Raw genomic sequence first — 57,671 nt, 5'->3', positions numbered from 1 at the left:
GTGGGCATCGTCGACCATCAGCCAGGCGTTGTGGCGCTGGGCAAGGCCGGCCAATTCAGGCAGGGGCGCCATATCGCCGTCCATGCTGAACACGCCATCCACCACAATCAGCTTCAGCCCTTCCTCCGGGGCGCGCTGCAGCCGTCGCTGCAAATCGGCGACATCATTATGGGCAAAACGTTGGAAGCGACTGCCGGAAAGCAGACCGGCATCGAGTAGCGAGGCATGGTTAAGGCGGTCTTCAAACACCTGATCGCTGCGGCCAACGAGGGCTGCCACCGTGCCGAGGTTAGCCATATAACCGGTAGAAAACAGGAGTGCGCGATCCCGCCCCGTTAACTCCGCCAAGCGTTCTTCCAGGCGGTGGTGAAGCGAAGAGTGACCGCAAACCAAATGGGACGCGCCGCCGCCCACACCAAACTCGGCGCTGGCACGGTGCATGGCTTCAATCAATTTGGGGTGATTCGCCAGGCCCAGATAATCGTTACTGCAAAATTGCAGCAGCTGACGGCCGTCAACCTGCAGCTCGGCGCCCTGGGCCGACTCCACGACCCGCCGCTGGCGGTAACGATTTTGCTCCCGGCGCTCTGCCAGACGGCGCTGGAGGGCGCGTTCGAACATGGCGATTATGCAGTGGCGTCGTAAAAGAATGCGTCGTTGCGGACCTTGTCCACTTGAGCCATCAGCGCTTCGCCCTGGGCCTCGTCATCCTGCTCAACACAGCGCTGCTCAGGCTTGATTCCCAGGCGGCCAAACAGCTGCATGTCTTTGTTAGCTTCCGGGTTGGGTGTTGTGAGCAATTTTTCGCCGTAGAAAATCGAGTTGGCACCGGCAAAATAGGCCAGGGCATGCATTTCTTCGTTCATCGATTCACGCCCGGCGGACAGCCGCACATGGGACTGGGGCATCAAAATCCGGGCCACGGCGATGGTGCGAATAAAGTCGAAGTTATCCAGATCGTCAACCTGATCCAGCGGTGTGCCCTCTACCTTCACCAGCATGTTGATGGGCACGCTCTCGGGGTGGGCGGGCAGATTGGCCAGCTGCAGCAACAGCCCGACCCGATCCTTGACGGTTTCGCCCATGCCAACAATCCCGCCACTGCACACCTTGATACCGGCATCACGAACGTGGCTCAGGGTGGTGAGACGGTCCTGATACGTACGGGTGGTAATGATCTCGCCGTAGAACTCGGGCGAGGTATCCAGGTTGTGGTTGTAGTAGTCCAACCCCGCATCAGCCAGCGCTTTGGCTTGCTCATCACTGAGCATCCCCAGGGTCATACAGGTCTCCAGACCCATTTCCTTGACCCCTTTAACCATGGCGGTGACGTAGGGCATGTCTTTTTTCTTGGGCGAGCGCCACGCCGCGCCCATACAGAAACGAGTGGAACCCTGGGCTTTGGCAGCTTTCGCCTCGGCCAGCACCTTTTCCACTTCCATTAATTTTTCTTTTTCCAGCCCGGTGTCGTAGCGGTTGCTCTGGGGGCAGTATTTGCAATCTTCCGGGCAGGCGCCGGTTTTGATGGACAGCAGGGTGCTCACCTGAACTTCATTGGGGTCAAAGTTGGCCCGGTGCACCGTCTGCGCCTGGAACAGCAAATCGTTGAAGGGCTGTTCAAACAGGGCCTGCACTTCCTTGGCGGTCCAATCGTGACGGGGGGTGGTGATATTTTCCGGGCTCATAACTTTCCCTTGGGGCGCAAACAACGCTATGTTCAGAGGAAGCGCTATCATATCGCGCCCCCTATCACTGTCAACCTGCAAGGACGCTTATGGTTAACAGATCCCGCTGGCGGCGGGCCTTCGATGCCCTCTTTCCCTACGCTTGCCTGCTCTGCCAGCTGCCCAGCGAAAACAACAAGGCCATCTGCGATGCCTGCGAAGTTGAGCTGCCCTGGCTGGGCGCCCATTGCCAGCAATGCGCCCTGCCCCTCCCCCCTGGCAGCACCGCCATCCACTGTGGCAAATGTCTGCAGCGGCCCCCGGCCTTTGCTCGCTGTCTTTGCCCGCTGCGCTACGACTTTCCCGTGGGCGGCCTGATTAACCAGTTCAAGCACCACGGCCAGCTCGCGGCCGGGGCTTTGCTCGGCGAATTATGGCTTGAGGCCTGCCGCGACCGGCTCGAGGCGGCAGAGCCAGAGCTGCTGGTGCCGGTTCCGCTGCACTGGCGCCGCCGCTGGCAACGGGGCTACAACCAGGCTGAGCTATTGGCCGAGCAGTGGTCCGCGGCCCTGAAAATTCCGATGCTGCGCGCCGCCAAGCGCCGCCAGTGGACGTCCGCCCAGCAGGGGCTGTCGGCCAACCAGCGGCGGCAAAACCTGCGCAAGGCCTTTGCCGTGTTGCAACCCGAATCCATCGCCGGCAAACACCTGGCCCTGGTTGATGACGTACTCACCACAGGCGCGACAGCCCACAGCCTGGCCGCTATACTGACGCGCTGTGGCGCACGTCGCGTCGATATTTGGTGTCTTGCCAGAACGCCATAAACCGTCGCATTGCCGCCGCCCTACCGCCGCTTAACCTGACAGGAACACCATGATCACAGCGCCGCCGCGCCCATTCAGATCCTCTCGGCCGAGACCTTGTGCCCAGGGAGCGTCGCCATTTTGACCGCCCAGGACTGGCAGGCAGTCGCCCTCACCCTGCAACTCGCCGGACTGACCACACTGATCTTGCTGCTTCTCGGCACGCCGCTGGCCTGGTGGCTGGCCCATACCCGCTGGCGGGGCAAGGCGCTACTGCAGGCCATTGTCGCCCTGCCATTAGTACTGCCGCCAACGGTGCTGGGCTTTTATTTATTGATCGCCTTTGCGCCCTCCTCACCGCTGGCTGAATTCTGGCTTAGCCTGACCGGCAGTCGCCTGTCCTTCAGTTTCAGTGGTCTGGTCATTGCTTCGGTGTTGTACTCGCTGCCCTTTGTGGTGCAGCCCTTGCAAAGCGCCTTCCAGCAATTGCCGGGCGCGCTGCTGGAAAGCGCCGCGACATTGGGAGCGGGACCGCTGAACCGTTTTTTCTCCCTGGTGCTGCCGATGACCCGCAGCAGCTTCCTGGTGGCCGCCACCCTCGGCTTTGCCCACACCGTGGGCGAATTTGGTGTGGTGCTCATGATCGGCGGCAATATCCCGGGTGAAACCCAGGTGTTGTCAATCGCCCTTTACGACCGGGTGGAATCACTGCAATACGACTCTGCCCATGTGTTGGCGGGGGGCTTGATTGTGTTCTCCCTGCTGGTGCTGACCCTGGTGTATCGCCAGAACCGCCGCGCCGTGCTCGGGGGCCCCGTGTGAGCCTGTTGTTGTCGCTGGCCTTAGCGCGCAGCCAATTTGCCCTTCGCCTGGATACCGCCCTGCCCAGCTCAGGCATTACCGCTATCTGTGGCCCAAGCGGTAGTGGCAAAACCACCCTGCTGCGCTGCATCGCTGGGCTAGAGCGACCCAGCGGCGGGCTGATTCAATTTAACGGCCAGGACTGGCAAAACGCGAAATCCTTCCTGCCACCGGAGCGGCGTGGCGTGGCGCTGGTGTTTCAGGATGCCCGCCTGTTTCCCCATTTAAATGTGCTGGGCAATCTTCGCTACGCCCGCCGCCGCGCCTTCAACAAGGCCGGCCCGAGCGAAGAGGAGGTCTGCGACTGGCTGCAGATCCGCGACCTGGTGAAACACCCTGTCAGCCACCTCTCCGGCGGTCAACAGAAACGCGTCGCCATTGCCCGGGCACTGCTCCGCCACCCCCAATTACTGCTGATGGACGAACCCCTCGCTGGTCTCCACGACAGCGCCCGCGATGAGCTGCTGAGCCTGCTCGAAGACCTGCCCCGACATCTGGATATTCCCATTATTTACGTCAGCCACAGTTTTCACGAAGTCAGCCGACTGGCCAGCGAAGTGCTATTGCTGGAGCAGGGGCAAGTCCTGGCCCAGGGCAATATTCTCGAGCTGTGTTCGCGTCTGGACCTGCCCCTTGCCCAGCAGCAAGACGCCGGGGTAGTGCTGCAAGCCAGTGTGGAATCCCACGACCCTCACTTTAATCTGAGCCGCCTGCGGCTCGACCTTCATCGCCACCTGGAGTTAGCTGAAATCCATGCCGAGCTGGGCAGCAATGTGCGTATTTTTGTGCCGGCCAGAGACGTGAGTATCAGCCTCAACGCCGCCGGCAACAGTTCCATTCTCAATCGCCTGCCCTGCGTGATCGATACCATTGCCGCCAGCGGGCCAGCCCAAATGCTGTTGCGATTGCGTCTGGGTGAGGGTAGCCAGCCACCCTATCTGCTTGCCAAAATTACCCGTAAGTCCTGCGTGCAACTGCGCCTGACTGAGGGCATGGGTGTGTATGCCCAGATCAAAAGTGTGGCGCTGCTAAATCAACCCGGGAGGCCGTCGTGAACGATCAAGTACGGGAGGACTTTGCCAACCTCAATCCCGATCGCGTGGTCGATGCTGTCGAGAGTCAGGGGCTGCTTAGCGACCTGAGGGTATTTGCCCTCAACAGTTATGAGAACCGGGTGTACCAGTTTGGCCTGGAAGAAGCCGACCCCGTGGTGGTGAAATTTTATCGCCCGGGCCGCTGGAGCGATGAACAGATTCTGGAAGAACACCGCTTTACCCAGCAGTTATTCGATCACGAGATTTCAGTGATTCCACCCTGGCAAAACCCCGACGGCGACACGCTGTTCCATTTTGAGGGCTTTCGCTTTGCCATTTACCCCCGGCGCGGCGGCCACGCCCCGGCCCTGGACGACATGGAAAACCTGTTTCAGCTGGGCCGCCTGTTCGGCCGGCTGCACCTTTTAGGTAGCAGTGAAACCTTCGCCCACCGCCCGACCCTAAGCAGCCAAAGTTTTGGTCATCAGAGCCGCGCCTTTCTACTGGAACACAATTTTTTGCCAGACTCCCTGCGCGATGCCTATGCCAGCCTGAGCGAGGACTTGCTCAAGGTGATCGACCAGCGTTTTGCAGACGCGCCGCCGACCCTGCTGCGCTGTCACGGCGATGGCCACGTTGGCAACATTCTCTGGCGGGGTGAGGAAACCTGGCTGGTGGATTTTGACGACAGTCGAATGGCCCCGGCCATCCAGGATTTGTGGATGTTTCTCTCGGGTGACTCCGACAGTCAGCAGCGCGCTTTAATGGAGCTGGTAGAAGGCTACGAAGAGTTCTACGAGTTCCACCCCCGGGAGCTGACATTGATCGAACCCCTGCGCAGCCTGCGCATTATGCACCACGCCGCCTGGCTGGCCCGGCGCTGGGATGACCCGGCGTTTCCCAAGGCCTTCCCCTGGTTTAACACCGAGCGCTACTGGGGTGAGCATATTCTGCAGCTGCGCGAGCAGCAGGCGGCGCTGCAGGAGACCCCGCTACGCTTGGCCTCCTTTTAATCTCCAACAATCCTTTATTCCCAAAAAACCTAGCCAATACTCGCGCCTCGCGTTACCCACACCAACGGACTCATCCGAAACGGTTAATACCCCGTAACTCTAACTTGCGTCTTAGCGGTGTTTCCGGCCACAATGTAAACACCGAGCACATTCTGCCGGGCGCCAGACAAAATCAATAACAACATTGCGAGATCACCATGTTTACCATCGACGTCAACGGGGTCGACCACACTGTCAATGTGGCCGAAGACAAGCCCCTGTTATGGGTCCTGCGGGAAGACCTCAAACTTACCGGCACAAAATTTGGCTGTGGCCAGGCCCTGTGCGGCGCCTGCACTGTTCACCTGGACGGCCAGCCGACACGATCCTGCGTCCTGCCGATTGCAGCGGTAGGTCAACGGCGAATCGAGACCATTGAAGCCATGGCCGCCGACGCGATAGGCCAGCAGGTGCAGCGAGCCTGGCAGGAGATGAACATCCCCCAATGCGGGTACTGCCAATCCGGCCAAATTATGGCCGCCACCGCCCTGCTAACCGAAATTCCTTCGCCGAACGATCGGGACATTGATGAAGCGATGTCAGGCAATCTCTGTCGTTGCGGTACCTATGCCCGGATTCGCCGCGCGATTCACCAAATTGCCGATGACCAACGCTAGTGGTCCATGCGGCAAATAAGATCACATTCAGAGCGTCTGTGTGGGTGCGAACCAAGCCGGGTTTCGCCGCTAATGGCCCGGTCCTTAGCAAGGAACACCACGCGGGGTCACGCCCGCACAGACGCTGCCGAAGGGCCGCAGTCCAGAACCCCTTGTGCTGTGACTGAGCGTAACCTTATTTGCCGCATCGACCATTAGGCTCCGAGCGGCGGGAGGGAAACATGAAAAAAATACTTGAGCGCGGCATTGCCACTTCGAATGCCAATGGACTGAATCGGCGTCAGTTCCTACGCCTGACCGCCCTTGCCGGCGGCGGATTATTGGTAGCCTGTGGCGGCGGCAGTGGGAGCTCAGACACCGATACCAACCGTGATAATGATACCCCAGCCACTTCGCCCCCAACGGCGACAGACACCTATCAGATAGGCGAATTTCTGCGAATCGATACCGACAATTCGGTAACCGTCCTGGTCGGTGCCGCTGAAATTGGCCAGGGCGCCCTCACCGCGCTGCCAATGCTGGTGGCCGAGGAACTCGACGCTGACTGGAGCCGGGTGAGCTCTGCGCTATCGCCGGTTGCCGCCAACTTTAATAATCCCTACTTTGCCGGGCTACTGCAGTTCACCGTGGCCAGCTCCGTCGTCAGGGGCTACTTTGATGGCCAGCGGGCAGTAGGCGCTACCGTCAGACAAATGCTGGTGAATGCCGCCGCCCGGCGCTGGCAAGTCAGCGCAAGCACGCTGCGTACCGAATCTGGCTATGTGATCGACGATGCGAATGGCCGCCATGCGAGCTACGGTGAGTTGGCGGCGGCCGCAGCGGCGGAGCCTGTACCGACAACGCCAACCCTCAAGGACCCCAGCCAGTACCGCATTATCGGCAGCTCGCGCCAGCGCCTTGATGTGGTACCGAAAACCAACGGCAGCTTTCTTTACGGAATGGATATCGACATCCCCGATATGCTCACTGCGGTGATGCTACGCCCACCCCGGTTTGGCGGTCAGCCGCTGAGCGTCGACCGTCAAGGGGCCCTGGCTGTCCCCGGGGTGGTCGATGTTATCAGTGTTCCCGGCGGTGTGGCTGTGTTGGCGGAAGACTATTGGGCCGCCACCAAAGGTCGCCAGGCGCTACAGGTGAGCTGGAACGAAGTATTGGCGGGGCGTACCGACTCGAAAGCCCAGCGCAATGTGGATGGCTTGAAGCTCAATCTGCCCGGTGTCCCGATTCGCAATGACGGCTCGGTGCTGTTGGCCAATGCGCTGGCGCGGGAGGTCATCAGCCAGGACTATTACTTCCCCTACCAGGCCCACGCCGCCATGGAACCGCTTAACGTGGTGATCGATTACCGCGGCGACAGCTGCGACATCTGGACCGGCACCCAATCTCCGACCCTGGACAAAACCTTTGCCGCCGCCATTCTTGGCCTGCTCCCCGATCAAATTCAATTCCATGTGATGCCCGCTGGCGGTGGCTTTGGCCGCCGGGGCAACCCCCTGGCCGATTTTGTCAGAGACGCCGCCGTGCTGGCCAAGGTCGTCCAGCAACCGCTGAAATTAATCTGGAGTCGGGAGGATGATATGAAAGGCGGCTTCTACCGCCCCGCTGCGATGGTGAGGGTGTCTGCGGGGGTGGATGCGACTGGCGACGTCATCTCCTGGAGCCACCGGGCCGTCACCCAGGATGTCACCGCTTCGCTGTACGTGGAGGAGGTACTCGACCTTCTTCAGGACGTTGAGCTGCCGCCACTGCAGGACCTGACCGACCTGGAAACCGGCATGCCCTATGACATTGACAACGTACTGATGGATTTCCACCTCACCGTCAAACCCAACATGCCAGCACTGTGGATGCGCTCGGTGAACAAATACACCGACGTGTTTGCCCAGGAGACCCTGATCGATGTCGTCGCCCGGCGCAGCGGCGCCGACCCTTATCAATTTCGTCGCAACATGCTGAACGACAGCCCCCGGCACCGGGCGGTACTCGACGCCGCCGCCCAGGCTGCGCAATGGGGCAATCCGCCGCCTGGGCGTTTTCAGGGAATCGCAGTTATGGGCCACTGGGGCAGTTTCGTCGCCCAGGTGGTAGAGGCCTCAGTGGATGATCAGCGGAATCTGCTTATACACAAGGTGGTCAGTGCGGTGGACTGCGGTACCGCGATCAATCCAGATCTGGTGATTGCCCAGGTGGAGTCCGCCGTGGTCTTCGCCCTGTCGAGCGTGCTGTTTGGTGAAATTGAGCTGGTAGACGGCATCGTGCAGCAAAACAATTTTGATGACTACCCCGTGCTGCGCATGTACCAGACACCCTCTTTTGAAACCGTGCTGGTGAACCGCGGCGGCCGCCCTGGCGGGGTGGGTGAATTGGGGGTGCCCTGCGTCGGCCCAGCCCTGTGTAATGCCATCTTCGCCGCCACCGGGGAAGCCATTACCGAACTGCCCCTAAAGAACCTCGATTTCAACATTGCCTGAGGAGGCCTGCGATGAAATTACCGCTTTTGAGCGGCCTGATTCTGGGCCTGTTCGGCTCCAGCCAGATGGTCTTCGGTCAATCGACCTTGTTCGCCCCGCTTTACGAGGTACTGACTCACCCGCGCTGTTTGAACTGCCATACCAACACCGAATTTCCGCGACAGGGTGACGATCGCCGCCGCCACGCCCAATTGGTGGTAAGAGGACCGGACAATCACGGCGCGCCGACCCTGCAATGCAGCGCCTGCCATCAGGATCGCAACGTAGCCGACGATGCCGTTCCGGGGGCGCCCCACTGGGCGCTTGCACCCTTGAGCATGGGCTGGGAAGGGCTGACTGCCTTTGAGCTGTGCCTCGCGCTGAAAGATCCCACTAAGAACGGTAATCGCAGCTTGGAGGATCTACAACACCATATGGCCGAGGATGAACTGGTGCTGTGGGGTTGGCAGCCGGGCAAGGGTCGCAGCTTGCCACCGCTGTCCCAGCCGGAATTTGTCGAGGCCCTGGAGGCCTGGGTTAAGGCGGGAGGTCCCTGTTAGCGAGCCCCTCTGAGGGGGAACGCTTCGCTAACACCACCCATTGTACTCAACCACTTATCGAGGAGCCGACCGCCGTGCAGACCTACCCCAAAGTCTCCCTAAAATAGCTCAACAGGCCCTCGGCGGTTTTCACCGACTTCACTTCTGGCGTTAGTACCTCGGCGACACTGCGCATGTCCTCTGCCAAAATGGCGGTGCAGAAAAACCCGTAGGCATGATAGCGGGCATCCAGATGTGGTCGATATTCCTGCAACAGCCCCACCATGTAATCAAAGGCCTTGACGATCCGACCGCTGACCAGCAATTGCGAGGGGCTTGTTCGGGTGTCGGTAATCCAGTGAATAATCAACCGCCGGAACACCTTGTCATCCGACAGAAGCTGCACGAAATTGCGGGCAAAGGAGAGCAAACGCTCCTCCACCGGTGCCGCCGCCAAACCCAGGGTCTTCACCTCAAGGCCGTCCAGGGCCTGGTCAAAATGGGCAGTAAGACTCTGCACATAGACATCGTCTTTGCCACCAAAGTGGTCGTACAGGGCGCCTTTGGTCAACTTACAGGCCTTTGCCAAGCCATCCATGCTGGTGCCAGCAAAACCGTATTTTGAAAATTGCTGCGCTGCTACCCGGAGAATCAACTCCCGCGTTTTCTGCCGCTTGCTGATTTTCTGTTCCGCCATTCCCCTACCTCTGTTTTCGCCTTACGGCGCTATGCCGATCGCCCTTATACCCAAGCCCTGCCGGAAAAGAAACTCACACCAAAATAACGCTGCCAATAATATACCTTTCGGTATATTATTGGCCAAAAAATACTAATCGGTATATTTATGACATTCACCCGCAGCCCTCTTCCGCAACTCACCCTCACCATAGCACTCTGCTGGTCCCCCTTCGCCGCCGCTGGAATTGGCGTCAATCCGGTGGGCTTTGGTACCGAGGCCATTGGCAAAGCCGGAACGGATACCGCCTATTCCAGCGGCCCGATGGGCCTCAACGGCAATACCGCCGGGATCGCCCGACAGCGCTCAGCGAATTTATCCCTGAATCTGGAGCCCCACATTATTCGCGGTATCAGCCATTGGGACTCCCTGGGCAATCAGCAACACTCCAATAACGACTTTGTGGTGCTGGTGAGCGGTGCCTGGACCAGCCCCCTAGAGGCTAACCCAGATGTTGTGGTGGGCTTTGGCGTGTTTGCCCAGGGCGGTGTCGGCTACATCTACGAGGACTTAACCACCCAGTACAACAACGAGGATGAACTCTCGGCCATGTTCGGCGTGTTTCGGGCAGCACCCGCTATCGCCTGGCGGGTCAATGACCGCCTGCGTCTGGGGCTGTCGGCCTCACTTAACTACTCCGAGGCCGAGCAAAAACTGTTTCACGAAACTTCCAGCGCAGAGGGGCCGTTCTTTGGCCTGCGCATCGACAATCTCAGCGGCATTTCCTTCTCCTGGCGGGCCGGGGTGCAATACGATGCCAGCGAAACCGTGACCCTGGGCCTCAGTTATGGCGAAAAGACCAAGCTGGTGCTGGAGGGCGGTAGCGCCCAGGTGAATTACCAGGCGATCGGGATGGGCAAAGTGCAGTACAACGACGCCGAGATCGATGGGCTGTCGCTGCCCCGGGAAATCAATCTGGGCGCCTCCTGGCAGGTAACACCACAACTTAACCTCGGCGCCGAGATCAGCTGGCTGGAATGGAGCGAGGCACTGGGCGGGATCGACACGACGCTATCGCGAGCAGAAGATGCCAATGCGCCTGACATCAAGATCAAGGGTGATTTTGGCGGCATGGATAATTTCGCCCACTCGGTGTCAGTGGAATATCAGTTTAACGACAGCCTGAAGGCGATGGGCGGCATTTTGCGCGTTAGTAATTTGACAGAGAAATCAGCGATCACGCCACTCAACAATTTGCAAGCCAAGTGGCATTTCAGCGCCGCCCTGCAAAAGCAATTTGACGACCATTGGAGCGCAGCGATTACCTACCTCTACACCGCCAACAATAACCGCCACTACACCAATACCCAGCTGCCGCTCGGACAAGACGCCGAGGAAAAATTCAAGTCCTACGCCTTATCATTCCAGGTGAACTATCGCTGGTAACACCGCCGGGCTAGCCTTTTAAACTACCTCAGAGGCAAGCCCACCTTCACTGGCAAGCCGCATTAACCCTTCCTGCACGGCCGTCGCCACCAGCCGACCGGCCAGATCGTAGAAATGCCCGGTTACCAGCGTACGATGATGGCAGGCCACCGGGCTGACCACCTCATAGCGCAGCCATTCAGACAGATCGACCTGCCGGTGAATCCACAGGGAGTGATTCAGGCTGGCAAATTGAAAGGCCTCCTTGCCAACCCGACTGCGATAGGGGAGCAATGCCGTACGCAGAAAATTGTGGTCACTCGCGTAAACCAACAAGGCCCGCTGCAATGCCGGGTCTTCAGGCAGCGGGTACTTTGCACGCACCCAGGTGCGCTGGCGCGCCGGCCGGTCACGGTGTTCCAGATAGGCCGGCGGCGCCTCAAAGCGATATTCCAACACGCTGTAAGTGGCCAGAAAATCAAACAACTGGCGCGGCCCTGGGCCGATAAACTCGGCGTCAAAATCCTCTAGCCGGGGCAGGGATTCGGGATCCCCAGTCACGGGTGAACACTCACCGTGATCCAGCCCTGCTTCATCCTCTTGAAAAGTCGCATCCAGGGTGAACAGACAGCGACCACCCTGGGACGCACTCACACGGCGATGGCTAAAGCTGCGACCTTCTTTCACTCGCTCAACACGGAAATACACCGGGCTTTCGGTATCGCCCTGACGCAGAAATTGACCACTGAGTTGATGCCCGAGCCGGGGCAGGCTCACCGTTTGTGATGCAGCGGAAAAGGCCTGGGCCATGATCTGACCGCCGAAGAGATGCCCGGTGGCGGCGCAGTGCTGGCTGAACCCAGAAAACTGGTCGTCGCCCAGATCGGTTAATGAGAGATGGGCAAGAAAGTCGTCGATGACTGACACGGGCACCCCCGGCTGGAAAAGCCCGCTAGTGTAACGAGCTTGCCAAGCCGGGACCACAATACGGCCGTCTACTTCTCTACTTTGGAGAATTCCTCATCCATGCGCATGAACATGAAAATCCCCATCTGATTTTCCTCTTTCGAGAAATTGTCGGTGATGCGACGAATGACATCGCAGGCACTGGCGATCATTTCCTCGCAGTGCCGGGCGCCTGCCTCGGTCATCTCGATCAACTTCTCCCGGCCGGAATTTGGGTCCTCGCGCAGCTCGAGGTAATTTAGCGGCTCTTTCGACAGGGCACGCAAGGCCTTGGAAACACTGCTACTGGTAATGTCGTACCAGTTAGTCATCAGCCGCACCACGTCTTTACGCGGGATGGCGCTGCGGCCACTGCGACGCATCTCGGAGCGAAGAATCCACATGATGACGGTTTGATGCCGATCAAGCCGACCACAGGCTCGCAAACCCGCCTCAATCCGCATGCCTATGGAATAGTGGATCGGATAAAAGTAATCCAGAAAGCCCTCTGGGGCAGAGTCGGCACTGACCTTAACGTCCTGAAATTTTTTCAACTTTGCCTCAAGCCGCTGAAATTACGGAATATTTGCGTGAAAACGCCCCCTATTCTTTACAAATCTGCGGCACAACACAACCAGCACAAGATAAAATGAAATAGTTTCCTGTTGACACTATTTCACTTTGAACACTATTATGGCCTTCAATAAATCTAATAACTCACAAACTCATATGACTGACGACTTGTTAAACCCCTCTTTGGCCGCGCTTCGCCGAGGCCACAAAAGCGACCCGGCGCCCGTGTTGGCAACGCGCCTCGATCGGCTCCGCCGCCTGCGCGCCCTGCTATTGGAACGGGAAGCCGACTTGCTCGACGCTCTCAGCCACGACTTTGGCTATCGCAGCAAGCAGCAAAGCGCCTTTGCCGATATCACCACCACGGTCAAATCGGTAAACCATGCAATCAAAAACCTTAGCTTCTGGATGCAATCCCAGCGTCGCCAGACGGATCTCAGCCTGCGCTTTAGTGGAGCACGCTGTGAGAGCGCTTACACCCCAAAGGGTGTGGTTGGAATACTCAGCCCCTGGAATTTTCCAATTAACCTCGCCCTGTCGCCGCTGGCATCGGCACTGGCGGCAGGAAATACCGCCTTTATCAAACCGTCCGAAATCACAGCAGCCACCGCCGAGCGTCTCGCACATCTCATACCGGAGTATTTCGGGCCGGAAGAGGTACAGGTTGCCCTGGGTGATGTAGATACCAGCCGACGCTTTGCGGCACTTCCCTTTGATCACTTGATATACACCGGTGGCGAGCAGGTGGCCAAAAGTATTATGCGCTCTGCAGCAGACAACCTGGTCCCGCTAACGCTGGAGCTGGGCGGAAAGTGCCCAGTGATTGTCGGCCCGGGCGCTGATCTTGACCTCGTCGCCAGAAAAGTTGCCTTTGGCAAATACTTTAACGCTGGCCAGATCTGTATCGCCCCTGACTATGTATTGATGACAGCCGACCAACTGGATCAATTTCTGCCCAAACTGGCTCGCGCGGTGACAAGGGCCGATGCCTCAACCACCGATAATGACGCCGTTTCGGTTATCAACGCTCGTCACAAGCAACGCCTCGAACAACTTATTAGTGACGCAAAGAACAAAGGCGCCCAACTCCACCATTTTGCCAGCGAAAAGCCCGGCGGATACTCACTGCACGTCGCCATCAACCCGGGCGAGGACGCGGATATTTGCCGGGAGGAAATATTTGGACCGTCACTGATGATCAAGACCGCCGACTCGCTCGCATCCCAGATCGCCATGGTAGGTGAAGGCCCTCACCCGCTGGCGATCTACGTGTTTGGAGATCGGCGCACATTCGATGAGGTGGCGAAAAACAGCCAATCCGGTGCATTGATCCACAACGACATCATTTTCCAGTATGCCAATGATGACCTGCCCTTTGGTGGAATAGGCGCCAGTGGCATGGGCAAATACCGGGGCATTGATGGCTTCCGGGAGTTTTCCAACCACCGCGCCATTTACCGTGGCGGAGGTATTGATGTCAGCAAAATGGTGACACCGCCTTACCCCCGTATCTTCGGTGCAATTAACAAAATAATGAGGAAACTATGAACCAAGCAAGCCGCCATCCGGCCAGCGATATCGATACCGTCGTTGCCAACATGTTGAGCCCCGAGTGCATCAGCAACCCCTACCCCGTGTACAAGGTACTGCGCAGCCACCCTCCGGCCTTTGGCCTGAAGGATTACCCCCCCGGAACCGTACCGGGGGTCGACACGCCCTTTCCCGCATGGGTTTTCACCCGGTATGAGGATGTTGCCTTTGTACTGAAAAACCCCCAGTTATTTTCGTCAGAGGATCCCATGCAGGCAGAATCCAGTGCGCCGAGCCTGATGCTGGTGAATCACGACCAGCCCAGGCACACCGAGCTGCGCAATCTGGCGAAGATGGCGTTCACCCCCAAACGCATCCACGACGACATCGTCGATCGCCTGCGCAGTGACGTTACCGACATTTTTCGCTCATGCATGAATCGACCAATCGACTACATGGATGAAGTCGCCGGTGTGATCCCGGCAATGGTAATGACCTATCTGATGGGATTGCCCAAGGATCACTACCGCAAACTGGTGCGCTGGGCCAACGCCTTTATGGTGTCCTCCGACTTCACCCCGGAGCAGCGTCTGACTTGCAATGAAGAGCTGTTCCAGTATTTCACCGCCGCCGTTCAGGACCGCTATCGCCGAGTCAACGCCGGCGAGCATTGTGGCGATGATCTGATGACAGCATTCATTCGCGCCGAATATGAAGGTAAAGGTCTCAGCAAAGAGGAAGTGATTCTGTTCTGCATCACCCTGGTAGTGGCTGGCGCGGAAACCACAACCTATTTTCTGGGCAATCTCATCGGCGTGCTGCTCGAGGACAAAAGCTGGTTTGCGCGCCTGAAAGAAGATCGCCAGTTAATTCGCCCCTTCATGGAGGAGTGCCTGCGCCGGGACGGCCCGCCGCAGCGCCTGTTCCGCGTTGTCCTCGACGATTGCCAAGTGGGAGAGCAAGCACTGCGCAAAGGAGATTGGGTGGCCTTTTTCATGGCCGCGGCAAATCATGATGAACAGGTCTTCCCCGAACCGGAGAAATTCATTATCAAGCGGCCAAACATCAGCCGCCATCTAACCTTCGGCCACGGCATCCATCACTGTCTTGGCGCCCCACTGGCCCGCATCGAAGGGGAAATAATGCTGAACACCCTGCTCGATTGCACCGATAGTCTGGAAGGTGACCTGGCCAACACCTCACGCCAATCGGGCGGGCTACTGGCATATGGGTTCAGCCGCCTTCCCGTCACCTTGTGCGGAGCAGGCTGATGCGTGAGTGGACTAACTTTTACACCCGACAAGAGAACGGGGTTATGCACTTGATTTTGGCTACCCAAAGCAAGGGCAACTCCTACAACGCCGTATTCTGGGAGGAGCTGAAGACCTTTCTCCATGAGATCAAAAGCGCAAGCGACATTCGGGTATTAACCCTATCTGCCGAAGGCAAACATTTTGGCGGCGGTATGAATGTGGATTATCTGGCCACGCTGAATCAGAGCAAGGGCGATGATCCGGCGCGCTACAACCACTGGATCAAAGACAAAGTTCTCTATTTCCAAGCGATTATCAACCAATTTGAAGCGCTCCCGTTTCCGGTGATCGGCGCGGCGAATGGGGCATGCATCGGCGGTTCGCTGGCGCTGTTTGCGGCCTGTGACCTGCGCATCGCGACAGAATGTGCACGATTTTCCATCCACGAAATTAACGTTGGCATCATGTGCGACCTGGGCACCATCCAGCGAGTCCAGCAGCTGTGCGGTCAGGGCTTTGCGGCCCAAATGGCGTTTACCGGCAATTTGTTTAGCGCCCGAGATGGCCTCGCTGCCGGTTTGATTGGGGAGGTAGTGACCGACCAAGAGAGCATGATCAGTCGCCTCGATCAATTATCGGCACAACTTGCTGCTTTATCCCCCTTGGCGATGTCCGGAGTAAAGGCCACGCTTTGTCATGCCCGCAACCTACGGTTTGACGACTCTCTGCAGCTTTCCGCAGTGTGGAATGCCGGCATGTACACCTTTGGCGACGTCACCCCAGCCATTCGCGCCCAACAAGAAAAGCGCCAGGCGATCTACGCCGACCTGTACCACGGAGACACCGAAAATGAAGTTTGATGTCACCGATCGCAGCGGGCATACCGCTCGTTATGAAGTTGCCTCCCTTGGCGACCTTTACGACACCCTTAGCGCAGAAATGAAGATAGACGCCATTTGCGGTGGCGCCTGCTCCTGCGCTACCTGCCACGTGCTGATCACCGATAACACCACCATGTTGCATCCAGCCAGTGCAGAGGAAATCGACATTCTCGATGGTCTGATGCACCGCGCAAGAAACAGTCGCCTGCTATGTCAACTCCGCGCTGACGCCGAAATACAAAACCTTTCCCTAACCATTGCCCCCGAAGAGTGAGACACCAATGACAAACCTAGAACTAACTCAGGAAATATTCGTTCGTTTTGGCAACCACGACGTCGACGGGATCGTTGAACTTCTCCATGACGACTGTGTTATCGACTTTTATGGCCCGGAGGTCATTCCCTATGCCGGTCACTATGAAGGCAAAGCGGCGTGTCGCGGTTTCTTCGACACCGTACTCACATCAGTAAACATTCACGTCTTTGAGGCGGAAGACTTCGTGTGTGAGGGCAGTAAAGTCATTGTGGTGGGACGCCTCCGCCTGACAACCAAGGTCAATGGCAATGAAATCAAATCCCCCTTTGTCCATGTTATTGAATGCAAAGACGGTCGTTGGCTGCACTTCCGCGATTTCATGAACACTGCTGTCGCCCAGGAGGCCTTTCTCGGTCATGGCCATTAATCACCGATTGATTTATCAAGCCGACGTCGGGATTTTCCTCGTCCTCGCCCTACCTGGGCTCAATGCTTTGGCAATTGAGCTGCTGTTGAGCACCGGCCAACTCGGCGATGCAATCGCGACCCACCCACTGGTACTGAGCCTGTGTGGTATTGCGGGCTGCCTGGGACTGGGTCTTGCCCTGATCCGGCTGCAGGTCGCCGATTCCCGACAGATCGTCGGACTGAGTTTAATGGTGAAGGTGCTGGCCAGTGGCTGGCTGTTTTACGGCTATATCAGTGGAGTTTCCCAGCTGATGCTGTGGCTTGCGGTCATGGATGTACTCGGCGCCTTGATATTTCTTATGCGGCTTATTCGCCCTTCCTAAGGTCAGCGCGTCAAAAATTAACGAAAACTCGTAACGATAATAATAAGGTGATTTTCATGAGTAACAATTATTTCTTACCTCTGATCTCTGCGGCGGTGTGCAGTGCCGCCGTGTCCCCTGTGCTGGCCAGCACAGGGGAAAACAATACTAAACGCAGCAGCCGCCTAATTGAGGAGGTTATGGTTACCGCTCAAAAGCGGGAAGAAAACTCCCAGGATATCCCCATCATGATCAGCGCGTTCAGTGCAGATAAACTCGACGCGATGGGTGTCGAGTCCACTGCCGACTTGCAACGTATTACCCCCGGGCTGACCTTCACCTACACCTATGGTTACACCGTGATTTACATGCGCGGGATCGGTACGGATGCCTTTCTGCCCAACGCCGACCCGAGCATTGCCACTTATATTGACGGCATCAATATTGGTCCTAGTCAGGGCAAGCAGGACACGCTGGGCCCCGTGGAACGGGTGGAGGTGCTTAAAGGCCCCCAGGGCACGCTGTTTGGCCGCAACGCCACTGGTGGCGCGATCAACATTATTACCCAGGCCCCACCGGACGAGTTTGTCGGCTCATTGAAAACAGAGCTTGGCAATTACAACGCCGAGTCTTATCAGTTGTTCTTGGGCACGCCAATTACCAGCTCGCTCGGTACAACGCTCTCCTTGTTTAAAAGCCATCAGGACCTGTATGGCCGCAATGAAGTCAATGGGCAACCCGGCCCAATGCGCGCTGATTTTGGCGAGGGCGCGCGCCTGAAAGTGCAGTGGGATCCGGCCGATGAAATCACGGTCATGCTGACCGCCTCATATCACAATCAGTTCACCAGTAATTCCCTGTCTCAGGAGAACACGCGCCCCGCACCGATCTTTGCCGGCGGTGTTGAAGCCGACGAACCCGACCGGGTTTGGCACAATAATAAGCTGGGCGGCAACTCCACCCTGAACACCCTTTACGGCGCCGTGATCGAATGGCGGCCAGGGCCGCTGGATATCAAATTTCTGTATTCGGAAAATGATGCCGATGTCGATGAAGCTCACTACGACCTGGACTCCACCGAGCAGTCGCAGGCCTATTTCTACAGTGCCGATCAGTTCAACTATCAAAAGACCTATGAACTGCAGTTTTTGTCCAATGAAGACACCTGGTTGGCCGAGCACGTGGAATGGGTCGCCGGACTATACCGGCTCGAGGGAGAGGGAGGCTTTGGCAGTCTTTATTTAACCCTCAACCCGGTTGGCTTTGGCAGCAACGTGATCGGCCTGCCCGACCTGCTCAATCCGCTGATTGGGCCAATCATCAACAATACTCAGGATGTGGTACTCGGCAACGGTGGGATTCTGACCACCGAATCCAACTCCATCTTCGCGCAAGCCACCTGGCACCTCAGTGAGCGCATTGATCTAACCGGTGGTATTCGCTACCAGGAAGAGACGCGGGGGATCACCAATAGCTATCTGGACGTGGTCAACCCGCTGGCTGGCAACCCGCCCAATGCCTACTTTAAATCGGGTGACCAGTCGCAGAATATCCGTCTCTCTAACTTCAGTGCCCCGGACCTGGAAGACAATACCGTGTCGCCCAGACTGGCTGCCCAGTATTTTGTGAATGACAATTTTCAAGTTTTTGCCTCGGCGCAACGAGGTTACAAAAGCCCGACTTATAATATCGTTAACTTTTTCACCAACCCCGACCCGGTCGATCGGGAAGAGGCCACCGCCTTTGAGCTCGGCTTCAAGTCCGACCTCCTCGATGGCACCCTGCGACTGAACAGCGCCCTGTTCAAAACCCAGATAAAAGGCCTGCTCACTGCCATTGTGGCCATTCCTTCCGGCGGCATCGTCAGCTTTCGTAACGCGGGCGAGGCGGAAATCGAAGGCGCGGAGGTCGACTTCCAGTGGCAGCCCCTGCCCGAATGGAATCCGGGACTGGCCGTGAGTGGCGGCGCCACCTACCTCGACGCCTATTACACCGACTACCCGGACGGTGCTGGCTTCGACGATACAACCGGCCTTTACTTCGGTGCCGACAGTCTGGTGGGAGACACCGCGCGGGACTTTAGTGGCAATCGCATCGTGAGAACACCGCGGTTTACCAGCAGCCTGTCGCTGAATCAATTCTTCTCCGCCGGTGCGATTGGCAACTTCGAGTTTGGTCTCGATTACTACTACAACAGCGGCTACAACACCACGCCACAAAACTCCCCTCACTTTGAGCAAGACCAATACGAACTTTGGGACGGGCGTGTGAGCTATTTTTACGATCCTTTCGGGCTGCAGCTGACCGCATTTGTCAAGAACGCCAAAGACAAGGATTACTACCAAAGCATTTTGCAACAGGACTTTGGCCGCACGGTGACCCTGGCACCGCCACAGCTTTACGGCATTCGCCTCAAATGGGACTTCGATACGTTGCTGTAGGGCAAACCATCAATCACTATTCAGGAAATCGCTAAAATGAAACTCAACGCATTCTTACCCGCAGTTATCACGCTCGGGCTGCTTGGTAGCCAAGCCGGACACAGCCAGAATCTGGGCGCTGCCTTACCTCTGCTTGCCAACCTCAGCACAAATACCAGCGCCTTTGGCGACATTGGTGCCAGCGGCATCTTGCCCAGGGGCATTGGCACCCTGCTGGTGTTGCCCGCCGCGGGCGAATTGGTGTTCTCCAACAACAATGGCCCGACCGGCGCGCTACTCGGTCTCGGTGGGCCGCTGAAGGGGCAGCTTGTGCCCGCCTTCGATGTCTTGGTGAACACGCCAGCGGAGCTACCCGATTATTTCCTCAACGGCGGCACACTGATTTCTCCGGAACTGGTCATTGTGCCGCCGGTGCCGCTACTGTCAGCCCCGCTACTGGCGATTCCAGCATTCCCTGCCCTTCCGGCGCTGGATTGATGCATCGCCGACGGCTACATTTTACGTACACTGGGTTAAGTCGACCTGGTTGCATGGACCCAGTTGCATGGACCCAGTTACGTACACCTAATTAGCCAGAGCTAGCGCCACCCAGTGGCACCAATAACAATAACCCGGGAGATTACTGAAGAATGCCTATGCCGATGATGACCACGCCGCTGACGCTAACCCATTTAATGCGTCATGCCGATCAGGTGAATGGCTTCGCCGAGATTGTCTCAGTGACCGCAGACAACCCCCGCCACCGCTATACCTATCACGATGCCTTCACACGGGTGCGCAAGCTGGCCAATGCGCTGGCCCGGCTCGGCCTGAAGCAAGGGGACACCATTGGCACCTTCGCCTGGAACGATTACCGGCACTTTGAAATTTACTATGCCGTGTCCTGCAGCGGGATGGTTTGCCACACAGTCAACCCGCGCCTGTTTCCTGAGCAGTTGGAATACATCGTCAATCACGGGGAAGACCAGTGGGTGTTTGTCGATTTGACCATGGTGCCGCTATTGGAATCACTCCAGGAGAAATTGCCCAAGGTGCAGGGCTATGTGGTGATGACCAGTGAAGCGGCCATGCCCGACACCACACTGCGCAACGCCCACTGCTACGAACAGCTGATTGAGGACGAGCCCGATGTCTTTGATTGGCCTGATCTCGACGAGAACGCACCATCGGCGCTGTGCTATACCTCAGGCACCACCGGCAACCCCAAAGGCGTGCTCTACACCCATCGCTCCACCGTGCTGCACAGTCTGGCCAGTATTGCCCCCGACGTGTTCGCTATCTCAGTCAACGATGTGATTCTGCCCATCGTGCCCATGTTCCACGTCAACGGCTGGGGGCTGGTGTATTCCGCACCGATGGTGGGTGCCAAACTGGTGATGCCCGGCCCCAAAATGGCCGATGGCGAGACCCTCTGTGCACTGATCAACGAGGAAAAGGTTACCGCCTCTGCCGGGGTACCCACCGTGTGGCTCGCCCTGCTCAACTACCTCAACCAGTCAGGCGGGACCATTCCAACCTTAACGCGCCTGACCGTGGGCGGCGCCGCCTGTCCAATGGTGATATATGAGCAGATGCGCAGCCGTTACGGCGTAGACGTACAGATTGGCTGGGGCATGACGGAAATGAACCCCCTCGGGACCTTCAACGGCCGCAAGCCAACCGCCCTGGAATCGCTGCCAGAAGCGGACAAAGCCGAAGTCAGTTTAAAAGCCGGTCGTCCGGTGTTTGGGGTCGACATCAAGATCACCAACGACCAGGGCGAGGCCCTGCCCTGGGACGGCAAAAGCACCGGTGCCATCAAGGTAAGAGGCCCCTGGATTATTAACGACTACTTTCACTACGACGGCCAGACTCTGGATGACGACGGCTGGTTTGAAACCGGCGATGTGGGCTGTATCGACGAGTGGGGGATGCTGCAAATCACTGACCGCCTCAAAGATGTGATCAAATCCGGCGGTGAATGGATCAGTTCCATCGACTTGGAAAATGCCGCCGTTAATCACCCGGATGTTGCCGAAGCCGCCGTGGTTGGCTTGCCCCACCCCAAGTGGACAGAGCGTCCGCTGTTGGTGGTCGTGCTGAAAGAGGGGAGCAGCCTGAGCGCCGCCGAGGCCCCAGCCACCCTACTGCGCTGGCTGGAAGGCAAGGTAGCAAAATGGTGGATACCCGACGCCTGCGAGGTGGTCACCGAATTGCCACATACCGCCACCGGCAAACTGAGCAAGAAGGATATTCGGGCGCAATTCAGCAACTATCAGTGGCCATCACAGCCGGTATCACCCGATTAATTTTTAATGCGATAGCCGGTGCGCAACATCCACGATGCCAATGCCAGGCACAGCAACATAAATCCGGCGGTCATGCCCACGCTGACCGCCACATTCACATCCGCTACCCCATAAAAACTCCAGCGAAACCCGCTGATCAGGTACACCACCGGGTTCGCCAGGGTGATGGTCTGCCACAGGGGCGGCAACATGCTGATGGAGTAAAAGCTGCCACCCAGAAAGGCCAGCGGGGTAACGATCAACATCGGCACAATTTGCAGCTTTTCAAATCCATTAGCCCACACACCAATGATGAAGCCGAACAGACTGAAACTGACCGCCGTCATTACCAGAAAGGCCACCATCCACACTGGGTGCAAAATCTGGTAATCCACAAACAGTCGCGCGGTTGCCAGAATAATTATCCCCAGCACGATGGATTTGGTGGCAGCAGCCCCCACGTATCCCAGCAATATTTCGGTGGTAGCCACTGGCGCAGACAGCAACTCATAAATGGTGCCGTTGTACTTGGGGAAGTAAATACCGAAGGACGCATTGGAAATGCTTTCGGTGAGCAAGGCCAGCATCAACAGCCCCGGAATGATAAACGCACCGTAGCTGACGCCATCAATTTCCACCATCTTTGAGCCAATGGCCGAACCGAATACAACGAAGTAAAGGGAGGTCGAAATGACCGGCGAAGCCAGGCTTTGCATCAGCGTGCGCCACCAGCGGTGCATTTCAAAAAAATAGATGGCTTTTACCGCGTAGAAATTCACGCCTGAACCTCCGCTGCTGATTGACTGGCGTTGTCGTGAACGAGGCTGACGAAGATCTCCTCGAGCGAGCGCTGCTTCGATTGCAGGTCTTTATAGTCGATGCCGTGAGCATCGAGGCGTCGCAACACATCGGCGATCCCGGTGTGCTCGCTCTGACTGTCAAAATGAAAGATCAACTGATGGCCGTCATCGGCCAGAGACAGCGGCAGCGCCCGAAGATCAGCTGGAATTTCTGCCAGGGGTTGCTGCAACTGCAGGCGCAGCTGTTTCTGTCCGAGCTTTTCCATCAAGCTGGATTTATCTTCTACCAACACAATTTGGCCGCGATTGATGACCCCGATGCGGTCCGCCATTTCCTCGGCTTCTTCAATATAGTGGGTCGTCAGAATGATGGTGACACCCTGCTCGCGCAGCCCCCGGACCATTTCCCACATGTCTCGGCGCAGCTCAACATCCACCCCCGCCGTGGGCTCGTCCAGGAATAGAATTCGGGGTTCATGGGAAAGGGCTTTGGCAATCATCACCCGGCGCTTCATCCCCCCCGACAATTCCATAATCCGGTTGTTGCGTTTCTCCCACAGGGACAGCTGGCGGAGGATCTTCTCGATGTAGGCCGGATCGGGCGCTTTGCCAAACAGGCCGCGGCTGAATTTGACCGTCGACATCACGCTCTCAAAGCCGTCCGTGCTCAGCTCCTGGGGAACTAGGCCAATCAGGCTTCGGGTTTGGCGGTAGTCACGGCGGATATCAAAGCCATCGGCCAGTACCGTGCCACCGCTGGCATTCACAATGCCGCAAATAATACTGATCAACGTCGTTTTGCCCGCCCCGTTGGGACCGAGCAGGGCGAAGATTTCGCCCTCTTCAATTTCCAGATTGACGTCTTGCAGGGCGGTAAAGCCGCCGCTGTAAACCTTGCTGACGCCCTGCACACTGATGGCGGACACATGGCCTCCAATCACAATTGGGAGAAAAAAACCGGAAGAAAAAACTGCCCAAAGTGTCGGCGACTTCCGCCGCCAAGGCAAGCAACCCAGCAACCGCGACCGGGCTAGTCGGGCTGAAAGGCCCGCCACATCATGTCGGCGGCGGCATCACACATTGCGGATACGGCATCGGACTGCAGGTAGATGCCATCAATGACGACGCGACTGATGCCATGCAGCGTCGACCAGCTCACCTGGGCATACCGCAATGCATCACCGGGTGCCGCACTGACCAGGGGCAACCTGCGCATTTTCTCAACATAGCCTTTAAACGCGCCGTGGGCGTATTCACGCAACTGGTCCGTGGGCTGTTGTACTTTCCACAGTCGAGCACCAAACATCAGCTCGTAGTAGTGGCGGTTATCCAGGGAGAAGCGAATGTAATTGTCGATAAACGCCCGCAAGCCCGACCGGGTATTACTGCGCCCGTTGAGAAAATCATCACCGTCGATCATTTCCAGCAAGCGCCGAAAACCCTCCTCGGCGACCGCACACATCAGGCCGTGTTTATCGGGAAAGTGGTGATAGGGCGCCATCCTGGAAACCCCCAGGTTTTGTGCCAGACGGCGCATGGATAAGGCGTCCTCACCCTCTTCGCCGAGGAGGCGGGCGGCCTCTTCCACCAGCGCGGGACGCAGGTCACCGTGGTGATAACTGCGGGATCGAGGAGAAGTCTTTTTGGTGTTGGCGGCTGGCATGAAGGCAATGTAGCAGCCAATCTTGACAGTGTCCATATAGACGACTAGCCTGTACAACTTGACGCCGTCAAGTTGCGTACCAGACATAATTCATCCCGCTCCGATTGAGGGTGGGAGACCAACACACGGAGAGCACTCATGACCGCCTACCCCCACCTACTGGCCCCCCTGGACCTGGGTTTTACCCAGCTAAAAAACCGATCTTTGATGGGCTCCATGCACACTGGCCTGGAGGAAGCAGAAAATGGTTTTGAGCGCATGGCCGCCTACTTTGCCGAGCGGGCCCGGGGCGGAGTGGCGCTCATTGTGACGGGCGGCTTTGGCCCCAATCGCCGGGCCTCCCCCCATGAGCACACCCGCCAGCTGGAAACCGACGCCGATTGCGCCGATCATAAATTGATCACCGACGCGGTACACGAAGCCGATGGCAAAATTTGCCTGCAAATTCTGCACACCGGCCGTTACGCCTTTAACAACAACCCCATCGCCCCCTCTGCCATTCCCTCCCCGATCAACCCTTTCAAGCCCAGCGCGGCGACTGCGGAGGACATCGCCCGGGAAATCGATGACTTTGTGCGGGTCGCCAAAATGGCCCAGCAGGCGGGTTACGATGGTGTGGAAATCATGGGCTCAGAGGGTTACTTCCTGAACCAGTTTCTGGCCGCGCGCACTAACCAGCGCGACGATGAATGGGGCGGCAGCTACGAGAATCGAATGCGCCTGCCCGTTGAAGTGGTACGTCGGGTGCGCGAGGCCGTTGGCCCCAACTTCATTATTATCTATCGGCTGTCGATGCTGGATCTGGTTGAAGGCGGCAGCACCTTCGACGAAATCTTGACCCTTGGCAAAGCCGTTGAACAGGCCGGTGCTACCCTGATCAACACAGGCATCGGTTGGCATGAAGCCCGCATTCCCACCATTATCACCAAGGTTCCCCGGGCCGCGTTCACCTGGGTAACAGCCAAGTTCCGGGAGCACCTGAACGTTCCCGTGATTACCTCAAACCGCATCAATACCCCCGAGGTTGCCGAGCAGGTACTCGCCCGGGGTGACGCCGACATGGTATCGATGGCGCGGCCCTTTCTGGCCGACCCGGACTTTATTGCCAAAGCCGCGGCCGACAAGGCCGATGAAATCAACACCTGCATTGGCTGCAATCAGGCCTGCCTGGATCATATTTTTTCTGGTCAGCTGACCAGCTGCCTGGTGAACCCCCGCGCCTGTCGGGAAACTGAGCTGACCATCACCCCGGCCAATGAGCTGAAGAAAATTGCCGTTGTCGGCGCGGGCCCGGCCGGCCTGGCCTTTGCGGTCACCGCGGCCCAACGGGGGCACGCTGTTAGCCTGTTTGATGCGGCGGGCGACATCGGCGGCCAGTTCAATATTGCCAAGCGCATTCCTGGCAAAGAGGAGTTCAACGAAACCCTGCGTTACTACCGCCGCCAACTGCAGCTGCTGAATGTTGATGTCCAGCTCAACCGTCCGATGACCGCAGCCGAGTTGAACGCCCTCGACGTTGATGAAGTGATACTCGCCACCGGTGTTACCCCCCGAGAGGTCGATATTCCCGGCATCGATCATCCCAAGGTCCTCGGCTATCTGGACGTGTTGTCCCGGCAGGCCGAGGTCGGCAAACGGGTGGCGATCATCGGTGCCGGTGGTATCGGTTTTGATGTGGCGGAATTTCTCAGTCACCAGGGCGACGCCAGCCTGAATATCGCCAGCTTCATGCGCGAGTGGGGGGTGGATATGAAGCTGCAGGCCCGCGGTGGCGTTGAGGGGCTGGCACCTCAACCACCTGCGTCTCCCCGTGAAATCTTTCTGCTCCAGCGAAAGTCCAGCAAGGTCGGCAACGGCCTGGGCAAGACCAGTGGCTGGGCCCATCGGCTGGGACTGGAGCGGCGCGGGGTCAGCATGCTGTCCGGCTGCGAATACCTGGCGGTGAATGATCAGGGGCTACATATCCGCCGGGATGGCGACGTTGAAATTCTCGACGTCGACAACGTGATCATTTGCGCCGGGCAAGAGCCTGCCAGGCACTTGCTGGAGGGACTGACCAAGCCCTATCAGCTCATTGGTGGTGCCGATGTCGCGGCAGAGCTCGATGCCAAGCGCGCCATCGACCAGGGCACCCGGCTGGCTGCGAGCCTTTAGTGGCCCAGGCGGCAAATAAGGTTACGCTCAGCCACAGCACAAGGGATTTTGGACGGCGTTGCAGCCCTTGCAAAGGGCCGGGCCATGAGCGGCGAAACCCGCCTTGGCTCGCCCACGCAGACGCTCTGAGGGTGACCTAATTTACCGCATGGACCACTAGCCCTTTGTTCCCCCGGCGAAGGCTGCGCCGGGGGACTGCCGCCAGCCAGCCCGCCACAGCGCATCTCTACCAAAGAATTCACCTCAACCGACAGAGGCCTCCCACTGTCACCACCCCGTCATGATTGGTGTGCAGTCTGTTGCCCGATGCGGCACTGGTAAGAATCGTGCATGTACTCTGATAATAGCTGAATTGCCATTGGGTCTAGCAACCCTGAGTCGCAAAACCTGAGTCGCACCCCCTGGTTCGCATCCACTCTGTCGGCGGGGCGTGAATGGCGAACCTTTTCTAGCACCATTGATCACAACTCCCCAACGCGGCCAAAAATGCCGTCACAGCCCAATCAGGATGTTTATGCTTTGCTTACCCCGTGTCTTCGCCCCATTTCGCGTTGCCTGTGCGAGTTTGTTGTGCTTTGCCCTGGCAATCGCACCGCTTGCGCAAGCGGCTGAACCCCCAGCGAAGGCAACCGAGGCACCCACGGTCTTGACCTACACCGCCCCCGAACTGAACGAGATGAGCGGCCTGGCCAGCAGTTTTGTCAGCGACCATCTCTTATGGGCCCACAACGACTCCGGTGATTCCGCGCGCTTGTTTCGGCTAAACACCAACGGTGAAGTACTCGGCCAGGTTAACATTCGCGGGGCCAGCGCCTTTGACTGGGAGGACATCGCCAGCTTCAAAGATGCCAACGGCAATGCCTTCTTGCTGATTGCAGACACCGGCGACAATACCGGCCTGCGGCCCTTTGTCGACCTCTACCTGCTGGCCGAACCCGGCCTTGATGCCGCGGAAGCGAAAACCCTGCGCCGCTATACGGTCGTGTATCCAGACGGCCCCCGCGATACCGAAGCCGTGGCAATCGACGCCGTAGAGCGCAGCGTATACCTGCTCAGTAAACGCGACGACAATCCGCGGCTATATCGCTTTTCCCTCGACGCGCTGAAGCAATTGTTTGTCCCGCTGCAGTACCTCGGGGAGGTCACCAGCCTGCCCAGCAAGGCCAAACACGCCGATATCAAAGCCAAACAGCGCTGGCAATTTCAGCCCACTGCCATGGCCTTTAGCCCCGAGCACGATGCCGCCATTGTGGTCACGCCGCGCCACACCTACTACTTTCCCCGCGACGGGGAAGACAGCTGGCTGACCGCCCTCAATCGCGACCCGGTGATTTTAAATCCCGGCCGATTCCCTCAGATTGAAGCCGGCACCTTCAGCCGCGACGGCAACACACTGTATTTAGGTTCCGAGGGCAGCCCGGCCCGCGCGGTCGCGCTACCCCGGCCCCACTAAGGCAAGACAGGGCCAGGCAAGACAAGGCAAGGAACCCGCGATCATCACCGGGGCTTTTGTGCGATACTCCCCGGCCACAAAAGCGTCACCCTCTGGCCCGCGACCGTATGAAAAAGACCAACAACGCCTTATCGCCACGCATCATCACCAGCAGCCAGGTCCGCCCCCACGACAAGCTCGCGGCCACCGTCGCCCGGCACCTGGCCCACCCCTTTCGCAAGCCCTTTGCCAGCCACAACGTCGATGCCTTTCACCAAACCGAGCACTGGCTGGCCCGGCAACCGGCAACGCAGTCAATTATCTTTGACTCCTTTTGTGGCGTTGGCGAGAGCACTTACACACTGGCAGAACGCTATCCGGATTCGCTGGTCATCGGCATCGACAAATCAGCCCACCGACTGGGAAAGCATTTGCAAAACCACGCCATCGCCGGCGAGCACCGTGACAATTACCTGCTGGTTAGGGCTGATGTTGACGATTTTTGGCGACTCGCAGCGCAAGCGGGTTGGCAATTGGCCAAACATTACCTGCTCTATCCAAACCCCTGGCCAAAACCCGGCCAGTTGAAGTATCGGGTGCAGGGTTCTGCCGTGTTTCCCGCCCTCCTGCAACTGGGCGGGGAAATAGAGCTGCGCAGCAACTGGCCGGTTTATGTGGAAGAGTTTGCGCTTGCCTTGAACCTGGCCGGCCAACCCGGCGAGGTCAGTCAGTTTCAGCCTGATCCGCCCATCACTCCCTTTGAGCGAAAGTATTCGGTGGCGGGCCAAACGCTGTGGCGCTGCCGCTGCTCGGTCTGGGCAGAGAATATCTGATCAGATCCCACCCGGATTTATTCTGCTGGGCGTTGGGAGGTATACTGACTCACTGATTCGCTCAACAGTCCTGATTTGCTATGACGACACACGCTATCGCCGCCGCCAATACCGACCCTGTCTGGGAGCGCATTCGCAAGGAAACGGCCTGCGAGGTCAAGCGCGAACCGGTACTGGCCAGTTTTCTTCACGCCACCATTCTCAATCACAGTGGCCTGGAAACAGCACTGAGTTTTCACCTCGCCCACGCACTCGACAGCCCTGCCGCGTCGGCACTGCTGGTCAGAGAGGTGATCGAAGAGGCCTTTGCGAGTGACCCGACTATCGGCGCCGCCATGCGGGCCGATATCTGCGCCGTTCAGGAGCGTGATTCAGCCTGCAATAGCCTGTCGGTGCCCTTCCTGTATTTCAAAGGCTTCCACGCCCTGCAGAGTTACCGCGTGGCCCACTGGCTGTGGCAACAGCAGCGCACCTCCCTCGCCCTGTACTTTCAGAACCGCATCTCATGCGAGTTTGGGGTGGACATTCATCCGGCCGCCCGGGTCGGCAGCGGCATCTTGATGGACCACGCTACCGGCGTGGTGATCGGTGAGACGGCGGTGGTGGGCAACAACGTATCGCTGATGCAATCGGTCACCCTGGGTGGCACCGGCAAAGAAGATGGCGACCGCCATCCCAAGGTTGCCGATGGTGTGCTGATTGGCGCGGGAGCCAAAATTCTCGGCAATATCCAAATCGGTGAAGGCGCCCATGTGGGTGCCGGCAGCGTGGTATTAAAGGACGTGCCACCCCACACTATGGTCAGCGGTGTGCCGGCTAAGGTGGTTGGGCGCCCCGACTGCGACAATCCCGCGTTGTCGATGAACCACCTCGCCTGCTGCGACACCTAACTGGCAGCGCCCTGAGTGCCACATCGCCAGTGAGGGCTTACGCCCCCACTAACGAAGAGAGGCTAACAGCCGCTATTTGCAGTTAGGTTTACGTCCCTGCGCGACCGCCTGCTGATACAGCTTGTTCGCTTTTGGCATTCCCTTTTTCAAATCGCTAATCCGGGTTTCATGGGAGGGGTGAGTAGACAGGAACTCCGGGGGCTGCCCCGCATTGGCGGCGCTCATATTCTGCCAAAGGGCAATACTGGCCTCGGGGTTGAAGCCCGCCTGCGCCATCAGGTCGAGGCCGACCACATCAGCCTCGGATTCCTGGGCGCGACCGTAGGGCAGTACCACACCGTACTGGGTTCCCAGCCCCATCAAGCCCATCACGGTGTCTTTGCCGGCGCCTTCCCCTAGCATCACACCCACCAACTGGGTGGTTGTGCCGGCAACGCTTTGCAGAGACAGGCGCTCCGCGCTGTGCTGGGCCAACACGTGGCCTACTTCATGGCCAAGCACGGTGCCCAGTTGGTCCTGTGTTTTTGCGACCTTGAGAATCCCGGTGTGTACGCCGATCTTTTTGCCTGGCAAAGCAAAGGCGTTGGCGCTGTCTTCCTTGAACACCACCACTTCCCAGCTACCTCGCCACTCTGATGGCAAAATGGCGGTCACGGCATCGGCCACGCAGCTCACATAGCGGTTCACACTGGAATCGGTGCTGACCGTCATTTTCTGCTTCATCTCGTCAAAGGCGGTTGTCCCCATCTGAGACATTTCGGCATTGCTGAACAAGAGTACCTGGCGGCGTCCGGTCGGAGACTCAACGCAGGCTATCATCAGCCCTGCTAGCGCGGCGACCAGAGCAGAAATCTTCAGAATTTTCATAACACTCCCTGCTAGACTAACGTGGAATGGCCGCATTATGGCACAGCCGCTATGACCTTGTAGTGGCAATGTAGAGGCAATGCCACCCGCAAGTCCCGATCAATATTGTGACAACGTGAACCGCTCCCCGAAACGAAAGCAAACGCTACAAGGAACCGAAAAATGGAAGAACGCTGTGACTGGTGCGGCAACGACCCACTCTACCAGCAGTATCACGACCAGGAATGGGGCGTTCCCCAAGTTGACGATCGTGTCCAGTTTGAGTTTCTCATTCTGGAATCGGCTCAGGCCGGGCTGAGCTGGATTACGGTGCTGAAGAAACGCGATGGCTACCGGAAGGCCTTTGCTAATTTCGACCCCCGCAAAGTTGCCCGATTTGACGAAGATAAAGTCGAAGAACTGATGCAAAATCCGGGCATCGTCCGTAATCGTAAAAAAATTGAAAGCGCCATCGGCAACGCCAAACTCTTTCTGGAGCTGCAACGGGAATTCGGCAGTTTCTCGCGCTATTTGTGGTCTTTTTATGATTTCAAACCCAAGCAAAACAACTGGGCATCGCTAAAGGAGGTGCCGGCTACCTCGGCAGAATCAGACGCCATCAGCAAAGATATGAAAAAACGCGGTTTTCGATTTTTTGGCTCCACTATTTGCTATGCCCACTTACAGGCCACTGGCCTGGTAAACGACCATATCAAGGGCTGTCACCGCCACCAGGCCTGTGCCTCGATGGCAGACGAGATAGGGGCCCATTGGCGCAGCCAAGGCCGCTGACAGGAGCCTCACCGAAAACACTGGCTTTATTACCATGACGCGGAAATCCTGCTCGCGGTAGGATGTCCAAGTACCCGCATCACCGACAACGGACATTGATTATGAAAAAGCGCCTCTCCGTCTTTCTTTGCAGCCTGTTTTTGGCTGCCTGCAGCACCACCGATGTGGTGACCGACTTTAACCCCAGAGCCAACTTTGCCAGCTACCAGCAATACATTTGGGCCGAGAACAGCGGCGGCGACAAACTGGTGTCTCCCTTTGCCATTGACGCAGTGAAGGCCGCTTTCAAGGATCAGCTAGTGGCCGGGCTGTACAAGGAAGCCGAGTCGCTGCAAAAGGCCGACTTCATCGCCCGCTACTACGTGGCTGAAGCGGCAGATACCATCGACCGCAGCCCCCGACTCGGTATCGGGTTAGGCAGTTTCACCGGCAACTTCGGCATGAGCACGTCAGTGGGCGTTCCCCTGGGCAAAGATACCGTGGTGAAGAACATTATGATCCTGATCGACCTGATCAACCCGGCCGACAAAAAGCTCACCTGGCGGGGATCGCTGGTAGTCGAACTGGACCCTAAAGATCCAAAAGCCAACCAGGCTGCAATCAATAATGCCGTGGCGGAAATTTGGGCCCAATTCCCACCGAAATAGTGCTATTGCCGGACAGAACACGCCGGCCTCATGACTTAGTGAGGACCAAGCCCTTACTTCCCAGTGCCCCTTTCTGGAAACAGGGCCGCGAACTTTGCGGGCGGCATCGCCCGCAAGTAAGCAATATTGCGAAGGGGAATGGCATCCGGGTCGTCAACGCCTCGCAGGGCCTGCTCCACACTGAGCTCTCTGAGCAAATGGTAAATGGGAAACGGACTGCGGTTGGTGTAATTCGCCGGGTCATCTTCCGGCTCACCGTCAAAACAGTATCCGGGGTGAAAGCTGGCCAGCTGCACCTCGCCTTCGGCCCCGCTTAACCGGATCGCGGTCTCCAGCATCGCCAGACTATCGTTGTAATCGAAAAAGTCCGGATACAGGTTTGGCACTACCAACAAAATTGTCTCCAACTGCTCTGCCGGCGTGTCGAGAATTCGGCCAAGCGCAGTCATGAAATCGGTGACAAGGGTGTCATCGTCTGTCGCATCACTCACGCAAATATCCACTCGTCCTTGTCGCCGAGGCAGCGAAGCAAAGGGGCACAGATTCTCACCGATCACCACCTCATCGAGCCACCGCGCGACCATACCGGCTTCTTTTTCTGCCTGATAAAACGCCATCTTTTTTGCCTGTATGAACAGCACACCGCTAGCGGCAAAACACTATCTTCCCGCCTGCTTATGCAATTTTGAAATTAGCGAAATGATGACATAGACGAAAATAAAATAGCCAGAACCAGTGATGACGAAAGCACGTAGCAAACAATGCGTTACACTGAAATTAGCTTCACTTGGCGCCGCGGCAACATCTTCCGCATTGCGACATTTGGTTGCAAAGATATCACTTCCGTGCGGCTCTGCCAGGCGACCAGCAAGCATGAGTGCAGACCACAAATAAAGGGGAGTCACACATGAAACGCTTCTATTTTATTACTGATGATCTAGATCGACTCGCGAATGTTCACCAAGATCTGCAGTCGAACGGCTTAACTGAGCCGCAAATTCATGTGCTCAGTCAGGATGATTCTGGTGTGAAACGGCGAAAGCTCAACGACGTGGAAGCAGTGCTCCGAAAAGATGTTGTGCAGTCCATGGAGCGCGGCGCACTGATCGGCCTTGGCGCTAGTATCCTGACACTGGCGGTAAGCTACTACAGCGGTGCAACCGCCGCTGTTGGCTGGACACCCTTTGTTTTCCTTGCCATTGTATTACTTGGCTTTATTACCTGGGAGGGCGGCTTGCTCGGCATCCAGGAACCCCACCACGATTTCAAGCGCTTCAATCAGGCCCTTGCCAGCGGCCGTCATTTGCTCATCATCGATATTGACGGACGTCAGCAAAACATCCTGGAACGGATCACCGCCCACTACCCGGAACTCGAATTTTCCGGAACCGGCTCAGCGGCACCAAACTGGTTTATCAGCATGCGCAACAAGTGGCGTAATTTTGTTGAAGTCATGCCATAAGGTGCATGACGAACATAACCCTCAATAAGAAGGCCGCATATGCGGCCTTCTTATTGAGGGACTTGCTTTCAGGCTGTCTACTTCAGTTGCGGTGATAAGGAACTGAGAGTTCTTTGACACAATTCAAAAAAGCCGCCGCATGCTCTGGATCGACCTCTGGCGTAATACCATGTCCCAGGTTGAAGACATGCCCCGTGCCCGCACCGTAGCTTGCCAAAATGGTCGCCACTTCCTGCTCAATCCGCGCTGGCGAGGCCCGCAACATCGCTGGGTCCATATTGCCCTGCAGGGCCACGTGGTCACCAACCCGTTGCCGAGCAGCCCCAATATCCGTGGTCCAATCCAACCCCAAGGCATCTGCGCCGGATTCCGCCATCCGCTCCAACCATTGACCACCATTTTTGGTGAACAAAATCACCGGCACCCGACGGCCTTCATTCTCTCTTATCAGACCGTCAACGATCTGCTTCATGTATCGAAGGCTGAATTCCTGATAGGCATTGTGGCTAAGTGCGCCACCCCAGGTATCAAAAATTTGCACTGCCTGGGCACCGGCGCGAATCTGGTCATTCAAGTAAGCCGTTACACTTTGTGCCAGTTTGTCGAGCAGACCATGCATAAGGTCGGGCTGGTCAAATGCCAGAGCCTTACTCCGAGCGTGATCTTTCGAACCGCCGCCCTCGACCATATAGGTGGCCAAGGTCCAGGGACTGCCAGAGAAGCCAATCAAGGGCACGCTACCATTCAATTCCCGACGAATGGTGCGCACCGCATCGCAGACATAAGTGAGGTGTTTCTCGCCATCAACAATGGGTAGCGCGTCCACATCCGCTTGGGTGCGCACGGTCTTTTTAAAGCGAGGCCCTTCGCCGGTTTCAAAATACAAACCGAGACCCATCGCATCAGGAATGGTGAGAATATCGGAAAACAGAATGGCCGCATCGAGGGGGTAGCGCGCCAGCGGCTGCATGGTCACCTCGCAGGACAGCTCCGGGTTCATGCACAACGACAGAAAGTCGCCAGCCTTGGCACGGGTGGCCCGATACTCTGGCAGATAACGCCCTGCCTGGCGCATCATCCATACCGGCGTGTATTCAACAGGTTGGCGCTGCAGCGCGCGAAGAAAGGTGTCGTTTTTTAATTCGGTCATAGTGCGCTCGACGCAGGCCGGAAGACGGGAGACGCAACGATCAGCGCGGGGCTGACACTGTATGCCTTATCCTTCGCGGCCCCTGCGTTTCCCGTCTCCCATTTAAGGTATTGCCAATTATTAGACTTTGAGGAAATCCAGAATGCCTTCAGCGGCCTGGCGACCTTCCCATACCGCGGTCACCACGAGGTCGGAGCCGCGCACCATGTCACCGCCAGCGAAGATCTTGGGGTTGCTGGTCTGGAATTTGAACATTTGCTGCTCAGGCGCAGTAATGCCGCCCCAGCTGTTGATATCCACTCCCGCGCCGCCAATCCATTCGGCCGGATCAGGCTGAAAGCCAAAGGCCACCAAAACCACATCGGCGGGAATAATTTCTTCACTGCCGGGGATGGGCTCGGGGCGGCGACGGCCGTTTTCGTCAGGCTCACCCAACTGGGTGGTCACCACTTTCACGCCCTCTACCCGATCGTTACCCACAATTGCTATCGGCTGGCGATTGAACAAAAACTCAACACCCTCTTCCCGGGCGTTTTTTACTTCCCGGCGAGAGCCCGGCATGTTCTCTTCGTCACGGCGGTAGGCGCAGACCACGCTGTCGGCACCCTGACGAATGGAGGTACGGTTACAGTCCATGGCGGTATCACCACCACCCAGAACCACCACTTTCTGGCCGCGCACACTGATAAAATCAGCGGCGTTTTCTTCCCAGCCCATATTGCGGTTGACGTTGGATACAAGGAAAGGCAGAGCGTCATAGACACCGGGCAAATCCTCCCCGGGGAAACCGCCTTTCATGTACTTGTAGGTTCCCATGCCCATGAACACCGCATCGTATTCGGCGAGCAGGTCATCGATGCTGATGTCGGTACCGACGTTGACGTTGAGACGAAACTCAACACCCATCTCTTCCAGCACGCCGCGACGACGCTGAATCACCGACTTCTCCAGTTTGAACTCGGGAATACCAAAGGTCAGCAGGCCACCGATTTCCGGGTAGCGATCAAATACCACTGGTTTGACACCGGCACGCACCAACACGTCGGCACAACCGATGCCGGCAGGGCCAGCACCAATCACAGCCACTTTCTTGTCGGTCCAAACCCGCTTGGACATATCCGGCCGCCAGCCCATCGCCAGCGCAGTGTCAGTGATATATTTCTCGGTAGAACCGATAGTCACAGCACCAAACCCGTCGTTCAGCGTACACGCGCCCTCGCACAATCGGTCCTGTGGACACACTCGGCCACATACCTCGGGCAAACTGTTGGTTTGATGGCTAAGCTCCGCTGCCTCAAACAGGTTGCCTTCACTGACCAGCTTCAACCAGTTGGGGATGTAGTTATGAACCGGGCACTTCCACTCGCAGTAGGGGTTGCCACAAGCCAGGCAGCGGTGGGCCTGATGCTTGACCTCTTCTTCCTTGTAGGGCTCATAAATTTCAACAAATTCGGTCCGGCGCTCGCCGATGTCCTTCTTGCTGGGATCAATGCGACCCACATCAAGAAATTGAAAACTGTTGTTTAGTCGTTCAGCCATTTCGTCACCTCTTCACTACGTGGCGTTATTCAGGACGCTTTCTGGTGGAATCCAGCAGCCGGCTCAGACTCGCGGCCTTCGGCTTGATCATCCAGAATTTGCCAATGTAGTCATCGAAATTGTCGAGCAGGTGCTGGCCCCACTGGGAGCCCGTTTCAGCGACAAACTCGCTTATATTGCCGCGCAAATGGGCCCGGTAGGCTTCCATTGACTCGGAGTTGATTCGGCAGATTTCAACCAGCTCGCTGTTGTAACGGTCTACGAAACGATTGGCCTCGTCGAGCACGTAGGCAAAGCCGCCAGTCATCCCCGCGCCAAAGTTCACCCCGGTGGGGCCAAGCACAGTGATATTGCCGCCAGTCATATACTCACAGCAGTGGTCGCCAGCCCCCTCAATCACGGCGTGGGCGCCGGAATTACGCACGCCGAAACGCTCCCCGGCGGTTCCCGCTGCGAACAGGCGTCCGCCAGTGGCGCCGTAAAGACAGGTATTACCAATGATGGAGGTTTCCTGGCTTTTAAAAGCGCTGCCCCGGGGCGGGAAGATAACCAGCTTGCCACCAGCCATGCCTTTACCGACGTAATCGTTGGCATCCCCTTCGAGATACATGTGCAGGCCGCCGGCATTCCAGACACCAAAGCTCTGCCCCGCCGTTCCGGTCAGGCGCAGGGTGATCGGTGCTGTTTCCATATCCAGGTTGCCATAGAGCTTGGCAATTTCACCAGAGATCCGCGCACCGATAGAACGGTCACAGTTGGTCACCTTAAACTCGAACTCACCGCCGGTTTTGCCTTTAATGGCGGGCATTACGGCATCAATGATCGCTTCGGCCTTAACACCTTTATCGAAGGGCTCATTGAGCTTGACCTGACAAAACTCGGGTTGGCCATTGGCCGCCGGGTCTTTAAACAGAATCGGAGACAGGTCCAGCAGCGCGTGCTTGTCAGTTTCACCTTCAGCTTGTTTGAGCAGATCGGTGCGACCGATCAGCTCTTCAATGGTGCGCACACCGACACTGGCCATCCACTCGCGGGTTTCCATGGCCATAAAGGTGAAGAAATTCACCACCATATCCACGGTGCCAATAAAATGCTCATCCCGGAGGCGGTCGTCCTGAGTAGCCACGCCGGTAGCACAGTTGTTCAGGTGGCAAATACGCAGGTATTTACAGCCCAGAGCAACCATGGGTGTGGTACCAAAACCGAAACTCTCAGCACCAAGAATCGCCGCTTTCACCACATCCAAACCGGTCTTCAGGCCGCCATCGGTCTGGACCCGCACTTTGCCGCGCAGACCATTGCCGCGCAGGGTTTGCTGAACCTCGGACAGACCAAGCTCCCAGGGCGAGCCGGCGTAGCGAATGGAGGTAATTGGACTAGCTGCGGTGCCGCCGTCGTAACCCGAAATGGTAATCAGATCCGCGTAGGCTTTCGCCACCCCGGCCGCGATGGTACCGACCCCGGGCTCAGACACCAGTTTTACCGAGACCAGTGCATCAGGGTTGACCTGCTTCAGGTCAAAAATCAGCTGGGCCAAATCCTCAATTGAGTAAATATCGTGGTGGGGCGGCGGCGAAATCAAGGTCACACCGGGCACGGAGTAGCGCAGACGCGCGATCAGGGCATTGACCTTACCACCCGGCAACTGACCACCTTCACCGGGTTTGGCGCCCTGGGCGACCTTGATCTGCAACACTTCAGCATTGACCAGATAATGGGGTGTCACACCAAAGCGGCCGGAGGCGATCTGCTTGATCTTAGACACGCGTTCGGTGCCAAAGCGAGCGGGATCTTCACCACCTTCACCGGAGTTAGACCGCGCGCCGAGACGGTTCATTGCCGCAGCCAAAGCCTCATGCGCCTCGGGGCTCAAGGCCCCCAGAGACATCCCCGCCGAGTCAAAGCGGCTCAGAATGCTTTCAATCGGCTCCACTTCCTCCAACGGAATGGGGGCAGCGTCTCCTTCGAATTTCAACAGATCACGCAGCGTTGCCACGGGACGTTCATTCACCAGCTTGGCGTATTTTTTCCAGGTGGCGTAGTCACCGCTCTTAACGGCTTGCTGCAAGGTCATCACCACATCGGGGTTAAACGCGTGGTATTCCTTGCCGTGAACATATTTCAGCAAACCGCCCTGATCGAGCGACTTACGCGGCAACCAGGCGATGGTTGCCAGGGCTTCCTGGTCCTTCTGCAGCTGCTCGAAGCTGACCCCTGCAATACGGCTGGCAACGCCGGCAAAGCACAGCTCAACAATTTCCTCAGACAGGCCCACCGCCTCAAACAATTGCGCGCCACGATAAGAGGCAATGGTGGAGATGCCCATTTTGGACATAATTTTGAGCAGGCCTTTATTAATGCCTTTGTTGTAGTTGGTATGAACCGTCTGCTCATCACCCAGCAGTTCACCGGAGCTGAGCATGTCACTCAACACCGCGTAAGCCATGTAGGGGTAGACGGCCGTGGCGCCAAAGCCAAACAGACAGGCCATCTGATGGGAGTCCCGGGCACTGCCGGTCTCTACCACCAGGTTGGCGTCGCAACGCAGGCCCTGTTTAATCAGGTGATGGTGCACCGCACCCGTCGCCAACAAGCTATGCACACTGAGCAAGCCAGGCTCAACCCGACGATCACTCAGAATCAAAATCACTTTACCGCTGCGAACCGCGGCCTCAGCATCCGCGGCCACTCGCTCTACCGCAGACTTCAAATTGGTTACCGCAGGGTCATAGCTCAAGTCGATGACCTGCTGCGGGAAGCGATCTGAGTTCAGCAGCTGCAAGCGGCCAAATTTCTCGGGGGAGAACACCGGGCTGGTCAGAATCAGCCGGTCGGCGTGATCGGCGGTCTGCTCAAACACATTCTGTTCAGCGCCAAGCAGGGTTTCCAGGCTCATCACGATCGCTTCCCGGAGCGGGTCGATCGGCGGATTGGTTACCTGGGCAAACTTCTGCCGGAAATAGTCATAGAGTGAACGCTGGTGGCGAGACAGCACCGCCATCGGCGTATCGTCGCCCATGGAGCCAACGGCCTCATTGCCGCTATCGCCCAGGGCAGTCAGCACCTGCTCGCGCTCTTCGAAGCTGACCTGGAAATATTTCTGCATGCTGCGCAGCTGCTCACCCTCGGGCAGTTCGGGGCGACCCACCGTGCTGAGCTGGTCCTGCAAGCGGTGCGCGTGCTCCCGCAACCACTGCTTGTAGGGATGGGCAGATTTCAGACGCTCATCCACATCTTTGGTGTGCAGTACTTCACCGGTTTCCGTGTCGACAACCAGAATTTGCCCAGGACCGATTCGGCCCTTCGCCACCACGTCTTCTGGCAAGTAAGAATAGGTTCCCACCTCAGAGGCCACGGTAATAAAGCCGTTCTTGGTGATCACCCAGCGAGAGGGGCGCAAACCATTGCGGTCGAGCATACACACCGCGTAACGACCATCGGTCAGTACCATCCCGGCGGGGCCATCCCAGGGCTCCATATGCATGGAGTTGTACTCATAAAATGCCTTGAGGTCGGCATCCATATGCTCGATATTTTGCCAAGCTGGCGGTACCAGCATGCGCACGGCCCGGAACAGGTCCATTCCACCCGCGACCAGCAGTTCCAGCATGTTATCCAGGCTGGAGGAGTCAGAACCGGTACGATTTACCAGGGGTGCCAGTTCTTCGACATTGGGCAGCAGTTCACTGGAGAAGCGGCTGGTACGGGCCTCAGCCCAATTGCGGTTACCCTCGATGGTATTGATTTCACCATTGTGGGCCAGCATGCGGAAAGGCTGAGCCAGCGGCCAGCGGGGCATGGTATTGGTGGAAAAACGCTGGTGGAATACGCAGATAGCGGTTTCCAGACGTTCGTCACCCAGGTCTTTGTAAAAGCGTGGCAGGTCCACTGGCATAACCAGGCCTTTATAGGAAATGACATCCGCAGAAAGGCTGCAAATGTAAAAATCCGAGTCGCCCTGCAGAGCAATTTCTGCCTGCCTACGCACCACAAACAGGCGTGTGGTTAATTCTTTTTGGGTCAAGCCATCAACATTGATGAACAACTGCTCGATACGAGGACGCCCAGCAAGCGCAATATCGCCACAGAAACTGTCATCAACGGGAACTTCACGCCAACCAGCAACAGCCAAGCCATTGCTTTTAATCACCTTTTCGAATTCTTCCCGGGCAACGGCCGCTTTGGCGTCGTCCCGACTGAGAAAAATCTGACCGATGCCGTAAATCTCGGAAAGCTCGCCACCAAAGGCCTCTTTCGCCACCGCTCTCAGGAAGCCATCGGGTTTTTTGAGCAACAGGCCACAGCCGTCCCCAGTTTTCCCATCCGCAGCGATCCCGCCACGGTGAGTCATGCAGGTTAGGGACTCGATGGCGGTCTGCAAAAGGGCATGACTCGCATCGCCCTGCATATGGGCAATCAAGCCGAAGCCGCAGTTGTCGCGCACATCCTCAGGTCTGTACAGGCCTGTACTCATAAAACGACTCTCGCAAAATTACTAAGAAAAACAAAAAGATAGTCGAAAAGACATCCCCCAAACCCTTTGATTCGGGGAAAAAAGGAGGGACATTCTACACTTATGCGCCAACGCCGACAAACAGCCGCACATTTCCTCCCGTTCGGGGCGAGAAAAAGACCTCGGCTCAGGCTCTGACACCGGCCTCCAGCAAGCCTTCCTTGATTAGCGCCACTGGCGCCTCGCTGGTCACCACAGCCTCACCCAGCGCCTTGAGCAGTACCAGGCGGATACGGCCATCAATCACTTTCTTGTCCCGCCCCATCAACTGCAAAAACTGATCCACATTCATGTCATCAGGCGGATCCAGCGGCAGCGCTGCTTTGGCCAGGAGACTGCGCGTGCGCTCCAGCAAGACCGGCTCCAGCCAACCGAGCTTCACCGACAGCGCCACTGCCAGCACCATTCCCGCCGCCACTGCCTCGCCGTGAAGCCAGTTGCCGTAACCCTCCGCCGTCTCAATGGCGTGGCCATAGGTATGCCCGAGATTGAGAATGGCACGTCGATCCTGCTCGGTTTCGTCCTCGGCAACCACGAGCGCCTTATCGTGGCAGGAGCGGTAAACCGCCTCCGCCAATACCTCACTGTCTCGGGCCATGAGCTTGTCGATATTGGCCTCAAGCCAGTCGAAAAACTCGGCGTCGCAGATCAACCCGTATTTAATCACTTCTGCCACTCCTGCCGAGTACTCTCGAGGAGGCAGGCTATCGAGCAGGCTCAAGTCCGCCACCACACACTGGGGCTGGTGAAAGGCGCCAATCATATTCTTACCGAGCGGGTGGTTAACCCCGGTTTTGCCACCCACTGACGAGTCCACCATCGACAGCAAGGTGGTAGGCATCTGAATAAAATTCACCCCGCGCTGATAGCAGGCCGCCGCAAAGCCACACATATCGCCAACCACACCGCCGCCGAGGGCAATCAGGGTGGTTTTCCGATTTTGGTTTGCCGCCAACAGCGCATCAAAAACCTGATTGAGGGTGGCCAGGGATTTAAACTGCTCCCCATCGGGGAGAATCACCTCTACGACCGACAGCCCCGACAACTTGGACCGAAGCTGCGCTAAATAAAGCGGTGCAATGGTTTCATTGGTGACAATGCACACCTGACTGCCACGAATGTATTCGCGCCACAGTTCACTGCGCCCGAGCAAATCACGCCCAATAAAAATAGGATAACTGCGCTCGGCTAGCGCAACTTGCAGCTGCTTCATGGGATCATCCAGAAATCGACATCAGGACGCCCGGGGGTAACGTGCCCGGGCTGGGGGAGAGAGTATATCAACTGGAGAGAATGGGGTCTTCTTCCTGCAGGCGCTGACACAATTCCTGAACCACCGACTTGGGGCTGCGCAGATCCGTTAGCACCACGACATCGGCCACCTCCTCATACAGAGGTTCACGCTGGGCCATCAGATTGCGCAGCGTTTGCTCCGGATTTCCCTGCCGGAGCAAGGGCCGTTTGCGATCTCTGGCAGTGCGACGCACCTGCTCCTCGACGGAGGTCTTCAGATAAATTACCGTGCCCTTCGCCAGCATCAACTTGCGGTTCTCTTCTTTGAGCACCGCACCGCCGCCGGTTGAGACCACCACATTGCTCGCATCGGCCAATTCGGCAAGCATCGCTGCCTCGCGCTCCCGGAAGCCAGCCTCGCCTTCCATATCGAAGATCCACGGGATATCAACGCCGCTGCGCTCTTCGATCTCCCGATCCGCGTCCCGGAAGTCCCGATTAAGGGACTCCGCCAGCAACTTACCAATTGTACTTTTTCCAGCGCCCATCGGGCCTACCAGAAATATCGCCCCTCTTATCGCCATCAGCTCATCAATCTACCAGGCTATCGGCGAGAATGCGCGGCGTGATAAAAATCAGCGTCTCCTGCTTCTCACGAGTGACGGAGGTATTTTTGAACAGCCTGCCGAGGAAGGGGATATCGCCGAGCAGCGGGACCTTGGTCTCGGACTCAATGTCTAGCTGGTCGTAAACACCCCCCAGCACAACGGTCTCGCCATTGCTTACCAGAACCCGGGTTTGCAACTCGGTGGTATCAATGGTCGGCACCTGGCCGCCCAGCCCAGTGGCGATGACCAGCTCGCCAACGGTGTCCTGATTAATCACCAGATCCATAATAATGCGGTCGTCTGGGGTAATGATTGGGGTCACATCCAACTTCAGAACCGCCTCTTTGAAGGCGATGGTTGTCTCGCCATTCGCGGAGGACTGCGGATAGGGGATCTCGGTACCAGATTTGATAATGGCAGGTTCCTTGTCACCCGTTACGATCCGAGGCTGGGAGACAATTTCGCCGCGGCCCTTGGATTCCAGGGCTGACAATTCCAGATTCAGCAATACATCGGAGCTGATAAAGCCCAGTGCGAAAGAACCTGCCGCGCCACCAACGCCCAAATCGGTCACCAGACCGGGCGAGGCTTCATAGGTCGGACTCCCAGACGCCAGCGCATCAATGAAGTTGCCGGTGGTTTCCAAATCACTCTCGATATCGCCATTGGCCGAGTAAATTTTGTCGCCATCGCGTTTTACATAAGCACCGCCCCAACGCACACCCAGGGCGCGGTCAAAATCGGAGGATGCCCGCACGATCCTTGCCTCAATCTGCACCTGCCGAACCGGCACATCAACCAGCGCCACCAGACGGCGGAACTCTTCCAGGCGATCGGCCGTTTCCGTGATCAACAGGGAGTTAGTCCGCTTGTCGACAATCACCGTACCCCGGGGAGAAAGAATGCTGCCTGTGGACCCAGCGTCATCATCGTTATCGGGCTTAAACAGTTTGAACAGCTCATCAGCGTCAGCATAGCGTATGCGGATGAACTCGGTTTGCAGGGGGGCCAACTCCTCGACCTGCTTCTGGGCCTCAATCTCTTGACGCTCGCGCTCGGCAATCTCCGCCGCTGGCGCAACCATCAACACATTGCCCACCTGACGTTTGTCGAGCCCCTTGGTTTTCAGCACCAATTCCAGCGCCTGATCCCAGGGCACATTCTGCAAACGCAGTGTGATATTGCCGCGAACCGTGTCGCTGGCCACCAAGTTGAGGTCGGTAAAGTCGGCGATCAGCTGTAGCACCGAACGGACTTCAATATCCTGGAAGTTGAGCGACAGCTTCTCACCAACGTAGGCAAATTCTTTACGCCGCAGCTCCACTTCCTGCTTGGTCAGGGGCTTAACACTCACCACATACTCGGTGTCGGTTTGATAGGCCAAGTAGTCATACTCACCCTGAGCCTCAAGAGAAAGCCTTGCGCCCTTCTCACCCATCCGGGCATCGATCCGTTTGACTGGGGTGGCAAAATCCACCACATCAAAGCGCCGCTGCAAATTTTGCGGCAAGCCGACACCGTTGAAATCGATCTTGATTTTGCTGCCTTCAACAAACACGTTGATGTCGGCTTTGTCATCGGCCAGTTGAATGACCAATCGACCTTCACCCGAATCGCCCCGGCGAAAATCCAGGTCGCGGATCATATTGTCAGTGCCGGCCGGCTGACTGGCCGAGGTAGAGACGATCGGGTTGCTGTAGGTTTCTTTGATATAGCTCTTACCACCGGCACCGCCCACTTCGACCACCAGGGTATTGCCCTCAACCCGGGTCTCATAACTTGCCAGACGAACGAGGTTCAACACCAGACGAGTGCGATCCTGACCTTCCAGCACCACCGCGCTGCTCGCATTATCATAGGCTAGGGGGAATTTTTTCTGTTGCAGCGCACTGCCAGCGCCGGGGAAATCAAGGGCGATACGGGCGGGCTTCTCGATGGTATAGCCCTTCACCTCTGGTGGCGGACCACTGAAGGTGAGCCTCGCCTCAAAACTCCCTGCCTGCAGCGCGTTAAACTGGATATTCTCCAGGTCAGCGGCAAAGGCGTTCAACGCAAGCGCACTCAGTCCCACAGCAGCTAGGATCGACGGCCCAATCCCCAGCCCTGCGTTCGCTTGCGCGCCCCGGCGAAGGCTAAAGAATTGCATCATTTTTCGGGTACTTAAGAACATGTCTGCCACTCGATCTACTTACCGGCTTTTAATTCAAGGGAGCGTGGGCGCTCGACCCATCCATCCCCGCCTGTTGAAACAATTTCCACCACGGAAAGATAGTTTTCGGTCAGCTCTGTTATCCGACCGTAGTTGCGCCCCAAATAATTTCCAACCCGCACCCGGTGAACACCGCCGTCCGGATCTTTGATCAACCCCCACAAGGTACCCGCTAACTTGAGCGTACCCACCATGTGCAAGGAGTCGAAGGAGAACTGTTCAAGAAACTCACGCTCTCGGCTCAAATCTGGCTTCACATTCGCACTGGCTTCAAGGCGGGCAATTTCTTTTACGTCGATGGGTTTACTGAACGGCGCGCGCAGGCCCGAGGCACTATAAGAGAAGGCGCGATAGGCCTTCATCGCCGGAATCGGGTCAATTTTTCCCGTTGGCGCAGCCCGCTTTTCTGCCATAAACGCGTCGAGATCAGAGAACTTGCCAGAGGGGCTACAGGCGGCCACGCCGACAACCATAGCAAGCAATACCAGGCGCTTCATTTGCCGCCCTCCGTATCCTTGTAGCGATAGGTTTTGGCGGTGATCGACATCTCCTGGCCAGTCAAAGCCTTGTCCGAAGTAATATTGAAATCGTGCAGGGTCACAATCCGCGGCAAGCCGGCGATACCGCTAACAAAGGCGGCCAAGTCGTGGTAGGTGCCGCTTACCTTGATCGCGATGGGCAGTTCTATGTAGAACTCCTGCACCCGCTCCGACTGGAGCTGAATGCTGGCGATATCCAGCCCATTGCTCACGGCCTTTTCGGTCATATCCTCAAGCAGCCCCGGAACTTCGGTATCCACCGGCAGCTGACCAAGCAAGACCTCAAACGAGGCCTCCATTTCCTTCATTTGTTTTTTCAGCGGCTCAAGTTTTGCCGCCTTGAAGGCCTTCTTTTCAAACTCCTGCTTTAGCTGGGCTTCTTTGGCCTTGGCTACATCCAGCTCCTTGCGAAGATCAGCGACCACATAGAAGTAACCGCCCACCAGGCATACAATAAAAACCAGCAGCCAAACAAAGGCTCTGACCAGAGTGGGCCAGGCGCCAATATTCTCCAGGCTTATTTCATTGACATCGAAGCCTTTCAGCTCGTCAACCCAATTCTGCCACGCCACGTTGCCGCCCCCTACTTCTTCTTGGCTTTCTCTTCCTGATCAGGCTCTGGCGCACTAATCAGAAAGGAGAGTTTAAAGTTACTTGCCTGGTCCCCAAACGCTGGCGCAGCACTAACCGCGGTGAGATTGGGGTCGGCAAACCAGGGCGACGCATCGAGCTTACGCATTAAACTCGACACCCGGTTATTGGATTCGGCAATGCCTTCGACCTGGATCCGCTTGTCGCGGCGGCTGAGGCTGGTGTAGAAGAGGCCGTCCGGAAGGGTTCGAACCAGTTCATCGAACACGCGCACGATCAGCGGTCGCGTGCCTTGCAAGTCCTGGATGATCGCCATCCGGTCAATCAGTTGCTGGCGGCGTTTTTCCAGATTCTGGATCTCCGCCACCTCTTTGTTCAGTTTGGTGATGTGCTGCTGTATGTAGGCATTGCGATCGTTCTGGCTGCTGATGGCGCCATTGATAATCGACATCATCAACAGCACTAGCAGCACTCCAACAATTGCCACGCCGCCCAGCACCACCAGAAAATGCTGTTTAATCTGCTGCCGGCGTTCTTCACGCCAGGGAAGGAGATTGATTGTTGCCATTAATCGAAGCTCCTCAGGGCCAACCCACACGCGATTAGCATTGCTGGCGCATCATTACTCAGGCTCATTGCATCCACCCCGGATGCCACTGCCATGGATCCGAAGGGGTTGGCCACCACCGTGCTTACACCCAACTCCCGCTCAACCAACTCGGCCAAGCCGTGCATCGCGGCGACTCCGCCGGCGAGCAAAATCATGTCGACGGCGTTGTACTGACTGGAGGAATAAAAGAACTGCAAGGAACGCGACACTTGCTGGATCACCGCTTCTTTGAACGGAGCCAACACTTCACTGTCATAGTCTTCGGAAAGGCCACCCTGTTTTTTGGCCAGTCCCGCTTCTTCTACGGTCATACCGTAACGGCGTTGAATCTCTTCGGTGAGCTGCCGGCCGCCGAACAACTGATCCCGGGTATAGAGCGTTTCGCCGTCGACGATCACACTCAGGGAGGTCATGGAAGCACCGATATCAACGATAGCGACCACGGTATTCTCATCGCAACCCAGCGCCGAGGCCATCAACTCGAAGCTGCGCTCAACGGCAAAGGCTTCCACGTCCACCAGTTTTGGCTCGAGCCCAGCAATTTCCAAGGCCTCGGTCCGCAAGTCCACGTTATCCCGTCGACAAGCGACCAGCAGTACCTCGGCCTGATCGGGATTGTCTTCTGCAAGACCCAAAATTTCGAAATCCAGCGCAACTTCATCGAGGGGATAAGGAATGTACTGATCGGCTTCCAGAGAAATCTGCGCTTCCAGCGCATTCTCATTCATATCCGCGGGCATTCTCAGCACCTTGGTAATGACCGCAGACCCCGGCACCGCTACCGCGGCCCGTTTCACCTTGCTGCGCGAGCGCGCTATCACCGAGCGGAGCACTTCGGCCACCACCTCGACCTCAGCGATGTTCTTTTCCACCACCGCATGGGCGGGAAGCGACATCACCGCATAGCTTTCCACGCGAAACTTTTCGCCACTGCGGCTGAGCTCCAACAGTTTCACCGCGCTGGAGCTGATATCCACGCCAAGGAGATTTTGCGATGATTTACCGCCTAACAGGCCTTTTAGCACATCTTTTTCCTATCTATATCTTAGGCTTAGGGCGCACTTCTATTCTCCAGATTAAATACCAGCGAGTAACAATGCGCAAATAGTAATGAAAAAAATACACCGATATAACGTCGCTTTTCGTTATGCTAGACCCGCTTTACAGGATGGATACACCCGTTTCACAGGATACCTATGTCTCGCAGCCTCTCACTGATCAGCCTCTTTGCCAGTCTGGTGCTCATCGCCGCCGCCGGCGCGGTCATGGTTTTTTCCGCCGCCTTCCTTTACATCAGCCCCAAACTGCCGTCCGTTGAGGCCCTGCGGGATGTTCAACTGCAAACTCCGCTGCGCATATACAGCCGAGATGGCCAACTGATGGGCGAGTTCGGAGAGAAACGCCGATCCCCGGTTAGCTTCCAGGAAATCCCCGACACCTTCATCAAGGCCTTTCTGGCGGCCGAGGACGACCGCTTCTATAGTCACCACGGCGTCGATGTTAGCAGCTTATTGCGCGCCGCATCACAACTAATTACCACGGGTAGCATTCAAACCGGCGGCTCCACCATCACCATGCAGGTGGCAAAAAATTACTTCCTGACCCAGGAGCGCACCTTCACCCGCAAATTCACCGAGATCTTTCTGGCCATCGAAATTGAGCGGGCCCTCAGCAAGGGTGACATCCTCGAGCTCTACCTCAACAAGATATTCCTCGGCAATCACGCCTATGGTATCGAGGCTGCATCACAAGTGTATTACGGAAAACCAATACGCGACCTCAGCGTGGCGCAAATGGCGATGATCGCCGGCCTGCCCAAAGCGCCCTCGGCATATAACCCGGTTGCCAACCCCGAAAGAGCCAAAGTCCGACGCAACTGGATCCTTTCGAGAATGCTCAGCCTCGGTTTTATCACCGACAACGAGTTTAAAGAGGCTATTGCCACTCCCATTTCCGCTACGGCACACGGCACCCCACTTGATGTCGATGCGGCCTACGTTGCCGAAATGGTTCGCCTGGAAATGCTGGATCGCTTTGGCCGCAACGCCTATGAAGACGGCTATTCGGTCATCACCACCGTCGACAGCACACTCCAGCACGTTGCCAACCGCGCCATTATTGATGGCGTCATTGAATATGACCAGCGTCATGGCTACCGAGGACCAGAGAAGAACTGGCCGCTGCCGGCAAGCCTCGACGACGAGGCCAAAGCGTCTTTATCGAAGAAGTTGGTGGACATCGGTGCCGTGGGCGAATGGCACCCTGCCATCGTGACCCAGGTGGAGGAAAAGAGCTTCGCCGCCCTGCTCGCCTCGGGCGAGCAAACCCGAGTCGGCTGGGACCAGGGCCTTAAGGATGTGGCCAAATACATCAGCGAGGACAGAGTCAGCTACACCATCGAAAAAGTGCCAGACATTCTCAAACCTGGCGATGTCATCCGGCTGAGAATGACCGGCAAAGACGATAAGCGTCACTGGCAACTCTCCCAGCTCCCTCAGGTTCAAGCCTCACTGGTGTCACTTGATGCAGATACCGGGGCCATTCTGAGTCTGGTGGGCGGTTACAACTACCAGAAGAGCTCCTTCAACCGGGTAACCCAGGCCGAGCGCCAACCCGGCTCGAACTTCAAGCCCTTCATTTATACTGCGGCCCTGGACAACGGCTTCACACCGGCCAGTATTATTAATGATGCTCCCATTGTGTTTGATGACGCCTCACTTGGCGGCACCTGGCGCCCCAGCAATGACAGCGGCACTTTTAATGGCCCCATGCGCCTGCGTAAGGCACTCTACCTGTCTCGAAATCTGGTCTCGATTCGCCTCCTGCGCGAGCTTGGCATCGACACCGCCATCAACTACGTCGGCCGCTTCGGCTTTGATACCAAAGCCCTGCCCCGAGACCTGTCGCTCGCCCTGGGTAGTCACTCAATGACACCGCTAAAAGTGGTGACGGGTTACGCGGTCTTCGCCAATGGCGGCTACAAAGTGTCGCCCTATGTTATCGACAAAATCATTGACCGGGATGGCAACGTTATCTTTCGCGCGAATCCCGAAGTGGTATGCCGAAACTGCGACGAAGAGAGTGAAGAACTCGCTGCCATCAACGAAGACTTTTCCCTCGATGAAATTCTCGCTCAGGATACAGCAGTTGTCGCCACACCCGCGCCAAAAGTGCTCAGCGACGAAGTGGTGTTTCTGATCGATAGCATTCTGCAGGATGTCGTGAAGCGCGGCACCGGCCGCAAGGCGCTGGTCCTTAACCGCGGCGATGCGGCAGGCAAAACCGGGACAACTAACGGTCCCACCGACGCCTGGTTTTCCGGCTATAGTGGCGGCGTTGTCACCTCCACCTGGGCGGGTTTCGACCAAAACCAGAAGCTTGGGCGGCGGGAATACGGCGGCTCGGTCGCCCTGCCTATCTGGATCGATTTTATGCGTGAAGCGCTGAAAGACCGGCCGGAGCGCCACTTCAAACAACCCGATTCGATCGTCTCGGTGCGCATTGATCCGGATACCGGCACCCTGGCACGCCCCGGACAGTCCAACGCCATTTTCGAGTATTTCCGCACAGAGAACGCGCCGCGGGAGACCGACTACAGCACTCCCGGTAGTTTTAACGGCGGCAACGAGCCCATCGAGCTGTTTTAAACCGCGCAGGCCCTCGAGGCTAAATTGCCTCCAGTGCCTCGGCGAGGGTATTCACCGCAATGACCTGCATCGCGCCGTGCCCTCCCCGGGGGGCGTTGGCCTTGGGCACAATCGCCCGGCTAAAGCCATGCTTGCGCGCCTCCTGAATCCGCTCCTGACCGCTGGGTACCGGCCGGATTTCACCAGACAAACCCACCTCGCCAAAGACCACCAAATCTTCCGGCAACGGTCGGTCGCGAAATGACGAGACAATGGCAAACAACAGCGCCAGATCGGCGCCGGTCTCCAGGACTTTGACCCCGCCCACCACATTAACGAAGACATCCTGGTCACCGAGTTGTAACCCCCCGTGGCGATGCAGCACCGCCAGCAACATTGCCAGGCGATTTTGTTCCAAACCCACCGCCACCCGCCGCGGGCTGCCAAAACCAGAGGTATCGACCAAAGCCTGAATTTCCACCAAGAGCGGCCGGGTACCTTCCCACACCACCATCACCACACTTCCGGAGGCGGCGATCTCGCTGCGGTTAAGAAAAATCGCAGAGGGGTTTTTCACCTCCTTCATGCCCGCCTCTGTCATGGCAAACACCCCCAGTTCGTTCACCGCACCGAAGCGATTCTTGTGCCCGCGCAGGGTTCGATAGCGGCTGTCACTGCTGCCCTCCAGCATCATCGAGCAGTCAATAATGTGCTCCAGTACCTTTGGTCCAGCCAGGCTGCCATCCTTGGTAACATGCCCCACCAGCAGCAACACCGTGCCACTTTGTTTGGCGTAGCGAGTCAGCGCCGCCGCGCACTCGCGCACCTGGGACACACTGCCCGGCGCCGAGGTCACCTGCTCGCTGTGCAGAACCTGGATGGAATCCAACACCAACACTCGGGGCTTTAGCCGGGCGGCATGAGCCAAGATGGTTTCCAACTGGGTCTCCGCCAACAACTTCAGCTCGTCGGCCGTCAGGCCAAGTCGCTTTGCCCGCATGGCCACCTGCTGCAGGGACTCCTCACCGGTCACATAAAGGCAGTCACAACTGCTGGCCAAGCGGCACAGCACCTGCAGCAACAGGGTGCTTTTGCCTGCCCCAGGGTGGCCGCCCAACAACACCGCGGACCCCGGCACCAGGCCACCGCCCAGTACCCGATCCAGCTCATCGAATCCACTCGGCAATCGGGGGAGTGCTTCAACACTGACGCTGGACAACGACATGACTTCGCCGTCAGCCGCGCCGGCATAACCCTGCTTGGCTGCGCTCCGTCCCGGCGCCGCTGCAACACGAAATTCCGCCAAGGTATTCCAGGCACCACAATCCTGACACTGCCCCTGCCACTTGTTGTGCTCCGACCCGCAGTCACTGCAGACGTAGGCGATTTTTGCTTTGGCCATAACACTCTCTCTAAATTCAGTCCTTTTGCGGGTGCTCGGAGCAGGGCTGACATCCGCGCCACCCAGCCCGTACAATGGCGAGCTACATTCGTGATGGTTTTGCCATGTCTTCTCTCACCGAGCGCCCGCTACTCGTTTCGCCTTCTCTGGCCGCCACCATCGGCCTCGAAGCCGCACTGGTGTATCAGCTCATCAGCGACTGGCTGCCCCTGCTGGACAGCCAACCGAAACAAGGGCAGCAATGGTACCTGATCGACATGGCGAAGCTGGCCGAGCAGCTGCCCTTTTGGCAGCCAGAAAAAATCCTGCAGGTGCTGCGCACCCTGGCTGACCAGGGCCTCATTATTATGGGCGGGGCACTGATGAGCAACGTAAAGAATCTGCGGGTTGCGCTACCCCAAAGGGGCTCTGCGACACAGACCTCACAGCAAACCCCGACATCTACCGAGCGCGAAACAGCGCAGCCAGCCCCAAGCGCTATGGCGGCACCACCCCGGCACAGCCAAGCGGTTCCCGGCCACTCAGTGATTCCCGCCAATTGGCGCCCCGACCGCGCAATTTTGGACTTTCTGACCAAAATTAATCGGGTAGACCTGAGCTTTATTGAGGCACAGCTGCCGGAGTTCATCGCCCACTATCGCGACAGTGGCGAACCCCGCGCCTCGTGGAACAGCACCTTCAGTCAGTACATCAGTCGCCGCTGGAAAAAGGCCCAATACCAACAGATTGAGGCGGCGCGAAACCAGCCCATCGACGACAACTGGCAACCGAGCATCGACGCACTGGAAATTCTTCGCCGCGACAATATCAGCGCCGCGTTTATCGAGGATGCCATCCCCGAGTTCGTCCTCTACTGGCGCGAGCGGGGCACCGCCGACAACAACTGGAACTCCCGCTTCATTCAACATATTCGGCTGCAATGGGCCAAGTTTACCCGCTCGGTGCCCAACGACCAGGAGGTCACACCGATTCCGGCAAACTGGCGGCCAGACGACGCCGTATTTGATATTCTCCGTATGGCACGAATTGATGCCGATTTTGCCCAACAGCAAGTGCCGGAGTTCATCCTGTATTGGCGCGACAGCGGCCAACCCCAGCGCTCGTGGAACACCAAGTTTCTACAGCATGTGAAATATCGTTGGGCTCACAGCCACCAAATGGGACAGCACCATGGAAAACAACAAGCTACTGGAGCAGGCCCGGCAGCAACTGGCTTCATCGAAAAGCACACCGACCGCAGCTGGCGAGAAGGCCTCTGACAGCAAGCCCCTGCCAGATAAAGAAGCCGTGATGGACGCCGTCGACCGGATGTTTGCCGAGTTCGAGCTGGTCTATCACAACCAGTACAACAAGGCCTTTGCCACCCCGGACAAACTGGCCTATGCCAAAAAGATCTGGTTCAGCAATTTGCGCCACCTGGACCCCGAGCAGATCACCGCCGCCAGTCACCGGGCAATTCGGGAGTCAGAATTTCTGCCCACGGTAAAAGGCATTCTCAAGTTCTGTCAGCCCAGCGCCGAAGAACTCGGCTTACCCGATGCCCACAGCGCCTACTTGGAAGCCTGCAACGCACCCAGCCCCAAAGCCGCCCACAGCTGGTCTCACCCGGCGGTTTACCATGCCGGGCGCGCCAGCGATTGGTTTTTTCTGGCCGGCACCGCTGAACACAACGCCTTTCCCGTTTTCAAACGTCACTATGATGCACTCTGCGAACAGATCCGCCGGGGCAAAGACCTGGCGCCGCCGGAGCAAAAAGCCCTGCCGGAAAATCCCAGCAAACCGCTCAGCCCGGAAGAGCAGCGCAAACGAATGAAAGCCATGCGGGATGAGTTGAACATCTGAAGCCCCGCTCCCAGCCCGCGCGGCATCGACTTCAGACTTCCCCCGCCAGCGGCTACAATACCGCAACTTTTTTCAAACCCATTGCGAAAGGCAAAGACATGGCAGACGACAAAACGACCCACTTCGGCTTTCGCAACGTGAATGCCAGCGAGAAAGCGGGCATGGTCGCCGGGGTATTCCACTCGGTCGCCGCAAAGTATGACCTGATGAACGACCTGATGTCCGGCGGTATCCATCGCCTGTGGAAGCGTTTTACCATTGAGCTGTCCGGAGTTCGCAGCGGTAACTGCGTACTTGATATCGCCGGCGGCACTGGCGACCTGGCGGCCAAATTCAGCCGCCTCGTCGGTAGCGAAGGTGAAGTTGTGTTGGCTGACATCAACGAATCCATGCTCAAGGTCGGCCGGGAAAAGCTGACCAACCGGGGCATTGTCGGCAATATTAAATACGTGCAGGCCAATGCCGAGTGCCTGCCCTTTCCCGACAATCATTTTGATTGCATCACCATTGCCTTCGGCCTGCGCAATGTCACCGATAAAGACACGGCGTTGCAGTCCATGCTGAGAGTGCTCAAGCCGGGCGGACGTCTGTTGGTGCTGGAATTCTCCAAGCCGGTGAATCCGGTAGTAGAGCGCGTGTACGACCGCTACTCCTTCGACATATTGCCCAAGATGGGCCGCCTGGTGACCAATGACGAGGACAGCTACCGCTACCTCGCCGAAAGTATTCGCATGCACCCCGACCAGGAAACCCTCAAAGGGATGATGGAAGCGGCCGGCTTTGCCCAGGTTCGCTACCATAATATGACGGCAGGTGTCGTCGCCCTGCACCGGGGTATTAAGCCGTGAGAAACGCCCTCCAGGGCTTTGCTATTTCCCAACTGGAAGACCTGGCAAATCGCACCCTGAGCCTCGACCCGGCCGCCACTGCCAAACTGGCCTCCCTGGATGGCTGCAGCTTTGCGCTGTGCCTGCAGGACCCGGCAATGGTGGTGGTGATCGGCGTATCCGGCCAGCGCTTGCGATTACTCGACACTGACCAAGAAAAAGTCACCACCCGGCTCACTGGCACCTGGACTGATTTTGCTGCTGTCGCCACCGCCGATGATCCGGGGTCGGCACTGATCAACGGCAACGTCACAGTGAGCGGCGATACCCAGGCCCTGCTGGCGCTGCGTAAAATTCTGGCCGGCCTCGATCTGGACTGGGAGCAACCCCTGGCCGACGCCTTCGGCGACGTGATTGGCCATCAAATTGGCCGGGGCCTGCGCAGCGGCCAGGCCTGGGTAAAAAATAGCGGCCGCAATATTAACCGCCAGCTCGAAGAATTCTTGCGCGAGGAAAGTAGGCTGATGCCCCATCCCGTCGAGAGCCGCCAGTTCTTTGATGACATCGACCGACTGCGCAGCGAAGCCGACCGCCTAGAAGCCAAAATTCGACGCCTCCAACAACGCGCAGCCGCGCGGCAACCGTAATAAGGACCCCGTAATGGGCCTGCGACGCCTTCTCTTCATTTTTTGGGTGCTTTGCCGCTACCGCCTGGACTTACTGCTTCCGGTAGAACGGCTGCCACTGGGCATCCGCATCCTCTTCAAACTCGGCCCCTGGCACCTGCTGGGCAAGCGCAATCTCAGTCGCGGCGAGCGGCTGCGCTTAGCACTTGAAGCCCTTGGACCGGTGTTTATCAAATTCGGCCAGCTGCTCTCCACGCGCCGGGACCTGCTGCCCGACGATATCGCCCTGGAACTGGCCCGTCTTCAGGATCGGGTCCCACCTTTTCCCAGCGACCAGGCGGTGGCTGTGATTGAGCGCAGTCTGGGCAGCACCGTCGCGGCACTGTTTGAATCCTTTCAGCAAGAGCCGCTGGCCTCGGCCTCCATTGCCCAGGTTCACGCCGCCACCCTGCCCGGCGGTAAGCAGGTCGTGGTCAAGGTCACTCGTCCCGGCATCGAACGGGTTATCGCCCAGGATGTCCGCCTTCTGCAAACCATTGCCAGACTGGTTCACCGCTTTGTGCCAGACGGCCGTCGCCTGCGTCCTCTGGAAGTGGTCGAAGATTACCGGCTGACGATTTTTGACGAGCTCGATCTGCAGCGCGAGGGTGCCAACACCTCTCAATTGCGGCGCAACTTCCTCAACTCAGACCTGCTATACGTGCCCGAGGTATTCTGGGACTACACCCGCCGCAGCGTGCTGGTCATGGAGCGCATACACGGTATTCCGGTCACCGACCTGGACAAGCTGCACGCCCAGCATACCGACATGAAAAAACTGGCCGAGCGCGGTGTCGAAATTTTCTTCACCCAGGTATTCCGCGACAGTTTTTTCCATGCCGACATGCACCCCGGCAATATTTTTGTGGCCGAGGGACGCCCCCAGTCACCCCAATACATCGCCATCGACTGCGCTATCATCGGCAGCCTTAGCGACTTCGATCAGTACTATCTCGCCCGCAATTTACTGGCCATCTTCCAGCGCAATTACCGAGAAGTGGCGGAGCTTCATGTGGAATGCGGCTGGGTACCACCGGAAACCCGGGTCCACGAATTCGAAGCCGCCATTCGCAGTGTCAGCGAGCCGATATTTGAAAAGCCGCTGGCAGAGATTTCTTTCGGCCAGGTCCTGCTCTACCTATTCCAGACCGCCCGGCGTTTTGATATGCAGGTGCAGCCTTCCCTAGTGCTGCTGCAAAAAACACTGCTCAACATTGAGGGCCTGGGTCGCCAGCTCTACCCCCAGCTCGACCTCTGGAACACGGCAATGCCCTATCTGGAGCGCTGGATAAAGGATCGCTATTCACCCCAGAGCATGCTGCGCAAGGTCAGTCACCGCCTGCCGGGCTGGCTGGAACAATTGCCCCAGATTCCGGAGACTTTATTAGAGCGCGCCCAGCTGCAGCCCCAGGCGCCCGGCCAAAGCCACGTGCAGCAGCGGCTAGACCAACTCGAGGCCAAGCTCCAACAGCGCCAACGCCAGGGGGCCTCCCGCCTGCTCGGCCTGGTCTGCGGCGTGGCCGCGGTTGTGGTCGCGCAACCTCAACTCCGCCACGGCATTGACCATGTTCCCGCTGCAAGCGCCGTGTTGCTGGTACTGAGCGTTTATTTCTTTCTCCGCGGCAACTGAGGTAAAGTAGCCGCGAATCAAGCCCCCGTGGCTTTTCATGTTTTCGTCATAAATCCGGACTAGTATGACAGCCCAATTGATGTCACAGATTAAGTGGAATAGCGATGGCCTGGTGGCGGCAATCGCCCAAGACGCGGCGAGCGGCCGGGTGCTGATGATGGCGTGGATGAACGCCGAGGCCCTGCAGCTGACCATTGACGAAGGGCGGGCAGTGTATTGGTCCCGCTCCCGCAGCGCCATATGGCGCAAAGGCGAAAGCTCCGGCAACGTGCAGCAACTGAAATCCCTCCAGCTGGATTGCGATGGCGATGCGGTGCTGCTTCAGGTGGAGCAAGTGGGCAACGTTGCCTGCCACACGGGTCGGCAAAGCTGCTTTTACCGGACCCTGACAGAGGGTGAATGGCAGACCACCGAGGACGTCTTAAAAGCACCGGGAGACATGTATGGCCGGTGACAGCAACAACATTCTGGAACAACTTAGCGCGGTGCTGGCCGAGCGGCGACAGGCCAACCCCGACAGCTCGTATGTTGCCAGCCTTCATCACAAGGGGCTCAACAAAATTTTGGAAAAGGTCGGTGAAGAAGCCGTTGAAACCGTGTTGGCGGCAAAGGACGCTCAACTCAGCGGCGATACCCGCGACGTGGTTTATGAAACTGCAGACCTTTGGTTTCACAGCCTGGTTATGCTGTCTCACCTCGATGTGAATTACGATGCCGTGCTACAGGAACTGGGCCGGCGATTCGGCTTATCAGGACTGGACGAAAAGGCTGCTCGCAGCAAAGACTAATTGAACCATTTGAGAGGTAAGTCCCCATGGGCATCGGCGGTATTAGCATTTGGCAATTGTTGATCATTCTGGTCATCGTGGTTCTGCTGTTCGGCACCAAGCGCCTTAAGTCACTCGGCAGCGACCTTGGCGGCGCGGTGAAAGGCTTCAAAAACAGCATGCAAGACGACGAGGAAGAAAAGAAAAACCTCGAAAACAGCGAAGAAACCACCGCCAAAAGTGAGCAAGCTCAAGAAGAAATCAAGAAGTAATTCATGTTCGATATCGGCTTTGCGGAGCTTTTGCTGATCGCGGTTGTCGGCCTGTTGGTATTGGGGCCGGAACGCCTTCCCGGCGCGGTGCG

General features: G+C 57.4%; 55 protein-coding genes (2 of these 55 cut by a window edge). 34 read left to right on the top strand and 21 right to left on the bottom strand.

Annotated features, from left to right (window positions below; all coding sequences use genetic code 11):
• Together bioF and bioB are read right to left on the bottom strand one after the other, a co-directional pair.
• Window positions 1-621, bottom strand: the 5' portion of a protein-coding gene (gene bioF / locus NCG89_RS13345) for an 8-amino-7-oxononanoate synthase (protein ID WP_251087047.1). Its footprint begins 555 nt before the window's first position; 621 of the gene's 1,176 nt are visible here — the first part of the coding sequence; its start codon is at window positions 619-621; its stop codon lies beyond the left edge, outside the window.
• 5 nt (window positions 622-626) lie between these two features.
• Window positions 627-1,685 carry a biotin synthase BioB gene (bioB, locus tag NCG89_RS13340; RefSeq protein ID WP_251087046.1) on the bottom strand — a complete coding sequence of 353 codons (1,059 nt, stop codon included), beginning with the start codon at window positions 1,683-1,685 and terminating at the stop codon, window positions 627-629.
• A gap of 89 nt (window positions 1,686-1,774) precedes the next feature.
• Between bioB and NCG89_RS13335 the strand changes: the two genes are divergently transcribed.
• The 7 genes from NCG89_RS13335 (at window position 1,775) to NCG89_RS13305 (ending at window position 9,041) form a co-directional block, all read left to right on the top strand.
• On the top strand, window positions 1,775-2,488 hold the full coding sequence (locus NCG89_RS13335; protein WP_251087045.1) for a ComF family protein: 714 nt from the start codon (window positions 1,775-1,777) through the stop codon (window positions 2,486-2,488).
• A gap of 117 nt (window positions 2,489-2,605) precedes the next feature.
• Window positions 2,606-3,289 (top strand): molybdate ABC transporter permease subunit, encoded by a 684-nt coding sequence (modB, locus tag NCG89_RS13330; protein ID WP_432757892.1) that lies wholly within the window; start codon window positions 2,606-2,608, stop codon window positions 3,287-3,289.
• The gene (gene modC, locus NCG89_RS13325; protein WP_251087043.1) at window positions 3,286-4,383 is read left to right on the top strand and encodes a molybdenum ABC transporter ATP-binding protein; all 1,098 of its coding nucleotides are present in this window, start codon (window positions 3,286-3,288) and stop codon (window positions 4,381-4,383) included. The genes modB and modC overlap by 4 nt, the downstream gene beginning before the upstream one ends.
• Window positions 4,380-5,375 (top strand): serine/threonine protein kinase, encoded by a 996-nt coding sequence (locus NCG89_RS13320; protein WP_251087042.1) that lies wholly within the window; start codon window positions 4,380-4,382, stop codon window positions 5,373-5,375. Before modC ends, NCG89_RS13320 begins: the two co-directional genes overlap by 4 nt.
• 197 nt (window positions 5,376-5,572) lie before the next feature.
• Complete coding sequence (locus NCG89_RS13315; protein WP_251087041.1) at window positions 5,573-6,031, top strand: (2Fe-2S)-binding protein; 459 nt, start codon at window positions 5,573-5,575, stop codon at window positions 6,029-6,031.
• A gap of 221 nt (window positions 6,032-6,252) precedes the next feature.
• Window positions 6,253-8,502 (top strand): xanthine dehydrogenase family protein molybdopterin-binding subunit, encoded by a 2,250-nt coding sequence (locus tag NCG89_RS13310; protein ID WP_251087040.1) that lies wholly within the window; start codon window positions 6,253-6,255, stop codon window positions 8,500-8,502.
• Between the two features lie 11 nt (window positions 8,503-8,513).
• Complete coding sequence (locus NCG89_RS13305) at window positions 8,514-9,041, top strand: hypothetical protein (protein ID WP_251087039.1); 528 nt, start codon at window positions 8,514-8,516, stop codon at window positions 9,039-9,041.
• Window positions 9,042-9,123: 82 nt separating this feature from the next.
• Here the strand turns inward: NCG89_RS13305 and NCG89_RS13300 are convergent, their stop codons facing one another.
• On the bottom strand, window positions 9,124-9,717 hold the full coding sequence (locus NCG89_RS13300; protein WP_251087038.1) for a TetR/AcrR family transcriptional regulator: 594 nt from the start codon (window positions 9,715-9,717) through the stop codon (window positions 9,124-9,126).
• Between the two features lie 147 nt (window positions 9,718-9,864).
• Between NCG89_RS13300 and NCG89_RS13295 the strand changes: the two genes are divergently transcribed.
• Entirely contained in the window at window positions 9,865-11,142 is a 1,278-nt protein-coding gene (locus NCG89_RS13295) for an OmpP1/FadL family transporter (RefSeq protein ID WP_251087037.1), read from the top strand.
• 18 nt (window positions 11,143-11,160) lie between these two features.
• Here NCG89_RS13295 and NCG89_RS13290 read toward each other — a convergent pair whose 3' ends face one another.
• Together NCG89_RS13290 and NCG89_RS13285 are read right to left on the bottom strand one after the other, a co-directional pair.
• Window positions 11,161-12,048 carry an acyl-CoA thioesterase gene (locus NCG89_RS13290; RefSeq protein ID WP_251087036.1) on the bottom strand — a complete coding sequence of 296 codons (888 nt, stop codon included), beginning with the start codon at window positions 12,046-12,048 and terminating at the stop codon, window positions 11,161-11,163.
• A 68-nt stretch (window positions 12,049-12,116) separates the two neighbouring features.
• Window positions 12,117-12,620, bottom strand: coding sequence for a MarR family winged helix-turn-helix transcriptional regulator (locus NCG89_RS13285; RefSeq protein ID WP_251087035.1), 504 nt, complete (start codon window positions 12,618-12,620; stop codon window positions 12,117-12,119).
• A gap of 175 nt (window positions 12,621-12,795) precedes the next feature.
• Between NCG89_RS13285 and NCG89_RS13280 the strand changes: the two genes are divergently transcribed.
• The 9 genes from NCG89_RS13280 to NCG89_RS13240 all read left to right on the top strand — a co-directional run bounded on the left by NCG89_RS13280 (window position 12,796) and on the right by NCG89_RS13240 (window position 22,058).
• Window positions 12,796-14,187: an aldehyde dehydrogenase family protein gene (locus tag NCG89_RS13280; RefSeq protein WP_251087034.1), complete on the top strand. Its 1,392-nt coding sequence runs from the start codon at window positions 12,796-12,798 to the stop codon at window positions 14,185-14,187.
• On the top strand, window positions 14,184-15,440 hold the full coding sequence (locus NCG89_RS13275; RefSeq protein ID WP_251087033.1) for a cytochrome P450: 1,257 nt from the start codon (window positions 14,184-14,186) through the stop codon (window positions 15,438-15,440). Before NCG89_RS13280 ends, NCG89_RS13275 begins: the two co-directional genes overlap by 4 nt.
• A gap of 44 nt (window positions 15,441-15,484) precedes the next feature.
• A complete protein-coding gene (locus NCG89_RS13270; RefSeq protein WP_251087032.1) occupies window positions 15,485-16,282 on the top strand; it encodes an enoyl-CoA hydratase-related protein in 798 nt (265 codons plus the stop codon).
• Window positions 16,272-16,577, top strand: a complete 306-nt coding sequence (locus NCG89_RS13265; protein WP_251087031.1) for a 2Fe-2S iron-sulfur cluster-binding protein — start codon at window positions 16,272-16,274, stop codon at window positions 16,575-16,577. Before NCG89_RS13270 ends, NCG89_RS13265 begins: the two co-directional genes overlap by 11 nt.
• Before the next feature lie 7 nt (window positions 16,578-16,584).
• On the top strand, window positions 16,585-16,986 hold the full coding sequence (locus tag NCG89_RS13260) for a nuclear transport factor 2 family protein (protein ID WP_251087030.1): 402 nt from the start codon (window positions 16,585-16,587) through the stop codon (window positions 16,984-16,986).
• On the top strand, window positions 16,976-17,350 hold the full coding sequence (locus NCG89_RS13255; protein ID WP_251087029.1) for a hypothetical protein: 375 nt from the start codon (window positions 16,976-16,978) through the stop codon (window positions 17,348-17,350). Before NCG89_RS13260 ends, NCG89_RS13255 begins: the two co-directional genes overlap by 11 nt.
• Window positions 17,351-17,406: 56 nt before the next feature.
• Complete coding sequence (locus tag NCG89_RS13250; RefSeq protein ID WP_251087028.1) at window positions 17,407-19,770, top strand: TonB-dependent receptor; 2,364 nt, start codon at window positions 17,407-17,409, stop codon at window positions 19,768-19,770.
• 36 nt (window positions 19,771-19,806) lie between these two features.
• Window positions 19,807-20,247 carry a hypothetical protein gene (locus NCG89_RS13245; protein WP_251087027.1) on the top strand — a complete coding sequence of 147 codons (441 nt, stop codon included), beginning with the start codon at window positions 19,807-19,809 and terminating at the stop codon, window positions 20,245-20,247.
• Between the two features lie 152 nt (window positions 20,248-20,399).
• Window positions 20,400-22,058, top strand: coding sequence for a long-chain fatty acid--CoA ligase (locus NCG89_RS13240; protein WP_251087026.1), 1,659 nt, complete (start codon window positions 20,400-20,402; stop codon window positions 22,056-22,058).
• Here the strand turns inward: NCG89_RS13240 and NCG89_RS13235 are convergent.
• The 3 genes from NCG89_RS13235 to NCG89_RS13225 all read right to left on the bottom strand — a co-directional run bounded on the left by NCG89_RS13235 (window position 22,055) and on the right by NCG89_RS13225 (window position 24,536).
• Window positions 22,055-22,816 carry an ABC transporter permease gene (locus NCG89_RS13235; RefSeq protein ID WP_251087025.1) on the bottom strand — a complete coding sequence of 254 codons (762 nt, stop codon included), beginning with the start codon at window positions 22,814-22,816 and terminating at the stop codon, window positions 22,055-22,057. The genes NCG89_RS13240 and NCG89_RS13235 overlap by 4 nt on opposite strands.
• The gene (locus NCG89_RS13230) at window positions 22,813-23,763 is read right to left on the bottom strand and encodes an ABC transporter ATP-binding protein (RefSeq protein WP_251087024.1); all 951 of its coding nucleotides are present in this window, start codon (window positions 23,761-23,763) and stop codon (window positions 22,813-22,815) included. Before NCG89_RS13230 ends, NCG89_RS13235 begins: the two co-directional genes overlap by 4 nt.
• Window positions 23,764-23,867: 104 nt before the next feature.
• Complete coding sequence (locus tag NCG89_RS13225) at window positions 23,868-24,536, bottom strand: TetR/AcrR family transcriptional regulator (RefSeq protein ID WP_251087023.1); 669 nt, start codon at window positions 24,534-24,536, stop codon at window positions 23,868-23,870.
• Between the two features lie 102 nt (window positions 24,537-24,638).
• On the opposite strand from NCG89_RS13225, the gene NCG89_RS13220 reads away from it, so the two are divergent.
• The 4 genes from NCG89_RS13220 to cysE all read left to right on the top strand — a co-directional run bounded on the left by NCG89_RS13220 (window position 24,639) and on the right by cysE (window position 29,809).
• Window positions 24,639-26,654, top strand: coding sequence for an NADPH-dependent 2,4-dienoyl-CoA reductase (locus NCG89_RS13220; protein WP_251087022.1), 2,016 nt, complete (start codon window positions 24,639-24,641; stop codon window positions 26,652-26,654).
• 646 nt (window positions 26,655-27,300) lie between these two features.
• Window positions 27,301-28,107 carry a hypothetical protein gene (locus NCG89_RS13215; protein ID WP_251087021.1) on the top strand — a complete coding sequence of 269 codons (807 nt, stop codon included), beginning with the start codon at window positions 27,301-27,303 and terminating at the stop codon, window positions 28,105-28,107.
• Between the two features lie 107 nt (window positions 28,108-28,214).
• The gene (trmB, locus tag NCG89_RS13210) at window positions 28,215-28,919 is read left to right on the top strand and encodes a tRNA (guanine(46)-N(7))-methyltransferase TrmB (RefSeq protein ID WP_251087020.1); all 705 of its coding nucleotides are present in this window, start codon (window positions 28,215-28,217) and stop codon (window positions 28,917-28,919) included.
• Window positions 28,920-28,999: 80 nt separating this feature from the next.
• Window positions 29,000-29,809 carry a serine O-acetyltransferase gene (gene cysE / locus NCG89_RS13205; RefSeq protein WP_251087019.1) on the top strand — a complete coding sequence of 270 codons (810 nt, stop codon included), beginning with the start codon at window positions 29,000-29,002 and terminating at the stop codon, window positions 29,807-29,809.
• Between the two features lie 72 nt (window positions 29,810-29,881).
• Here the strand turns inward: cysE and NCG89_RS13200 are convergent, their stop codons facing one another.
• Window positions 29,882-30,676, bottom strand: a complete 795-nt coding sequence (locus tag NCG89_RS13200) for a M48 family metallopeptidase (protein WP_251087018.1) — start codon at window positions 30,674-30,676, stop codon at window positions 29,882-29,884.
• Between the two features lie 162 nt (window positions 30,677-30,838).
• On the opposite strand from NCG89_RS13200, the gene NCG89_RS13195 reads away from it, so the two are divergent.
• Together NCG89_RS13195 and NCG89_RS13190 are read left to right on the top strand one after the other, a co-directional pair.
• A complete protein-coding gene (locus NCG89_RS13195; RefSeq protein WP_251087017.1) occupies window positions 30,839-31,447 on the top strand; it encodes a DNA-3-methyladenine glycosylase I in 609 nt (202 codons plus the stop codon).
• Window positions 31,448-31,548: 101 nt separating this feature from the next.
• On the top strand, window positions 31,549-32,094 hold the full coding sequence (locus NCG89_RS13190) for a DUF4136 domain-containing protein (protein WP_251087016.1): 546 nt from the start codon (window positions 31,549-31,551) through the stop codon (window positions 32,092-32,094).
• A 53-nt stretch (window positions 32,095-32,147) separates the two neighbouring features.
• Here the strand turns inward: NCG89_RS13190 and NCG89_RS13185 are convergent, their stop codons facing one another.
• On the bottom strand, window positions 32,148-32,711 hold the full coding sequence (locus NCG89_RS13185; RefSeq protein ID WP_251087015.1) for a DUF1415 domain-containing protein: 564 nt from the start codon (window positions 32,709-32,711) through the stop codon (window positions 32,148-32,150).
• Between the two features lie 290 nt (window positions 32,712-33,001).
• Between NCG89_RS13185 and NCG89_RS13180 the strand changes: the two genes are divergently transcribed.
• Window positions 33,002-33,556, top strand: coding sequence for an NAD/FAD-utilizing enzyme (locus tag NCG89_RS13180; RefSeq protein ID WP_251087014.1), 555 nt, complete (start codon window positions 33,002-33,004; stop codon window positions 33,554-33,556).
• An 82-nt stretch (window positions 33,557-33,638) separates the two neighbouring features.
• Here NCG89_RS13180 and hemE read toward each other — a convergent pair whose 3' ends face one another.
• The 10 genes from hemE to NCG89_RS13130 form a co-directional block, all read right to left on the bottom strand.
• Window positions 33,639-34,706: a uroporphyrinogen decarboxylase gene (gene hemE / locus NCG89_RS13175; protein WP_251087013.1), complete on the bottom strand. Its 1,068-nt coding sequence runs from the start codon at window positions 34,704-34,706 to the stop codon at window positions 33,639-33,641.
• A gap of 120 nt (window positions 34,707-34,826) precedes the next feature.
• On the bottom strand, window positions 34,827-36,245 hold the full coding sequence (locus NCG89_RS13170) for an FAD-dependent oxidoreductase (protein ID WP_251087012.1): 1,419 nt from the start codon (window positions 36,243-36,245) through the stop codon (window positions 34,827-34,829).
• 25 nt (window positions 36,246-36,270) lie between these two features.
• Window positions 36,271-40,719: a glutamate synthase large subunit gene (gene gltB, locus NCG89_RS13165; protein ID WP_251087011.1), complete on the bottom strand. Its 4,449-nt coding sequence runs from the start codon at window positions 40,717-40,719 to the stop codon at window positions 36,271-36,273.
• 166 nt (window positions 40,720-40,885) lie between these two features.
• Complete coding sequence (aroB, locus tag NCG89_RS13160) at window positions 40,886-41,971, bottom strand: 3-dehydroquinate synthase (protein ID WP_251087010.1); 1,086 nt, start codon at window positions 41,969-41,971, stop codon at window positions 40,886-40,888.
• A 67-nt stretch (window positions 41,972-42,038) separates the two neighbouring features.
• Window positions 42,039-42,539 carry a shikimate kinase AroK gene (gene aroK, locus NCG89_RS13155; RefSeq protein ID WP_251087009.1) on the bottom strand — a complete coding sequence of 167 codons (501 nt, stop codon included), beginning with the start codon at window positions 42,537-42,539 and terminating at the stop codon, window positions 42,039-42,041.
• Between the two features lie 43 nt (window positions 42,540-42,582).
• The gene (locus NCG89_RS13150; protein WP_251087008.1) at window positions 42,583-44,769 is read right to left on the bottom strand and encodes a type IV pilus secretin PilQ; all 2,187 of its coding nucleotides are present in this window, start codon (window positions 44,767-44,769) and stop codon (window positions 42,583-42,585) included.
• A 14-nt stretch (window positions 44,770-44,783) separates the two neighbouring features.
• On the bottom strand, window positions 44,784-45,305 hold the full coding sequence (locus NCG89_RS13145) for a pilus assembly protein PilP (RefSeq protein WP_251087007.1): 522 nt from the start codon (window positions 45,303-45,305) through the stop codon (window positions 44,784-44,786).
• Window positions 45,302-45,919: a type IV pilus inner membrane component PilO gene (locus tag NCG89_RS13140; protein WP_251087006.1), complete on the bottom strand. Its 618-nt coding sequence runs from the start codon at window positions 45,917-45,919 to the stop codon at window positions 45,302-45,304. The genes NCG89_RS13145 and NCG89_RS13140 overlap by 4 nt, the downstream gene beginning before the upstream one ends.
• 11 nt (window positions 45,920-45,930) lie before the next feature.
• Window positions 45,931-46,506, bottom strand: a complete 576-nt coding sequence (locus tag NCG89_RS13135; RefSeq protein WP_251087005.1) for a PilN domain-containing protein — start codon at window positions 46,504-46,506, stop codon at window positions 45,931-45,933.
• Window positions 46,506-47,573, bottom strand: coding sequence for a pilus assembly protein PilM (locus tag NCG89_RS13130; protein WP_251087004.1), 1,068 nt, complete (start codon window positions 47,571-47,573; stop codon window positions 46,506-46,508). The genes NCG89_RS13135 and NCG89_RS13130 overlap by 1 nt, the downstream gene beginning before the upstream one ends.
• A gap of 171 nt (window positions 47,574-47,744) precedes the next feature.
• Here NCG89_RS13130 and NCG89_RS13125 point away from each other — a divergent pair, with 171 nt between their 5' ends.
• Entirely contained in the window at window positions 47,745-50,195 is a 2,451-nt protein-coding gene (locus NCG89_RS13125) for a penicillin-binding protein 1A (protein WP_251087003.1), read from the top strand.
• 19 nt (window positions 50,196-50,214) lie between these two features.
• Here the strand turns inward: NCG89_RS13125 and radA are convergent, their stop codons facing one another.
• Entirely contained in the window at window positions 50,215-51,576 is a 1,362-nt protein-coding gene (gene radA, locus NCG89_RS13120) for a DNA repair protein RadA (RefSeq protein WP_251087002.1), read from the bottom strand.
• A gap of 104 nt (window positions 51,577-51,680) precedes the next feature.
• Between radA and NCG89_RS13115 the strand changes: the two genes are divergently transcribed.
• From NCG89_RS13115 to tatB, 9 genes are all read left to right on the top strand, one after another.
• Complete coding sequence (locus tag NCG89_RS13115; protein WP_251087001.1) at window positions 51,681-52,835, top strand: DnaT-like ssDNA-binding domain-containing protein; 1,155 nt, start codon at window positions 51,681-51,683, stop codon at window positions 52,833-52,835.
• On the top strand, window positions 52,747-53,418 hold the full coding sequence (locus tag NCG89_RS13110; RefSeq protein WP_251087000.1) for a replication protein P: 672 nt from the start codon (window positions 52,747-52,749) through the stop codon (window positions 53,416-53,418). The genes NCG89_RS13115 and NCG89_RS13110 overlap by 89 nt, the downstream gene beginning before the upstream one ends.
• Window positions 53,419-53,516: 98 nt before the next feature.
• Window positions 53,517-54,266 carry a bifunctional demethylmenaquinone methyltransferase/2-methoxy-6-polyprenyl-1,4-benzoquinol methylase UbiE gene (gene ubiE / locus NCG89_RS13105; protein WP_251086999.1) on the top strand — a complete coding sequence of 250 codons (750 nt, stop codon included), beginning with the start codon at window positions 53,517-53,519 and terminating at the stop codon, window positions 54,264-54,266.
• The gene (locus tag NCG89_RS13100) at window positions 54,263-54,892 is read left to right on the top strand and encodes a ubiquinone biosynthesis accessory factor UbiJ (RefSeq protein ID WP_251086998.1); all 630 of its coding nucleotides are present in this window, start codon (window positions 54,263-54,265) and stop codon (window positions 54,890-54,892) included. Before ubiE ends, NCG89_RS13100 begins: the two co-directional genes overlap by 4 nt.
• 13 nt (window positions 54,893-54,905) lie before the next feature.
• The gene (ubiB, locus tag NCG89_RS13095) at window positions 54,906-56,540 is read left to right on the top strand and encodes a ubiquinone biosynthesis regulatory protein kinase UbiB (protein ID WP_251086997.1); all 1,635 of its coding nucleotides are present in this window, start codon (window positions 54,906-54,908) and stop codon (window positions 56,538-56,540) included.
• A 79-nt stretch (window positions 56,541-56,619) separates the two neighbouring features.
• Window positions 56,620-56,994, top strand: coding sequence for a phosphoribosyl-AMP cyclohydrolase (hisI, locus tag NCG89_RS13090; RefSeq protein WP_251086996.1), 375 nt, complete (start codon window positions 56,620-56,622; stop codon window positions 56,992-56,994).
• On the top strand, window positions 56,984-57,328 hold the full coding sequence (locus tag NCG89_RS13085; protein WP_251086995.1) for a phosphoribosyl-ATP diphosphatase: 345 nt from the start codon (window positions 56,984-56,986) through the stop codon (window positions 57,326-57,328). Before hisI ends, NCG89_RS13085 begins: the two co-directional genes overlap by 11 nt.
• Window positions 57,329-57,354: 26 nt before the next feature.
• Window positions 57,355-57,579 (top strand): Sec-independent protein translocase subunit TatA, encoded by a 225-nt coding sequence (gene tatA, locus NCG89_RS13080; RefSeq protein ID WP_251086994.1) that lies wholly within the window; start codon window positions 57,355-57,357, stop codon window positions 57,577-57,579.
• 3 nt (window positions 57,580-57,582) lie between these two features.
• Window positions 57,583-57,671, top strand: the start of a protein-coding gene (gene tatB, locus NCG89_RS13075; protein ID WP_251086993.1) for a Sec-independent protein translocase protein TatB. 352 nt of this gene lie beyond the right edge of the window; only the first 89 of its 441 coding nucleotides appear in the window; the start codon lies at window positions 57,583-57,585; its stop codon lies off the right edge, out of view.

The organism is Spongiibacter taiwanensis (genome assembly GCF_023702635.1).
Taxonomy (GTDB): Bacteria; Pseudomonadota; Gammaproteobacteria; order Pseudomonadales; family Spongiibacteraceae; genus Spongiibacter; species Spongiibacter taiwanensis.
This window is presented reverse-complemented; position numbering and strand designations above follow the sequence as displayed.

Coding starts and splice junctions, on each gene's coding strand:
- NCG89_RS13245 (WP_251087027.1), top strand. CDS start 19,807: ATGAAACTCAACGCATTCTTACCCGCAGTTATCACGCTCGGGCTGCTT.
- bioB (WP_251087046.1), bottom strand. CDS start 1,685: ATGAGCCCGGAAAATATCACCACCCCCCGTCACGATTGGACCGCCAAG.
- aroB (WP_251087010.1), bottom strand. CDS start 41,971: ATGAAGCAGCTGCAAGTTGCGCTAGCCGAGCGCAGTTATCCTATTTTT.
- NCG89_RS13190 (WP_251087016.1), top strand. CDS start 31,549: ATGAAAAAGCGCCTCTCCGTCTTTCTTTGCAGCCTGTTTTTGGCTGCC.
- ubiB (WP_251086997.1), top strand. CDS start 54,906: ATGGGCCTGCGACGCCTTCTCTTCATTTTTTGGGTGCTTTGCCGCTAC.
- NCG89_RS13240 (WP_251087026.1), top strand. CDS start 20,400: ATGCCTATGCCGATGATGACCACGCCGCTGACGCTAACCCATTTAATG.
- NCG89_RS13180 (WP_251087014.1), top strand. CDS start 33,002: ATGAAACGCTTCTATTTTATTACTGATGATCTAGATCGACTCGCGAAT.
- NCG89_RS13185 (WP_251087015.1), bottom strand. CDS start 32,711: ATGGCGTTTTATCAGGCAGAAAAAGAAGCCGGTATGGTCGCGCGGTGG.
- NCG89_RS13220 (WP_251087022.1), top strand. CDS start 24,639: ATGACCGCCTACCCCCACCTACTGGCCCCCCTGGACCTGGGTTTTACC.
- NCG89_RS13265 (WP_251087031.1), top strand. CDS start 16,272: ATGAAGTTTGATGTCACCGATCGCAGCGGGCATACCGCTCGTTATGAA.
- NCG89_RS13270 (WP_251087032.1), top strand. CDS start 15,485: ATGCACTTGATTTTGGCTACCCAAAGCAAGGGCAACTCCTACAACGCC.
- NCG89_RS13085 (WP_251086995.1), top strand. CDS start 56,984: ATGGCCGGTGACAGCAACAACATTCTGGAACAACTTAGCGCGGTGCTG.
- NCG89_RS13125 (WP_251087003.1), top strand. CDS start 47,745: ATGTCTCGCAGCCTCTCACTGATCAGCCTCTTTGCCAGTCTGGTGCTC.
- NCG89_RS13135 (WP_251087005.1), bottom strand. CDS start 46,506: ATGGCAACAATCAATCTCCTTCCCTGGCGTGAAGAACGCCGGCAGCAG.
- NCG89_RS13305 (WP_251087039.1), top strand. CDS start 8,514: ATGAAATTACCGCTTTTGAGCGGCCTGATTCTGGGCCTGTTCGGCTCC.
- hemE (WP_251087013.1), bottom strand. CDS start 34,706: ATGACCGAATTAAAAAACGACACCTTTCTTCGCGCGCTGCAGCGCCAA.
- NCG89_RS13145 (WP_251087007.1), bottom strand. CDS start 45,305: ATGAAGCGCCTGGTATTGCTTGCTATGGTTGTCGGCGTGGCCGCCTGT.
- NCG89_RS13275 (WP_251087033.1), top strand. CDS start 14,184: ATGAACCAAGCAAGCCGCCATCCGGCCAGCGATATCGATACCGTCGTT.
- hisI (WP_251086996.1), top strand. CDS start 56,620: ATGTCACAGATTAAGTGGAATAGCGATGGCCTGGTGGCGGCAATCGCC.
- trmB (WP_251087020.1), top strand. CDS start 28,215: ATGAAAAAGACCAACAACGCCTTATCGCCACGCATCATCACCAGCAGC.
- gltB (WP_251087011.1), bottom strand. CDS start 40,719: ATGAGTACAGGCCTGTACAGACCTGAGGATGTGCGCGACAACTGCGGC.
- radA (WP_251087002.1), bottom strand. CDS start 51,576: ATGGCCAAAGCAAAAATCGCCTACGTCTGCAGTGACTGCGGGTCGGAG.
- NCG89_RS13250 (WP_251087028.1), top strand. CDS start 17,407: ATGAGTAACAATTATTTCTTACCTCTGATCTCTGCGGCGGTGTGCAGT.
- NCG89_RS13335 (WP_251087045.1), top strand. CDS start 1,775: ATGGTTAACAGATCCCGCTGGCGGCGGGCCTTCGATGCCCTCTTTCCC.
- NCG89_RS13295 (WP_251087037.1), top strand. CDS start 9,865: ATGACATTCACCCGCAGCCCTCTTCCGCAACTCACCCTCACCATAGCA.
- aroK (WP_251087009.1), bottom strand. CDS start 42,539: ATGGGCGCTGGAAAAAGTACAATTGGTAAGTTGCTGGCGGAGTCCCTT.
- NCG89_RS13110 (WP_251087000.1), top strand. CDS start 52,747: ATGGAAAACAACAAGCTACTGGAGCAGGCCCGGCAGCAACTGGCTTCA.
- NCG89_RS13300 (WP_251087038.1), bottom strand. CDS start 9,717: ATGGCGGAACAGAAAATCAGCAAGCGGCAGAAAACGCGGGAGTTGATT.
- NCG89_RS13255 (WP_251087029.1), top strand. CDS start 16,976: ATGGCCATTAATCACCGATTGATTTATCAAGCCGACGTCGGGATTTTC.
- NCG89_RS13195 (WP_251087017.1), top strand. CDS start 30,839: ATGGAAGAACGCTGTGACTGGTGCGGCAACGACCCACTCTACCAGCAG.
- NCG89_RS13115 (WP_251087001.1), top strand. CDS start 51,681: ATGTCTTCTCTCACCGAGCGCCCGCTACTCGTTTCGCCTTCTCTGGCC.
- tatA (WP_251086994.1), top strand. CDS start 57,355: ATGGGCATCGGCGGTATTAGCATTTGGCAATTGTTGATCATTCTGGTC.
- NCG89_RS13200 (WP_251087018.1), bottom strand. CDS start 30,676: ATGAAAATTCTGAAGATTTCTGCTCTGGTCGCCGCGCTAGCAGGGCTG.
- NCG89_RS13280 (WP_251087034.1), top strand. CDS start 12,796: ATGACTGACGACTTGTTAAACCCCTCTTTGGCCGCGCTTCGCCGAGGC.
- NCG89_RS13225 (WP_251087023.1), bottom strand. CDS start 24,536: ATGGACACTGTCAAGATTGGCTGCTACATTGCCTTCATGCCAGCCGCC.
- NCG89_RS13150 (WP_251087008.1), bottom strand. CDS start 44,769: ATGTTCTTAAGTACCCGAAAAATGATGCAATTCTTTAGCCTTCGCCGG.
- cysE (WP_251087019.1), top strand. CDS start 29,000: ATGACGACACACGCTATCGCCGCCGCCAATACCGACCCTGTCTGGGAG.
- NCG89_RS13170 (WP_251087012.1), bottom strand. CDS start 36,245: ATGGCTGAACGACTAAACAACAGTTTTCAATTTCTTGATGTGGGTCGC.
- NCG89_RS13260 (WP_251087030.1), top strand. CDS start 16,585: ATGACAAACCTAGAACTAACTCAGGAAATATTCGTTCGTTTTGGCAAC.
- ubiE (WP_251086999.1), top strand. CDS start 53,517: ATGGCAGACGACAAAACGACCCACTTCGGCTTTCGCAACGTGAATGCC.
- NCG89_RS13315 (WP_251087041.1), top strand. CDS start 5,573: ATGTTTACCATCGACGTCAACGGGGTCGACCACACTGTCAATGTGGCC.
- NCG89_RS13310 (WP_251087040.1), top strand. CDS start 6,253: ATGAAAAAAATACTTGAGCGCGGCATTGCCACTTCGAATGCCAATGGA.